The following is a 55431-nucleotide window of genomic DNA, read 5'->3' as shown; positions in this document are numbered from 1 at the left end:
TCTGCTGGAGGCGGCAATGTCGGGCCACACGATAAAGACGGTTTGCAAGATCATCTGCGACGCGCGTCGGGCCGGACAATCGGAAACGGCCGATCTGCACGACCAAAGCGGCCATCATCGCTATTACGGCAGCTCGGCCGAGAATGGCGGCGAGCGCATCGTGGAAAGCCGGCGCGGTAAGCGCGCGCGTGCACTCGGCGTCTGCGGCTTCTGAAGCCTGACGACACCGTTTCCAGCATGGACGTCCTGCAAATGTCGATCGCGGCGATGCCGTTCCTGCTCGCACTGACGAGCCGGAAGGGGAAGGCCATCGTGCCCTGCCTGCTGACGAGCCTCTTCACCGTGCTGCTCGGCGGAGAGCCTCACCGCGCAGTCGTGGCCTGGTGCGTCGGCATGCTGATCGCAGCCGTCGCGCTCCGCGAGCGGCTTCGCACCGGCTGACGCACGGCCGTCATTGGGTGCCGAGGACTTGCTTGACCAAGGCCTCGCGCAGCGCCGCCAATTCGCCGCTCGCCTCCATCTGAGCGATCACCTTGCCGACCTTCGGCACCAGATCGCGATGTCGTTCGTGCAGGTAATGGTAGATGTGGATCCGCTCGAGCGGCGGCGCGAGCGGGTAGATCCTGGCCTGCAGATTGAGTTTCCTCACCGCGGCAAGCCCGCTGAAGAGGTCGGTGACCATCACGTCGAAACGGTCGGCGTCGAGCATCCTGACCATGTTGTCGAGGCTGGTGGTCGCGGTGACGCGGGCCATGCCGCGCGTGCCCGCCTCCGAAGAGCCGACGCCGCGGACGATGCCGATGCTGTAGTCTCTGATCGAATCCCAGCCGGCGACGTCGAACCGGAGTTTGGTCGTGAATACTGCGGGCTCGATGTAGTTGATCGCCGGCGTGACCTGGATCAGCGTCGGGTAGTCGCGCGAGAGGGTTCCGATCCGCTGGATCTCGCCGTCGACCGCGCCGGCGCTCGACAGCGCGAGCGCGCGCTTGCCGGGGACGTCCTCGAACTCCAGCCTGATGTTCAGCTTGGCGTAGACAGCCCGCAGCATCTCGCCGCCGACATATTGATCGGGGATGTCGGCGATGCGCGCCAGCCGGATCAAGTCCTGCGCCTCCGACGGACCGGCCGCGAGCAATGACAGGCAAGCGAAGACTAGCCGCCACATCAAGCGTTTCCTTCGGTCGTGCATTGCTACCACTGGGTTCGGACGCCCGCGCGATCTACCGGAAGTGGGCACCCGGGGGCCGGCAATTGTTACCGCTTGCCCTGCGAGCGACTCCGGACTTTCACCGATGTTATTCTAGCATGCGGAGTGGTAGTTTGCGCCGGAATCCTGCTGTTGGGCGCAAGACATGACCCGTCGACCTCAATCCGCCCAAGGGCCGAAAGGGTGATTGCGCGCATCGGGTGACGAGGCAGGCGTCTCAACTCTTGGATGGCTCGAGATTGCAGCCGGTGGACCGGAGCAGAGCCGCCATTTCGGGGACGTGGTGCATGGCCAACGCAGGTGACGAGGACCCCAAGCGCAGCCCCGCCATCGCGCCGGCGGCTGCGAAGCCCGGTCTGACCGGCATCGGCGCCGTGCTCGCGCCTCCGATGTTCGCATCGCTGCTGTCGCGGCTCTTCAACTGGTCGCGCAGCGGCGTCGGGCCGCGGCTGCTCGCCGCCGTGCTGCTGTTCTCTTCCGCCGTGACGCTGACGCTGACGGCGCTCCAGCTCTATCTCGATTACGACCGCGAGGTCGGGCTCATCGAGACGCGTCTCGACGAGATCGGCCGCAGCACGACCGACAGCCTCGGCGAGAGCCTGTGGAATCTCGACCAGAACCAGCTCAAGCTCCAGCTCGACGGCATCCTGCGGCTGCCCGACATCCGTTCCGCCGAGGTGCGCGAGATCGCCGATCGTCCCAATCCGATCCGTCTTGCGGTCGGCGAGCCCAGCGCCCGCTCGGCGGTGACGCGCGACTATCCCTTGAACTACAGCGCGCAGGGGGCCGCACGGGAGATCGGCGTGCTCCACGTCGAGGCGACGCTGGCCGACGTCTATCAGCATCTGCTCAACCGGGCGCTGGTCATTCTGGTGAGCCAGGCAGCGAAGACATTCCTGGTCTCGCTGTTCATCATCTACATGGTCCATCTGCTGGTGACGCGGCATCTGGTCGCCATCGCCGAGTTCGTCAGCAAATACAACCTGGCGCGGCCGCCGCCGCCTTTGCGCCTCGAGCGCCGAGCGCCCTACGATGCCGACGAGCTGGACAAGATGGTCGACGCCTTCAACGCCATGTGCGCCAACCTCGAGCGGGCCTATGGAGAGCTGCGCGAGGCCAATGCAAGTCTCGAGCGCGACCTGAGCATCCGCCGACGCGCCGAAGAGGACGCGCGGGCGAGCGAACAGCGTTTCCGCGACTATGCCGAGACGGCCTCCGACTGGTTCTGGGAGACCGGTCCGGATCATCGCTTCACCTACATCTCCGACCGGGTGGCTGCCTTCGGCATGGACCCCAAAGCGCTGATCGGCAAGCGCCGCACCGATGCCGCGTTCGGACCCGACGCCGAGCCCGAGAAATGGCGCGCGCACCTGGCAACGCTGGACCGTCACGAGCCGTTCCGGAAGTTCGAATATCGCGGGCGCGACACTGCCGGGCGGATGCATCATTTCAGCGTCAACGGCCAGCCGATCTTCGCCGCCGACGGACGCTTCATGGGCTATCGCGGGTCGGCGACCGACCTCACCGCGCAGCACGAGACCGAGGAGCGGCTGCGCCAGTCCCAGAAAATGGACGCGATCGGCCAGCTCACCGGCGGCGTCGCGCACGATTTCAACAACGTGCTCACGGTCATCACCGGCACCATCGAGATCATCCGGGACGGGCTCGCGGACAAGCCAGAGCTCGCCGCGATCGCGCAGTTGATCGACGATGCGGCCGCGCGCGGCGCGGAGATCACCTCGCAGCTCCTGACCTTCGCGCGCCGCCAACCGCTGGAACCGCGCGAGATCGACGTCAACGCCCTCGTGGTCGAGACCGTCAAGCTGCTCAAGCCGACCCTCGGCGAGCATATCGAGATCGAGACGCGGCTCGCCGACGACGCCTGGTCCGCGATGGCCGATCCCTCGCAGCTCTCCTCCGCGATCGTCAACCTCGCCGTCAATGCACGTGACGCGATGCCGGGGGGCGGCAGGCTCACCCTCGAGACCGCAAACCGGGAGCTCGACGACACGAGCGGTGATGCCGTGCGCGGCGCCTTCGTGATGATCGCGGTCAGCGACACCGGCCACGGCATCCCGGCCGACATCCGCGAGCGGGTATTCGAGCCGTTCTTCACCACCAAGGGCGTCGGTCGCGGCACTGGGCTCGGGCTCAGCATGGTCTACGGCTTTGCACGCCAGACCGGCGGCACCGTCGCCGTCGAGAGCGAGGAGGGAGTTGGCACGGTGATGCGGCTGTTCCTGCCGCGGTCGAAGGGCGAGGCACCGGCCAGGACGGCGCCGGTTCAGCCGCTCGTCACGGCACGTGGGCAAGAGACGATCCTCGTGGTCGAGGACGATCCGCTGGTGCAGGGCTATGTCATTGCCCAACTCGGCAGCCTCGGCTATCGCACGCTCGTGGCCGGCGACGGCGCATCGGCGCTGGTGCTGGTCGCCCAAGGCGCCAAATTCGATCTCCTGTTCACGGACGTCATCATGCCCGGCGGCATGAACGGGCGGGAATTGGCCGACGCCGTCCGGCTGCGCCGGCCCGGCGTGAGGGTGCTTTTCACCTCCGGTTACACCGACAATGCCATCGTCCACGAAGGGCATCTGGATCCCGGCGTCGCGTTGCTCGGAAAGCCCTACCGGAAGTCGGAGCTGTCGGAGAAGATTCGAGAGGTGCTTGCGAGCGAGTCGCCGGCCTGAGCCGCGCGACCGACGAAAAAGGCGCGGCGGGGAAGCCCCGTCGCGCCCGATCTCGTGCTCGCTGGTCCAGGGCTGAGAGCGCCCCGATGCCAAGCCTTTATTCAGAGCTTAGCGGGCGACCCCAGCGAGGTGACAGCGCTTGGTAAGAGACACTGGATCACCTCCTTTCATTGGTTTCGGAAGGCTTCAATATAGGCGGCATTGCCGCCGCTGTTAAGGGGCGGCGGGTCCGGAAGGAACCAGGGCCACTCGCAAGGTTGAGGACACGCCGGAAAGCGGCGTCCTCGGCAGTTGAGACCGCCGCCCGGCCGTGTTAGGGAGCCCGTAGCGCGGGTGTAGCTCAATGGTAGAGCAGCAGCCTTCCAAGCTGAATACGAGGGTTCGATTCCCTTCACCCGCTCCAATCTTTTCAGTTATTTAACCCGCGAACGATTCCGACTTCCGACAAGCCGGGCTGAATCACTTCCGACAAATTTTCGCGGTCTGTTCGCAAGCCGCCCACGAGCGATCAAGCCCACTTCCCGCGCTTCCTGATCCGCTTGAGCTGACTCTGCTGCTTGGCTTCGTCGTCGCCGTGCAGGTAGTTCACCATCGCTCTGGTTGACGACCACTGGCCCTTTTTCATCAGCTCCAGCTCGGTCAGCCCGGAGCCCATCGATTCGGTTGCGCCACCATGGCGGCCGAACGAGGTGAAGGTCAGCGGCTGCGATCAGGCATAACGGCACTTTCCGGTTGAAAAAATCGTCTGGCACCGAGCGAGATTCCCAGGGGAGAAATTGTACGGCATGGAGACGACGGGAGTTACGTCCCTCCGGAAGCAAAAGGTAAGAGGCTCCCGACGTTCATGGCTCGGTATTCGATAGCCAAAGCAACTCTGTCCTTGGGGCCAGCGATATTAGAAAGCCAGCAAACACCTAATTGGGGAACTGCTCTTATCGACCTCGGGCCCGGTCCGCGGCCTCGCGCTCCGGCTGCCAAGGCCAGCGGCCTTCGATCTCCAGCGTCAGCGTCCAGCTCAGGAAGGTGCGGACCACGACCAATCCGGCCAGCAGGCCGAGGCTCACGAAGGTCAGCTCGATCGCAATCGTCTTCACGATATCGGCGGCAACCAGCACTTCGAGGCCGAGCAACAGCGATCGTCCTATGCTGATCTTATAGCTGTCGTAGCGGGACTCGACGTTTTGTCCAAAAATGTATCGCGCCGACCAGATGATCCCGATGACGATGATGAACACCCCGAAAATTTCGATGCCGATGCCGACGACGTGAATCCACTGGCTGGTGGCGGTCTCGAAGGAGGGCGCGTGATCGGCGGCGGAATTCATGGTCCAATCTTCGTTGCGCGCGGCGCGCCGTCGCGACGAGCGCTTCGTCCGCCCGATGAGCCCTCATTGATCCATGCTTGCGTCAGGCACCGTTGATCAAGATCAACAAACCGACCGCAAGGCGCGGGGATGCTGTCGCTTGCCCGGCCGTCCAGACGGCATTCGGGCATCGTGAAAGGAGGCGGCATGCAGCTTTGGCTGATACCCACGCTCTATGCGATTGCGAGCGTCGCCGCTGGCTTCCTGGTGCCGCGCCTGGAAGCGACGTTCCTGGCCGTCAGTCTCAACCTGTCGACCTCCTCCGCACAGGCCTATTTGTCGGCAGTTGCCTCGGGCATGATGGCGCTGACCGGCATCGTGTTCTCGATCGCCTTCGTGCTGGTCCAGTTCAACGCCGTGGTCTATTCGCCCCGCCTGGTCGTCTGGTTCGCGCGCGACCGGCTGCTGTTTCACTCGCTCGGCATGTTCGTCGCGACGTTCATGTACAGTCTCGCCACGCTGGCCTGGGTCGATCGCCAGGGTGCTCAAGGCGTGCCATTTCTTTCAGCCGCGATCGTCGCGGCCATGCTGGTCGCCAGCGTGTTGATGCTTGCGCAACTCGTCCAGCGTTTGAACAATCTCCAGATCATACGGGTGCTGCAGGCGCTGGGCGATATCGGCCGGCAGGTCATCGTCAGCGCGTACCAGGCGGTCCCGTGGCGCACGTCCGGCAACGCCGCGCCAGCGCAACGACCCACCTGTGCGCCGGCGCTGACGGTTAAGCATATCGGCAATCCGCAGTCGGTGACGTCGATCGACATCGCCGGGCTGGTTGGCCTTGCCTGCCGGATGGACGGTCTCATCATGATAGAGTGCGGCGTCGGGGACACGCTGCTCGAAGACAGCGTGATCCTGCATGCTCACGGAGCCAATAGTCTCGTGATGGAGAAGGAGCTGAGTGCATGCGTTCATCTCGACGAGCAGCGCACTTTCGAGCAGGACCCGAAATATGCGATGCGGCTTCTCGTCGATGTCGCGATCAAGGCGCTGTCTCCGGCCATCAACGACCCCACGACCGCCGTGCAGGCCATCGACCAGATCGAGGATCTGCTGCGGCGGCTGGCCAAATGTGACCTGGATGCCTGTCAGGCCTTCGATGAGGATGGCGTTCTAAGAGTGATCTATCGGATGCCGACCTGGGAGGACTACCTCGCGCTGGCCTTCGACGAGATCCGGCAGTTCGGGTCGACCTCCATCCAGGTGATGCGCCGCCTGCGCGCCGCGCTCGCCGAGCTCGCCGAGTGCGTCGATGGAGACCGCGCGAAACTCGTTCGCGATTACCTCGGTCATCTCGATTCCGGGATCGAGCGGTCGAGCTTCGATGCGCAGGACCGCGCCGCGGCCCGCATCGAGGATCGGCAGGGTCTCGGCTTGTCGCATCACCACGGCCTGGCGAGCCCGGCAGCCTCGGACGAAAAGGGGCGGGCGGTCTCGTGATCACGCAAGCAACCGGATTGACGCGGGCGAAATTGCGAGCTCCGCGCGTGGCGGCCGCGGCGGGGATTCTGTTTTCGCTGCTGCTTCTCGCGGTGTTCTGGCTGATGCGGCGGTCCGTGCCGGCCGATCCGCTCGAGCCGGGTGCGTGGCTGCATGGCGGGACCAGCAACGTCGCCTTGGCATTGAACCTGGTGCCCTTCGCAGGCGTGGCCTTCCTGTGGTTCGTCGGCTTTCTGCGCGACCGGCTCGGCGAGCGCGAGGACCAGTTCTTTGCGACGATTTTCTTCGGCAGCGCTGTGCTATTGCTCGCGATGTTGTTTGCCGCCGCCGCTGTCATCGGCGCCGTCATTCTGGCCTTCCACGCGGCGCCGAATGTGCTGATCAATTCCGCGACCTTTCATTTCGGCCGCGGCCTGGCCTACGGAATGGTGAACATCTACCTCGTCAAGACCGCCTCCGTGTTCATGATGACGACGTCGACCATCGCCCTCTACACGGGGCTCACGCCGCGTTGGCTCGCCTATGGCGGATATGCGGTCGCTGCTATCCTTCTCATCGGAAGCTACTACATCGACTGGAGCCTCGTCGTCTTCCCGTTCTGGGTGCTGCTGGTGAGCATCAACATCTGGCTCAAGAAGGACGGGGGCGAGGTGCGCCCGTGAGGACGCTGCGCCAGCTTCTCCCGGGAGAGGAGTTGATGGTGCTCGCCGTCGGCTTCAACCCGACGTCACCACGGCAGGTCTGCTGACGCTGTCTCGATCAGGCCGACCGTTGACCTAAGTCAACGTATCCCGTCGCTCCGCGGCTCTCAATGGATGCGCGGACGAGAGAGGTCAGAACATGTCGATGGAAACTCAAAATCTACCGGGTGGCCCCCTGTCCGGGCTCGTGGCCTCGGCGGTCGAATATCTGGTCGACGCGGGACAGCGAAGCGTGCTGTTCCTGGACATTATGCGCCGACGGGGAGACCAATATCGCGAGCACGTCGCGCAGACCGCTCCGCACGTCCTGCAATATGCCGCCGAGCTGATCATTGACGGCCGCAAGCTCGACGAGCCGGTCAACTACGCATTGGTCCGCATCATTCCGCCGAAGGGCGTCGAGATCGATTCCGAGCGGCGGCCGTTCATCGTGGTCGATCCACGCGCCGGACACGGCCCCGGCATCGGCGGCTTCAAGGCCGACAGTGAGATCGGCGTCGCGATGAAAGCGGGGCACCCCTGCTATTTCATCGGCTTCCTGCCCGAGCCGATGCCGGGGCAGACCATCGAGCGCATTGCCCGCGCCGAGGCGCTGTTCATCGAGAAGGTCATCAGTCTGCATCCCAAGGCCGACGGCAAACCGTGCGTCATCGGCAATTGCCAGGCCGGCTGGGCCGTGATGATCCTGGCGTCGTTGCGGCCGGAGCTGTTCGGGCCGATCATCATCGCCGGCGCGCCGCTGGCCTATTGGGCCGGAGTGCACGGCAAATATCCGATGCGCTATTCGGGCGGACTGCTGGGGGGAAGCTGGCTGACCGCGCTTGCCAGTGATCTCGGCGCCGGCAAGTTCGACGGCGCCTGGCTGGTGCAGAACTTCGAGAACCAGAATCCGTCGAACACGCTCTGGACCAAGCAGTACAACGTCTATTCCAAGGTCGACACCGAAGCGGACCGCTATCTCGAATTCGAGCGCTGGTGGGGCGGCCACGTCAATCTGAATGCCGAGGAAATCCAATTCATCGTCGATGAATTGTTCATCGGCAACAACCTGGCCGCGGGCAAGATCGAGATGTCCGACGGCCAGAAGGTCGATCTCCGAAACATTCGATCGCCCATTCTGGTGTTCTGTTCCGAGGGTGACAACGTCACACCCCCGCAGCAGGCGCTGGACTGGATTCTGGATTGCTACGCTGATGTCGACGAGATCAGGGCCTATGGGCAGACCATCGTCTATACCGTCCACCAGAGCGTCGGCCATCTCGGTATTTTCGTTTCCGGCGGCGTCGCCAAGAAAGAGCATGCGGAATTCTCGGAAAACATCGATCTGATCGATGTGCTGCCGCCGGGGCTCTATGAGGCGACCTTCGAGGCCAAGGACGAGGAGACGACGAGCTCCGATCTCGTCGTCGGCAAGTGGGTCATGCGCTGCGAGGCGCGGACGCTCGATGACATTCGGGCGATGGGCAGCAATTCGCCGGAGGACGAGCGGCGTTTCGCCGCCGCCAAGAGCGTTTCCGAGATCAATCTGGCGGCCTACCGGAAGTTCGTCCAGCCCTGGATCAAGAAGGTCGTGAGCCCGCAATTGGCGGAGACGATGCGCAACCTGCATCCATTGCGGCTGCAGTACGAGGCCTTCAGCAGCCAGAACCCGCTGATGGCCACCGTCAAGTCTGCGGCAGAGGAGATCGAGGACAAGCGCAAGCCGGTGTCGAAGGATAACCCGTTCCTGGCGTTCCAGGAGCAAATGTCCAAACAGATCGTCCACGCACTCGATAGCTGGCGCGACGCAACGGAAGCGCTGAGTGAGACGGTCTTTCTCAATCTCTACGGCTCGCCGGCCCTGCAGGCAGCGCTCGGGATCGATCCGAAATCGGAGCTCTCGCGCCGGCGGGAGATGTCCGCCGAGCACCGGGCCATGCTGGAGGCGCGCATCGCCAAGCTGAGGTCCAGGATCGGCGAAGGCGGCCCGCGCGAGGCGGCCATCCGAAGCCTGCTTTACATCGGCTCGGCCCGCGGAATGGTCGACGAGCGCAGCATCGAGGCGCTGCGCCGGGTTCGGCGTGATTATGCAGGGCCTCGCCTGTCGCTGGCCGAGTTCAAGATGCTGGTTCGTGAGCAGTTCTTCATGCTGCTGCTGGACCAGGAAGGTGCGCTTGCAGCCATTCCGAAGCTTTTGCCCGATGACGTCAATCAGCGCCGGACTCTGTTCGGGTCCATACGGGACGTGCTGTCCGCCAGCGGCGCGGTTTTGGGTGAACCTGCGAACCGCCTTCAGCGGATTGGGGCGCTTCTTGGCGTCGATGCGGGAGAAGGGAGCGCGAACAACGTTGCCCCTTTCGACCAGGCGAGAGCTTCGTAGCGGCCGTTAAGTGGATCGGGAGCAACGTCATGGCAGCGGAAACCGGGCAATCGCAATCGTCCAGCAAGTACGATCGGCTGATCGCGGCAGCCAGGGCCGTTCCTCCGGTCCCAACCATCGTGGTGCATCCCTGCGACGAGACTTCGCTGCGTGGGGCCGTCGACAGCGCACAGGCCGGCATCATCCGGCCCATCCTGGTCGGCCCTGAAGGCAAGGTCAGGGATGCCGCCAGAAAGTTCGATCTCGACATCTCGGGCTTCGAGATCGTCGATGCCGCACACAGCGAGGACGCTGCCGCCAAAGGGGTCGAGCTGATTCACGCCGCCAAGGGCGAGATGCTGATGAAGGGCAGCCTGCATACGGACGAGCTGATGCGGGCAGTCACCGCGAAGGCCGGAGGCCTGCGCACCAATCGCCGCATCAGCCATGTGTTCGTGATGGATGTACCGGCCTATGCCGAAACCTTGTTCGTGACGGACGCCGCCATCAACATCTTTCCCGACCTCGATGCCAAGCGCGACATCATCCAGAATGCGATCGATCTCTACACGCAGGCTGGCTTCGGCGCGGCGCCGCGCGTCGCCATTCTGTCGGCGGTCGAGACCGTCACCTCCAAGATTCCATCGACCATCGAGGCGGCTGCGCTCTGCAAGATGGCCGACCGCGGCCAGATCACCGGCGGTGTACTCGACGGCCCGCTGGCGTTCGACAATGCGATCGACCCTGAGGCGGCGCGCATCAAGGGCATCAAGTCCGAGGTCGCCGGCCGGGCGCAGATCCTCGTCGTTCCCGATCTCGAGGCCGGCAACATGCTGGCAAAGAATCTTGCTTATTTCGCCAAGGCCGATGGGGCCGGCATCGTGCTCGGCGCCCGGGTGCCGGTCGTCCTGACTTCGCGAGCCGATACGCCGCGCGCGCGGATGGCTTCCTGCGCCGTGGCGTCGCTTTATGCCAACGCGCGCCGCCAGCATGCTCCCACAATAGCTGCGTGATCGCCATGGATACGATCCTCGTCGTCAACGCCGGCTCTTCGAGTGTCAAGTTCCAGATTTTCTCGGTCGAGGGCGAGGGCCGGCTGCGGCGGCAGATCAAGGGCCAGATGGACGGCATCGGCAGCCGTCCGCGGCTTAAGGCAAGCGGCGGGGCGGGCGATCCCTTGGCCGACCGCGCTTACCCGATTGAGGCGGTGCCGGACGTCTCGACTGCAATGGGCGTCGCTGGCGCGTGGCTGCGCGAGGAGCTTCGCATTCACCCGATTGCGGTCGGACATCGGGTGGTTCATGGCGGCCCCGACTACGATAGGCCGGTCCTGATCGACCACGGCGTGGTGGCCCGGCTGGAGCGCTTCATCAATCTCGCACCGCTCCACCAACCCCACAACCTGTCGCCGATCCGCTCGATCCTGGCGAACTTCCCGACGCTACCGCAGGTAGCCTGCTTCGACACCGCATTTCACCGCACGCATGGTGCCCTGGCGGACTACTACGCGATTCCGCACCAGCTTCATGCTGAGGGCGTGCGGCGCTATGGCTTTCACGGGCTATCCTATGAGTACATTGCGAGGACGCTGCCCAGCGTAGCCCCAGAAATCGCAAAGCGCCGGGTGATCGTTGCTCACCTCGGCAGCGGCGCGTCCATGTGCGCGATGAAGGACGGGCGGAGCGTCGAGAGCACGATGGGTTTCACCGCGCTGGACGGTCTGCCAATGGGAACGCGGCCGGGACAGCTCGATCCCGGCGTGGTGCTCTACCTCATGGCCGAGAAGGGCATGTCAGCCGCGAGCGTGCAGGACTTCCTCTATCGCGAATGCGGCTTGAAGGGCCTCTCCGGTGTCAGCAACGACATGCGCGAGCTGGAGAAGAGTGACGATCCCAAGGCCAAGCTCGCGATCGACTATTTCGCTTATCGGATCGGCCTCAACGCCGGCATGCTGGCGGCCGCTCTGCAAGGTCTCGATGCCTTCGTCTTCACGGCCGGGATCGGCGAGAATTCTGCAACCGTTCGCGCCCGCGTGGCCGAGCAGCTCGCTTGGCTCGGAGTCGCGCTCGATCCCATTCAAAACTCACGCCACGCCCGGCTGATCTCGCAGACCGGCAGTCTCATTCCGGTCTACGTGGTGCCGACCGATGAAGAGCTGATGATTGCGCAGCATACGCTGTCGCTGCTGATGAACACACCATCGAGCAACCCCAGACAAGAGAGGGTGTCATGATTCCCGTCTATCCGGAGACCAAGGTGGCCCTGAAAGGCAAGAAGGGGCTCGTCGTCGGCATTGCCAACGATCAGTCCATCGCCTGGGGCTGCGCCAGGGCGTTCCGCGCGCTCGGTGCCGAGCTCGCGGTGACCTATCTGAACGATCGTGCCAAGAAGCACGTCGAGCCGCTGGCGCAGGCGCTGGAGGCGCCGATCTTCATGCCGCTCGACGTCATGGCGGAAGGCCAGACCGAGCAGGTCTTCGAGAGAATCGCGAAGGAGTGGGGGCAGCTCGACTTCCTGCTGCACTCGATCGCCTTCTCGCCCAAGGAAGCGCTGCACGGCCGTGTCGTCGACGTCGGCCGCGAGGGCTTCCTCAAGACCATGGAGGTCTCCTGCTGGTCCTTCCTGCGGATGGCCCATCTGGCCGAGCCGCTGATGAAGAACGGCGGCACGATGTTCACCATGACCTATTATGGCAGCCAGATGGTGGTCGAGAATTACAACATCATGGGGGTGGCGAAAGCGGCGCTGGAATCTGCGGTTCGTTATGCGGCGGCCGAGCTGGGCCCGAAGGGCATTCGGGTTCATGCGATTTCGCCGGGACCGTTGGCCACCCGTGCGGCCTCGGGCATTCCCGAGTTCGACGAGTTGATGGACAAGGCGCAATCGAAGGCGCCGGCGCGGAGCCTGGTGAGCATCGACGATGTCGGCAATGCTACCGCGTTCCTGGCGCTCGACGGCGCCAAGCTGATGACCGGCGGGGTGCTGTACATCGATGGCGGCTATCACATCATCGATTAAGCGTGGGCTAGGCAGAGTGCTGGAGATAGGATGCGTATCGCCCTACTAGGCATGGTGTTGCTGGTCATCGGCTCTTTGTCAGGGCAGGCTCAGACCTATGACCCTCGATATCCAGTCTGCATGAAACTATATGAGGGGTCTCTAGACGGCGGGGAGTGGATTGATTGCAGCTACACATCGATGCCGCAATGTCGGGCGTCAGCGTCCGGCCGTGCGGCCATGTGTGAGGTAAATCCGTACTTCGCGCCGGTGCAAAGGCGTCCTTTCGGCAGCGATAATTACGGCACCAGACGCCATTACTGACTGGCGCGTGAGGTCCACGGTGTCTCAGCGATAATGCAGCGCGATCAGCTCGGCGATACAGGCCGGCTTCTTGCCGCCTTCGATCTCGATCACGAGATGATAGTTCACGCGCAGGCCATCGGGTGGTACGTCCTCGGCTTCCGCGACGGTCACGCGTCCTCGCAACTTGGATCCTGCCGGCACGGGCGCCAGGTAGCGGATCCGGTCCGCGCCGTAGTTGAGCGTGTTGCGCAGGCCTTTCAGCCCGATCACGGATCGAATGAACAGCGGCGCGAGCGCGAGCGACAACAGCCCGTGGGCGATGGTCTTGCCGCCGGGCATCTCCTTGCTGGCACGCTCCTGATCGACGTGAATCCACTGCTCGTCGCAGGTCGCTTCCGCAAACTGGTTGATCCGCTCCTGGGTGATCTCGATCCAGTCGCTAACCCCGATTTCGGTGCCGACGGCCGCTTTGATTTCCTTGAAGTCGCTGAATATACGCATGCCGCTTCATCCACTCATATCTTCATTTCGGGGACCCTGTCGCCGACAACCAGCTCAGCTTCCGTGACCGCCATGACTTCGCCGACGCTGACGCCGGGGGCGGTCTCGATCAGGGTGGCTTTCCCGTCGGGAAAGCCGATCACCGCGAGGTCGGTGACCACCAGGCTTACGGGCCGGCTGGACGTCAGCGGCAGGTTGCACTGCTTGACGATCTTCGACTTGCCCTTCGCTGCATGTTGCATGGCGACGATGACCCGTTTGGCCCCGCTCACCAGATCCATGGCGCCACCCATGCCGGGCACCATCTTGCCAGGGATCATCCAGTTGGCGAGGTGACCGCCTGCGTCAACCTGCAGGCCGCCGAGCACGGTGACATCGACATGGCCGCCGCGGATCAGTCCGAAGGACATTGCGCTGTCGAACGTGCTTGCGCCCGGAAGCGCGCTGATCGGCCTTCCGCCGGCATCGGTGAGCAGCGGATGCTCCAGTCCCTGTTCAGGAATGGGTCCAGTGCCGATTAGCCCGTTCTCGGACTGAAAGAACACCTTCAAATCGGGCGACACATAGTTTGCGACGAGCGTTGGAATGCCGATGCCGAGATTAACGAGGTTGCCCGGCTTGAGCTCCTGCGCGACACGGCGAGCGATGATCTCCTGTGCGTCCATGACCTCACCCGTTCGCGTTGGTGATGAGATAGTCGACCAGCGGCGCTGGCGTCATGACGTGGTCGGGCGCGATGACGCCAACGGGAACGATGTGCTCCGCGGTCACAATCACGGTATCGGCCGCCATGGCCATCACCGGGTTGAAATTGCGGGAGGTCAGCGCGTAGGAGAGATTGCCGAGGTAGTCGGCGAGGAAGGCGTGCACCAGCGCGAATTGCGCGCGCAGCGCCGTCTCGAGCAGATAGGGCCTGCCGTCAACCTCGATCTGGCGCTTCCCTTCCGCGACCAGCGTGCCGACACCCGTCGGTGTCAGCACACCACCCAGGCCGCAGCCGCCGGCGCGAATACGTTCGGCGAAAGTGCCCTGCGGAATCAGGTCGACCCCGATCTGATTGGTGAGCATCTGCTGCTGCGCCTTGGGGTTCAGACCGATATGGGTGGCCGTCAGCCGCGAAACCAACGCCGCGTCAAACAACTTGCCGACACCCTTGCCGGGCAACGCCGCATCGTTGCTGATGATCGTGAGGCCGCTCTTCCTCTGTCGAACGACCTCGTCGAGCAGGCGCTCCGGTGTCCCCACCCCCATGAAGCCGCCGACCATGATGCTCGCGCCGGTTGGGATCATCGCGACGGCTTCTTCGACGGATACGGCCCTCATGATCGGAACTCCGGTCAGTTCGTCGGCGGAATGTTGGCGGACGGTCAGCGTCGTCCTTTGACTTGAGTCAAGACTTCAGTCCATTTTCGTCGCTCGAAACGTCGATGCCCTCGAGTATCTCGCGCCACAGCTTGCGCACCTCGGCGTGGCGCCGTTCGAGTGCGGCACTCACGGCGTCGCGAAACGGCACGAGGCTCTCTCCCTTCAGGAAGATGATTTGCGCTTGCAACAACCGGCCGCTCTCGAACTCGACGCGCCGCAGCGCCATCACGAAAGGATCGTTCGCGTTCGCCTCGACCGGAAGCAGAGCCGCCGGCCGGATGCCAGCGTGAATGGCGTGAGCGAGGGTCGCAAGGTCGACGGCAAGTGCCAGCGCATGGTCCGGAATGCCATCCGCCGCCGCGGGAAACCAAGCGGTCTCCCAGGCCGCGGCGAGATAGCCCAGGGCGAGGTCCGGCATCCAACGGGTTGCACGCAGGAGCAGGGAAACGATCTCGGATTCGTTGTAGAACTGCGCGTTCAATTCGGTTTGCCAGGCCGATTCCAACCTGAGAGGCAAGGCGAGAGCGAAGCGACGCCCAAGCGCACCGTGGGCTGAGATCAGGAAGCTCGCGACGCGGGTCTGCTGCCGGGCCGGCACGCGGCCATCGGAATCGAGCGGACCGAAGAAGGCGCTCATGCGATCGCTCCCTGCACGGGGACCGCGCGCAGATGATCATAACCGGTGGGAAACGGCACGAGATCGCCGCCCGCCTCATCCGGTGCAATCCAGACCGTCTTGTTGCCTTGCCAGCGCTCCGCCAACACGTCCTCAGCGAAGCGGGCGAGCAGATCGGCCGTCAGCGCCGGCTTCTCCAGCGTGAAGGCATGGTAGGCCCGCGGGATGATGACCAGCGAGCTGTTGGGAATCTGAACGCGCAGCGTCTCGTGCAGCGCGCGCGGAGTGAGGAAGTCGAACTCGCCGTTCAGGATCATCGTCGGTATGCCGATCGAAGGCAGTTGCGGCGTGAGCGGCTGGAAATCAAGGAAGGATTCCATCAGGTTCTGCAGGGCGTAGACATCGTTCACGAGCCAGCCCTGCCTCTTCACGCTGTCGAGCTTGTCCAGCACCGGCGCCAGCCATTGGTCCGAGACATTCATTGGCAGCAGCAGATCCTGCAGGTAGCTGGTGCCGCCGAGGATCAGGCCGGTGCGCAGCGCGTTGCCGAGCAGGAAAAGTTGCGGTGGCAGTTCGGCAAAGCAGCTCATTGGCACAAGCCCGGCCAATCGGCCGCCATGCGCGACGGCATAGCGTAGTGCGATCAGGCCCCCGAAGCTGATGCCGCTCAAGAACACGGGCCCGTCACCGACTTCCTGGATCAGCAGGTGCAGAGCCGCAACCTGATCGTCCTGGCTGATGAAGAGAGCGGGCTTGTCGGATTCGCCCTGACCGAGCAGATCGAAGGTTGCGACGCGGAATCGGCGAGCGACGAGCGCATCGCGATAGGCGGTCCAAAGCTCGGCATATTGCGTCAGACCATTCACCAGCACGTAGGCCGGCGCGTCGGCTGGGCCGTCGAGCTCGTAGCGGATCCGATACGAGCCATGGCTGAGAAAAGGCATTGCGGCAATCCGAGGGTAATGTGGTGCCACAACATCCTGGGTCAAAGCATCAGCAATCCGTTGAGTTAAGTCAAAGGATGCCGTGCAGCCGCTTCTAGCCTTCGATCAGAACAATTGCCGGAGGATATCGCCATGAAAGGGAGTGATGCCACGCGCCGCTTTCTCGTAAGTGTAGTGCTGCTGCTGATCGGCACTTCGCTTGCGCTTGCGCAGCCATTCACGCGCCGCTCGTCGCAGATGCAGCATGACGAGCTGAAGAAGACCTATGAAATTGCGAACTTCCGGCTCGGCGGCAAGTACGACCTCGCCGATCCCTCCAAATGGGAGAATGGCGGGGAGGGCGGCATCACGCTGGAATCTCTCGGGGCCGGCAAACTGCGCACCGCCTACATCGCCGTCGGAACGCCTCGCCGCAATACGGCCGGCGAAATCACCAATGCGGTGATCATCAACTCCTACTATTCCGGCGACTCCACTGACATGTACGAGCAATGGGTCAAAGGCGCTGCCTTGTCCGGTGGTGTGCCGATCATCGGCCCGGGCCGGCCGATCGATACCGATCGCTATTACGTCGTCATGGTGGATCCGCTCGGCACCTGGGGTGCAAGCAAGCCGTCCGATGGCCTCGGGATCAAGTTTCCACAATATAGCTACTATGACATGGTGCAGGCCAACTACCGCATGCTGCGCGATGGCCTGAAGATCGCTCGCGCTGCGCTGGTGACCGGCGTGTCGATGGGGGGCACCCAGACCTACGTCTGGGGTGTCATGCATCCGGAGTATGTCAGCGCGATCATGCCGATCGGCGGCACCACGCAGTCGGATGGCGATGATCCCGTCGGCAATTGGACCTTCCAGATGATGACGGCCGCGATCGAGGCAGATCCCGTCTGGCAGGCGACCAAGGGCGACTACTATAAGCTGCCCAAGGAGAAGCATCCGGTGCCCGGCGTCGCGTTCGGCTGGTCGATCCTGGGAATGACGGGCTACGACTTCGCCTTCCGCACGAGCCAGAACTGGAAAGCCGTGCAGCCGGAGATCTTCTATTGGGATCCGCCGAATGAGAAGGCGGGGCTGAACGTCACCAATCGTGCCAAGCTCTACGACGCGGTCGATCTCGTCTGGCGCAACCGGGTCGGGGAGACCCATAACATCAATCCCCATCTCGGCCGCATTCGCGCCCGCACGCTGGTGATGCACATCACCAACGACCTTTGGCTGAACTTCAAGCTGGCTGAGAAGGCGGTGGATCGCGTCCCCGGCGCAGACCTCATCGCACAGGAAAGCCCGGTCGCGCATTACGGTGTGTTCCCGATCATCAACCAGCGCAAGAACGATCCGAAGTTCGTCGCCTTCATGGATGACGTCGCGGCGCTGGATCGGGCGCAGAAGTTCGAGGACAAGAACTACCGCGTCCCCGGCGTGGCGGAAAACATCGATCCGAAAAAGTCCTTCTGGAAGGATTTCGTGACCTATCCCTATCCGGTGAAATACGCCAACGCGAAGGACAAGAGCGGCAGCTCCTGGCAAATCGGCTACATGGACGAATATGCCGGCACCGACAAGGATCCGAAGGTGCTGGTCATCATTCACGGCAAGGGCGCCTTCGCTGGGCATTATGGCAACGTCATGCAATATGCCCTCCGCAGCGGCGTACGCGTGATCGCGCCCGATCTGCCGCACTACGGCATGTCCGGGCCCGGCAATCTCGACAAGAGCCCGGCCCGCACCATGCAGGACATGCGCGAGGTGATCTACGACCTCGTCGTCAACCAGTTGGGCGTGAAGAAGGCCTACTATCTCGGTCATTCGCTCGGTGGTCAGTTCGTGATGGGTTATGCCCTGACCTGGCCGGATGCGGTGCAGGGCCTCGCGCTCGAAGCGCCCTCCGGCCTCGAGGAATATCCGCGCGACATCACGATCGCCAAGGACAAGAAGGCGAGATTGTTCGATCAGGCCTTTGACCACGACTTCGAGAAGTGGAAGGCAACGTGGGGCCCGACCGGGATCCTCGACGCCGAGATCAAACGCTCGGAGCAGAATGTTCGCGACTTCTTCTACTTCAAGAAGCGCGATCCCGAAACCAACGTGGTCTCGGCGGCTAAGAGCGGCTACTTCTTCAGCGACAGCGAATATGCCCGCTTCCACACCGAGCAGCGCGTCGGTCTGATCAAGGGCAACCCCCGGGAGCTCGAACAGTGGTGCAACGTGTTCATCTACGATATTTACACCATCGGCGCCGAGCTTCAGCAGGATGATCCGAAGAACCTCTACGAGCGGCTCACGCAGATCAAGGCACCGATCTTCCTCTCGTTCGGTGACAAGGAACCGTTCATTCCGACGCCGGCCTTCAACGGATTGACCGATCTCGGCCGCGACGCGATCACGCCGTTCATGTCGCGCATGACCAACGCGGGCAATCGGCCGATTTTGAAAATCTATCCGGAGACCGGGCACTTCATTCACACCGACAATCCGGTGGAGTTCCCGACCGACGTCGTCGATTTCGTGACCAGAGGAACGGTTGACACCTCTTCGCCGATGGGCACGGATCGCATGATCAAGGGCGCCGTGGTCTCGGCGTTGCCGGTGGCCCCGACGCCCCCGGGCGCGGCTCCCACCGCTGGCTTGAACAAGTAGGCCTCGATCATGCCAAAAGTGCAGGCGGGCGAGGTCCAGTTGGGTTGGCGAGAGTGGGGACGAGGCGACGTCACAGTCGTCTTCGTCCACGGCAATCTCGCCAGCAAGGACTGGATCGAGCTCGCCGCACCGCTATTCCCCGCGGGGCTCCACGTGATCGGCATCGACTGGCGCGGCTGCGGCGACAGCGACCGTCCGAAGCCGGCCGCGGACTATTCCAACTACGCGATGCAGCAGCACGCGCAGGATCTGCTGGCCGCGCTCGACGCGCTCGGAATCGAGTTCTGCCATCTCGCCACCCATTCCACCGGGGGTATCATCGCGGCACGGATGCTGCTGATGCAACCGCAACGGTTCGGGCGGGTGTTCGCGCTCGATCCGATTACACCGCTCGGCATGGCCTTCAATGCCGATCAGATTGGCGTCTTCCGTGCGATGATGGCGAGCAAGGAGGTGACGCGGGCGGTGATGGCGACGGCGGCATCCTCATTGTTCGTTCCTGACAGTCTTGCGCCAAACACCGTGCCGCGGTTTCGGGAGGGGCTTGGAGACATCCAGCTTTTGTTCGAGCGTATCCTCGAGCAAACCTTCGGCGTCTCCGAGGGCATCTGGATCGGCACACCCGTCAACCTCAACCGCGAGTGGGGGAGCAAGGAGCTGGAGCATCGGATGGCCGAAATCCGGCATCCGCACCTGGTGCTGTGGGGAGAGCGGGACGGGTGGATCCCGCCGGCTGACCTGAGGACCATGGCGGCCGCTATGCCGGACTGCCGGCTGGTGATCGTGCCCGGTGTCGGGCATTCGATGAACCTCGAAATCCCGGCGCTCTATGCCGGCTATTTCGGCGCCTGGTTCGGAGGACTAGCGAGATAGCAGCATCGCTATCGGAAACGACGGAACGAGGACAATATCATGGCCGGCACGACCAAGCTCTCGGTTGAGAAGGCGCTCGAAAAGCTGCGCCGCGACGAACTGCAGAAGACCGGGTCGGAACAGCGCGATGAGAAGACCGAAGCGCTGCAAAAAGAGATCAAACGCATGAGAGCACAAAGGCAGCGCCTCGACCCGACCTCGCCCAAGCGCAGTTGAGCTTCGTTCGACCCGGATGGCACTCCAATTCCTGGCTGGCGCTCTCGTCAGCGCGATCAACATCATGATCCATGCGATTGTGACCGTCGGTGCTATCGGCATCGCTCGGACCGCCGGCTTGAGGCACACCCACCGGCCGAGGCTGCAGCTGATGGCCGTCATGGTCGCGACGGCAGCGGTGCTCATGCTCGCGCACACGCTGGAGGTCCTGGTCTGGGCGCTCGCCTATTTGAACCTCGGCGCTGCGCCCGCGGAATCCGATCTGCTCTATTTCGCCTTCGTTAACTACACCACGCTGGGGTACGGCGATATCACGCCGGTTCAAGCGTGGCGTTTGACCGGGCCGATGACCGCCATGAACGGCATCCTTCTGTTCGGCTGGTCGACCGCCGTGCTGTTTGAAGTCTTGCGCAAGACGCTTGAGCACCTCGCTGCGATCGGCGCTCCCGGATTCAGCCCTGAAGATCGATGATAGCGAGCTTTTGCCGGTCCGATAATACGATCTGACGCTGTGTGGTGCCAAGAAAAGCAATGATGCCAAGCTCGTGCAGCCGCGACAAAGCGCGCGAAACGGTTTCGAGCGTCAGACCGAGATAGTCAGCGATATCGCGCCGCGACATGGGGAGAGCTATGACACCGGCTCCGGTCAGGCGCTGGTCCATCTCGAGCACGAAGGCGGCAACACGCTCCAGCGATGTCTTGCGCCCCAGCAGCAGCATGTGGTCTTCGGCGTGCTGAAGGTTATTCGTCGTCATGTTGAGCAGGTTGTTGGCAACGACGGGATCGATGTCGGCCACCAGCTCCAGGGTTTGCCTGCGGATCAGCCGGACGGTGGTATCGACGATCGCCTCGGCCGTGAAGCGGTGCGAATCGCCGTTCTCCAGTCCGAAGATATCGCCGGCAAGGTGAAACGCGCCGATCTGACGCCGTCCGTCCGACAGGAGCTTGTAACTTCGCACTGCACCCGTCTTGACCTGATACACGTATTCGGCGGCCTCTTTCTCGCCGTAAATCTCAGTCCCTTTCTTGTAAGAAAATTCGCTTAGACTGACAGTCGGGTTCGAGCAGCTGGTCATTCCGAGGTCGCGAAGTGAATTTGGGCGGCGAGTGGGATCGGTCGTGATGCGCACAAACATGGGCCAACTCCTCAACGTATGGCTGAATTGGTCTCAGATTCAGAATTCCATTGCGAGAATGCGCCGCGCTATCCTACTCCCGCCGAGGTTGATTTACGACTAAAGAGGATATTTTCGTCCATTGTCTCTGGGGACATTGTACCTGGGGACAGGGTCGAAGGTTCGTGCCCGGGATGAGAAGGCCAACATTGGTATGCTACTTTTGAACCCTATGTTTCGATTTGAACCGTTTTGCTAAGCACGATGTCGTTCAGATGGACGGAATTTACTTCTGGTTTTAATGGCCTTGCGCTGATGTTCAGCCAAGGGACGCTCTGCTCAAAGCATTCTGTGGCTAAGAGGTAGAATTGCCGGGCTTGGTTCTTGTGGTGGACGACGATGCATCGTTTCGGACGGCAATAGAACGCCGGCTGAGGCTGGCGGGTTACGACGTCGCAACATATTCGTCGGCGGCGGAATTGCTCGGGCGTCTGCCGAGTGGTGAGCAGCCTGCTTGTGTGCTGCTCGACGTGAAGATACCGGGCTTGAGCGGTCCCGATCTGCAAAGCCGCCTGATCGAGATCGGTTCGACGTTGCCGATCGTCTTCGTGACCGGCTACGCGGATACGGCGACGACCGTGCGCACGATCAAGGCCGGAGCCGAGGACTTTTTGACGAAGCCGGTCTCGTCAGAGCAATTGATCGACGCGATAGAGCGCGCCATGTCGCGTCAGATCGCCGCGCAGAACCAGCGCAGCACGCTAGACGCATTTCGCGCGCTTTTATCGTCCCTGACGCCCCGTGAACGGCAAGTCTTCGACCTCATCGTGCTTGGCAAGATCAACAAGCAAATTGCTCACGAGCTTGGAACGACGGAGCGGACGATCAAGGCGCATCGCCACCAGGTGATGGAAAAGATGCGAGTCCATTCGTTCGCAGAACTCGTATCGATCGCGGAGCGACTTGGGTTGATCGATCCTAGCGCTTCTAAGAACTAGGCATGCCCCCTGTACGAAGGGACAATAGCGCAGGTTATTGACGGTCCGACTTTCGAGGCGCGCAATGCGCAGGACGAAGCTGCAGGGCGTGCTGCCTTCGCCTATCTCGACAGAAAGCCGCGCATCGTGCTTGCAGACAAATCAATTTATGTGGTCGACGATGACCCGTCCTTCCGAAGAAGCATGAAGCGGCTTCTCCGCGAGCATGGTTATGACACCACGCTATTCGACTCGGCCGGGGCGCTGCTCCAGCATGAAAAGTTTGACCAGGCTCTTTGCATAGTTCTGGACATCGATCTGGCTGGCCAATCCGGAATCGATTTGCGCCGTCAGCTTGCGGCCAGTGGTATTGCGGTGCCCGTCATCTTCGTCACCGGCAACAACAGCGAAGTCTGTCGGTCGGCGGCGATGACGTCCGGCTGCGCAGCCTATCTGAACAAGCCGTTCAAGCCGAGCTTGCTCATCGCCTCGGTCGAGGCGGTGTGCGGGCGTGGCGACTAGCAAGACGTGCTGGTACCCTGGGCGACGCCCAACAAGTTCAGCTCCCTTTCCCGGTGTGCAAATTGAAGTTCTGTTGATCTTTATCAACGGTCCGGCGACGGATGAACTCACGGTAGCTCCGATCACGACCAAATTGGGAGAGATGAGCATGACGGGAATTGCCAAACGTCTTGGACTGATCGCGGCTTTATCGATGTTCGTGGCAGCTCCGCTGTCACTTCAGCCATCGTCGACAAGCCTTCTCACCGTATCGCTGGATAGCGCCCAAGCGAGGGTCGGGCGGCCTCTAACACCGATGAGTGTCGCGGGTGTCAATCGCCGGGTCCATCGCCGCGCGTACTACGGTGCGGCAGCAGCGGGAGCGGCGGCTTACGGTGGCTACCGTTACACCCATCCGAGGGCTTGCGGGTACGCTCCATATCCGCCTTGCTATTGAACCTCTGTTGGTGCCGAAGCAGTCAGGAGGTTCTCGTGCAATTGCCCCCATCAATCAGATCGTTGACCCTTGCCGGGTTGGTCATGAGCGCATCATTGGCTGTCGTGGGAACGACCGTCAGTAGCGGCCCGGCGGCCGCGGTCGTGTACTGCCAGTACATTGACTATCCGCCCAGCTGCGTCGCCAGAGCCGGCGTCGTGCTGAGACCGCGGCCCGTCGCCCGTGCTGCCGCTCGCGAGGCGGTACGGCCGGGAACGCCGATGAATCGCGGCGGTCCCGTCAATCGCGTCGGACGTCGCTGAATACCAGCGTTCAAAACCTGTCTCACTACGAAGCCCCGGCCTTGTGCCGGGGCTTTGCTTATCTGAAAGCCAGGCCCGCCGCGGTGAGGGCGGCGGCTAGGGATGCTTACTTAGGCTGCGCCGCGTTTGCGCCAGATCAAGCCGGCGTGGGGACTTCGATCTAGCCTTGATTAATTCTTGCGGCGATGTCCAGAACGGACACAAGTGGAATGGGCAGCATCATGCTTTTCAAGACACTCACGTTGCATTCACTCATCTACATCGCGGGCATGACGACGGCGATGGCCGTTCACCAGGCCATTCCACTACCTGGCCTGTCGGCAGGACCTCGGTCCGAACAGAACGCAGATCGCTCGGGGAAGAGCGACAGGTTGCCAACGGTGCAATTGAAGCGCAGAGCGCTGGACAAAGAACCGGTGCGCCTGCAGCCGCGAGACCTACTCAAGCCTCGGAAAGCGGCTTGCAAGCCGCCAATCGACGTGCCGGGTCGATGCTTTGCCGAGGCTGCGCCGATCCAGGGGGCCGGCTAAGATCGTTGGCGTCCGCCGAGATGGCGCGATGCCTTTGCGTCAAGGCGAGATCTCGATCGTCGTATTCTGAGGTCCCTGAGCCTGGATCAATTCGAACAGTGATTGCGCTCGTTCTGGCGCCAACCGAATGCAGCCGTGGGATACGGGACGTCCCAAATTGCGGACTTCAAATGTCCCGTGAATTGCGTAACCGCCGTGGAAGAAGATCGAATAGGGCATCGGCGTGAAGTCGTAGAGCTTCGAATAGTGCATGCGCTGGAGAGAATAGGGCCGGTATGTGCCGGTGGGAGTGCGGTATCCACGCCGCGCCGTCGAGACTGGCCAGGTCGCATACGCGGCTCCGTCGACGGCGACCAGCATCGTCTGGGTGGAAAGCTGAACTCGGATTGTGATTGATGCGTGAGCGCTTTGGCCGGCGAAGCCGAGAAGCAGCAGTACGGTCAAGATCAGGCCCGAAGATGATCGTGCAGGCATTTCGTTGCTTCTAAGAGTCCGCTGGCTTGCCGGAAAAGCTTGCGCCTGCTGTGACCACGCCGGTCGCGCTTTGAGCACACGACGGCAGGAAGCCATCCCCAAAGTTGCTGCAAGTTAGATGAGTTTCGACGTGCATTGTTGATCCGACGCAACTCCACGCCTTTGAAGCGTCCTATCGGTTTTTGGCAATTCGGCGCTTCTGAGGCGTTTTGAAGGCGGATTCGCAAGCGACGCGGCCGGGCCGCTTCCGGGCAAGTACCTAGGCGGGACTTAAAGTTGCTGCAGATCAAATTCGCTCGGCCGCTTCCTGCCTAGCATTCATGTATTGTCAATTCAGTCGGAGTTCTTTCACGATGCTGCTCAGGACCAACACCCCCAGCAGCCGTCCGGTTGACGGGCATCTCGCAGCACTCGCCGGCGAGCGCGTGTTCTGCAGTGAATTTCGATATCGCAGAGGAACGGAGGTCTTCGGCGAAGGCGAGGAGACGGAGTACGTCTACCAGATCATCGCCGGAGCGGTGCGTACCTACAAACTACTCTCCGACGGCCGCCGCCAGATCAATTCATTCCACCTGCCAGGCGACATGTTCGGTCTCGAGAATGGCGCAGTTCATCGTTTTACCGCGGAAGCTGTAGTCGAGACCAGGGTTCGCATCACGAGGCGGCGTAGCCTGCTCGAAACGATGCAAGGCCGGGAATCGGGTGCTTCGAGCTTTCTCGGCCTCGTAACGAGAAACCTCCAGCATGCGGAGAACCACATGCTTCTGCTCGGCCGAAAGACGGCGCTGGAGCGAGTGGCCGCGTTTCTGCTCGAGCTCGACGAGCGGCTCGGCCATCCCAGGATCCTGGTACTGCCAATGAGCCGTCGCGACATTGCAGACTATCTCGGATTGACCCTCGAAACGGTCTCGCGCGCGTGCTCCACACTGCGCGGCCAAAAAATGCTGAAGTTCGAGGGAGCGACACAGCGACAAATCGTATTGCTCGACCGCAAGGGGCTGGCCGAGTACGACGCCTGAGAGCAGGCGGGCGATCCGTCACTCGTCGATGTCTTGCTCGAGCGTCTGCGCCGGCGGCCCCTGGTGGGTGGCGCGGAATTGAGCGAGAGGCAGGGACGTCGTCAGCGACAGGAGATTGGAATCGACGACTTCCAACGTCAGCGTCTTTCCCGTCTCCATCTCCTTGACCAGTTTCGAACTCGCCACGTCGCCCGCGATGCAGCTGTTGCTGAGGCACCAATTGTAGGGAATCGGGTGGTACTGGCCGGTGTCCACCTTCAGCTTCGCTGGTGTTCGCAGGTACATGCCGACGGGCACAAAGATCTGCATGCGCGCATTGCCGTCTTTTTCCCGCTCGATCAGATCGATCCGGACCGCCATCTGCCCGGTCTCGTAAGTCCCCGAGATCGTGGTTCTGCAAAGCAGCGGGGCCCCAGCGGCCTTGAAGCAGAGCTTCTTCCAGTCGCCGTATTTGATATCGTTGGCCGTGCGCTGTCCGCGGGGCGTGATCTCGGCAAGGGCGGGTGCCGCGGCGCAGGTCGCCGATAGAACGGCCGCAAGAATGGCCTGAGTGAGAAACACCGGCCTTGCAGCTTCGCAATGTGCCATGTCTTGAACTCCGAGGTTCTCGTGGCGGCTATTTGAGCTTGTCGAGAAAATTGGACACGAGCGGCGACCAGATCGGAATGGCATCCGGCGAGCCGATGAAATAATGCCCCTCGTTGCCGAACGGCGGCATCAGGTGGTATTCGGCCTTGCCGCCCGCGGCCGTGAAGGCCTGATGCATCCGCTTCGACAGTACTGGCCCGAAGAACGTGTCGTTCTCGATGTAGATCCACAACATCGGCACCCGTGAGGTACGGCCGAGCTCGCCCGTGGTCTCAACCAGCTTGTCGGGCGCACAATTGTTGTTCGGCTTGCCGCCGACCCGGCCGCCGCGACCTGCGGCGAAGATAATGATCGCCTTGACCTGCGGCGGGTTCAGGCTCGACAGCGCGATCGAGGCCCATCCGCCGGCGGATTGTCCGACCACAATCACGCCGTCAGGCAGGATGCGCTTCTCGGCCACCATATAGTCGATGATCCAGAGGTCGACTTGGGCGACGGCAAGACCCGGATCGCGGAAATTCGGATTGGTGCACTTGCCCACCTTCGAGAAGAACGGGCCGTAGATCCCGCGCTCGGGGATGTCGATCGCGGAGGCGCCATATCCCGTGCCGACCGGGGCCACCACGAGATAGCCGTGCCTGGCAAACCATTTGGCAGCGTCGCGAAACTCGACCAGTGGGAAGAAGCTGCGATCGGTCGGGTTGAGCGACACGCCGTGGTTCATGATCACCAGCGGGAAGGGGCCGTCGCCTACGGGGCGCACCAGATAAGCGAACATCGGGAGCGGCGACGGCAGAGCCCAGATCTCTTCCTGAATGCCTCGCGGGGCAGCTTGATCATCGGCACGGGCCGGCGCGATCAGACAAGCGAGCGCGAGCAGCACTGCTCGCAGTCGCTGGATTGAGGAATACGACCGCATCCCGTCCTCCTCAGCCGGTAATGTCGCGGCCACGATGATGGGACCAAGCACCGTCAGGACGACGTTACCCACCGCATAGGGCACGGCGACGCCGAGCACCGGCGTTTGGCTTTCGGCGACCTCGCAGGCCCCCGTTACGGCCGCGTCGACCGTCATGGCTCCTGCCAGCGCGCCGCACGTGACGACCGGGTTCATGCGCAGCACGTGGTACGCGAACAGCGTCGCCACGATCAGGGGCACGAGCGTGACGACGAGGCCCATGCCGACCAGCAGCAAGCCATGCGCCTGGATCGCGATCCAGGCTGCATGGCCGTTGCCGAGGCCAATGGCGGCAATGAAGCCGCCGAGGCCGAGGTCGCTCAGCGTCTGCTGCGCGGCAGGCGGCATTGCGCCCATGGTCGGGCGGCGTGACCGCAACCAGCCGCAGACGAGGCCGGCGATCAAGGCGCCGCCTCCACCGCCGAGCGTCAGCGCAATGCCTCCGACCTTGAAGCTGATCAGGCCGGCCAGCAGGCCGACGGCAATGCCGGCCGCGAGAAAGGCGATGTCGGTACGATCGCCGGTGCGCAAGATCTGCCCGACCTGCGCGGCTGCACGTTCGATGTTGCGGCTGGTGCCGACCAGGGTCATGACGTCGCCGACATAGATGCGGGTGTCAGGACTGAGTGGCACCTCGCGCCCCATCCGTGTCAGCGTGCGCAGGAACACGCCGCGCGCATTGCTGCCGACGCGATCGGCGACGTCCTGGACCGAACGGCCGTGCAGATTGCGGTTGTCCACCAGCACATCGACCACATTGCCCGGCATCGCCTTCAGGATCTCGTCGGCGTCGATCTCGGTGCCGAGCACGGGCCGCGCTGCAACGATCACCGCTGTCCGCCCGGCGATCACGATGTCATCGCCGGCCTCGAGTACGGTGTCGAGATGCGGCTCGATGTCGGCGCCCTGGCGCACAATGCGCTCGATGACGGTGCGGCTGCCGATCTCCTCCTCGATAGCCTTCACGGTTCGGCCCGCGGCCGCCGAGACGCGATAGGCGCGCGCCTGGAATTTGCGGTAATGCAGGTTCTCGGTCTTGGGAGGCTCGCCCCCGGCAAGCTCGATCTCGAGCTTCTTGGCTTCGTCCTTGAGATTGACCCCCATCAGCTTGGGCGCAACGAACGGGACGTAGATGAGCGTCAGGATGTATCCGAGAACGTAGGTGACGGCGTAGCCGGCAGCGATATTCGCCTCTTGCTGCTCGAGCAGTGCCTTCGGCAGCCCAAGCTGCGCCAGGGCGCCCGAGGCAGTGCCGATGACTGAGGATTGAGTCAGCGCACCTGCCGCAAGCCCCGAAGCGGTGCCTGGATCGAGGCCGACCGTAAACGCAAAGGCCAGCACGATGATCAAGCCCGTGCCGCCAAGCACGAGCGCCATCGCGACCTGGGCCAGAGTGCGGATGCTCAAGGAGGCAAAGAATTCAGGTCCCGATTTGTAGCCGATCGTGAACACGAACAGACTGAACAGGATGACCCGCAGCACGGACGGAAACGCGAAGCTGCCGAGTTGACCGATGAGCACGGCGACGATGAGCGTGCATGCGGTGGTGCCGATCGAGAAGCCGCGGATCCTGATCCGGCCGAGCACGGTCCCAAGGGCAACCGCAATCAGCAGAAAGATTTCGGGAGCGGTGGAGATGATCCACCTGATGGTGTCCATGGTCGCGATTCCCCAGCGCGTTTGTTCCGATGGAAATTGAATCCTCAAAGCCCCTCGGAGGCTTGATTCAAGTCAAGCCTTCTCTGCGCCCGCGCGGCGTCAATGGGCCACCGCCAGATCGGCGACACACGACGTCTCGGACATGAGCTCACAGGGTATTGCCGCGACTTCATTGCTGCGCCGCGACGAAACGATCACCGTCGCACTGCTGCTGGCCTTCGCTGGCGGCTGCCTGGACGCCTATACCTGGATCGTCCATGGTGTAATGGCGAACGCGCAGACGGCGAACCTGGTCTTTCTCTGGGTTTACGGAATGGCTGGTGACTGGGCGAGGGCGCTGCATTTTGTCCCTCCGATCATGGCCTTCGCGGTCGGCATCGTGATGGCCGCCTGGCTGCGCCGCGCTGCTGGCGAGAGGGCCAGCGCGATCAGCACCTTGGTCGAGATCCTCCTTCTGGTCGGCGTCGGCATTCTCCATAATCGGATGCCCGAGATTGCCGGCACGCTCGGGATTTCGCTCGTCGCCGCGATGCAGGCGGCGGTCTTCACCAAGGTCGAGGGTGCGACGTACAGCACGGTGATGATCACGGGCAACATGCGCCAGGCGATCGAGGGCATCTTTGCGGTGGCTTCCGGGGCGGCCGCGGTTGGGACGGTGCGGCGGTCCGGCGTCTTCACGGCCGTGTGCGGTGCCTTCGGTCTTGGCGCGGCGCTGGGGGCGCTCTTGACCGAGGTTGTTCCGGACCTTGCGCTGGGTCTTCCCGTCGTCGCGCTGCTGATCGTGCTGTTGCGGTGCGAAGTCGTGCGCTCCGAGGTGAGCTCATGAAGCCGCCGTTCGATCCGCGGGTCGGCTGGATGCGGTTCTTTCCGCCGTTCGGCTGGCTCTCGGAGTATTGCATGGCCTGGCTACGCTCCGATGCAGTGGCCGGCATCACGCTGGCCGCGTACGCGATCCCGGTGTCGCTGGCTTACGCGGCCCTTGCCGGCTTGCCGCCCCAGATCGGCGTTTACGGTTATATTCTCGGCGGTATCGGCTACGCACTGCTCGGATGCTCGCGCCAGCTCGCCATCGGACCCACCTCGGCCATCTCGCTGATGATCGCGGGCACGGTCGGCTCGCTCGCCGCAGGTGATCCGGTTCGCTATGCGCAGATTGCCAGTCTCGTCGCCTGCGCGGTGGCGCTGCTATGTCTCATCGCCTGGCTGTTCAAGCTCTCTACTCTCGTTCGTCTGGTCAGCGACAGCATCTTGGTAGGCTTCAAGGCGGGCGCCGGGCTCACCATCATCATGAGCCAATTGTCGAGCCTGTTCGGCATTCCCGGCGGCGGTCGCCATTTCTTCGATCGGGCCATCCACATCGTTGGCCAGCTTGGCGATACGAATCTGCTGGTGCTGACGGTCGGTGCCGTGGCGCTCCTGCTGTTGCTGCTCGGTGAGCGGCTCTTGCCGGGGCGGCCGGTCGGCATCACCATCGTGGCCCTCTCGATCGCTGCGGCTACGCTGCTTGGACTGCCTGCCATGGGAGTGCCGGTCACCGGCAAGATCCCCGAGGGATTGCCGGCCCTTGCCGTTCCGACCTTTGGGCTGGTTGAGCCCGAAGAGCTGTTCCCCATTGCTGCGGGTTGTCTGTTGCTGGCCTATATCGAAGGTGTGTCGGCCGCGCGCAGCTTCGCTGCCAAGCACGGATATGCGCTCGACGTTCGGCAGGAATTTCTCGGCTTGGGCGCCGCCAACCTTGCCGCGGCATTCGGCCACGGCTACCCGGTCGCCGGAGGGTTATCGCAATCGGCCGTGAACGACAATGCCGGCGCGCGTACGCCCCTTGCATTGGTGATCTGCTCGGCCACCTTGGCGCTGTGTCTGTTGTTCTTCACAGGCCTGCTGACCAATCTTCCCAAGGCGGTGCTGGCCGCGATCGTCTTTGCCGCGGTGTACAGATTGGTGGACATTCCCGCGCTGATCCGCATGTGGAAGGTCAGCCGGATCGATTTCTACGCGGCGGCCATCGCGCTGATTTCGGTGCTGCTGCTAGGCATCCTTCAAGGCGTGCTGCTCGCTGCGATCGCGTCGATCTTCCTGCTGCTCGCGCGGGCGTCGCAGCCGAATATCGCATTTCTGGGGCGGTTACCGGGAACCGGCCGCTATTCCGATAGCGCCAGGCACGAGGGCGTGGAGCCGCTGGTCGGCGTGATCGCGTTTCGCCCCGAGGCCTCGCTGCTCTACATCAATGCCGAGACGATCCTGGCGGCGGTGCTGAACGCACTGGGCACATCAGCCGATATCAGGCTGGTCGTCTGCGATCTCTCGGCATCGCCCTATATCGATCTCGCCGGCGCGCGCATGCTGCACGATCTCTATGACGAGCTGGCCTCGCGTCACATCGCACTCTGCATCGTTGGCGCGCACGCGCAGCTTCGCGATCTCCTGCGGGCGGAGGGGCTGGCCGAAAAGACCGACAGTGCACAATGGCTGCGAACGCTCGACAACGTGCTGGGCGGCAGCGATGCGAAGGGCGGCTAACGGTTTTTGCGCTGCGAAATGCATCCGCGCTGCCGAAGCTTTTCAAGATCCCTCAGACCGTTGACTTGGATCAATGGAGGGGAGGGCCGTGAGGCCACGATCCGCATCACAATTTCTGGGATCGGGAGAGAGACATGTCCAAAGATGCCAACTCCGCAGAGAAGCGTATCGATCGATTCTTTTCCGGGCCCGGAGCGCGGGCAGACGATTGGCGCGATCTCGTGGAAGCAGCGAAGAGCTGGGCGCGGGTCGGCAATCGCGCGGCTTACGATGCAGCGCTGGCCGAGCTCTCGGTCACCGAGGAGTTCCACGGCTATCCCGGCCTGCACCTGATGGCAGCGCTGCGGGAAGCCGCCGCCGCGGGCGACGGCTCCACATCGTTCGCGCTTGCAACGAAGATCGCCCAGGCGCTGGCGACCCGGTCTTTCCGTCAGCACGCCGGCGACTGGAGCGCCAAGGATGAGGGCAATGGCGATGTGCCAGAGCTGGTGCCGCCGTCGTTTGGCGGGCATACGGCGCGCCGGCCCTATTTCGAAACCCTCATCGTGACCGGTGTTTCGTCAAGTCAGTGGCCGGCACTCGCCGCCGAATGGCGCAAGCTGCGTCGTCCGGTCGACGGCTTCATCTATGAGCCCGTCATCGTCGGCAACCTCGAAGACGCGTTCTGCGCGACCATGCTCAATCCCGACATTGCCGCGGTCATCATCAACGAGGGTTTTGGCCTGCGGTCGCGACACGACGCGCCCGTCCTTCGCTCGATCATGGCTACGGCCGGCCTCAAGGACGAATCCGACGCGTCGGCGCTCCGGCTCGCCCAGATCATCAAACGGGTCAGGCCGGAACTCGACCTCTACATGATCTCGAATCGCGACGTCGAGGAATTGGCAGGCAATCCCGAGGCCAACGTCGTCCGCCGCATCTTCTATTCGGTGGAAGAGCTGCTGGAACTGCATCTGTCGATCCTCGAAGGCATCCAGGACCGATACGACACTCCGTTCTTCGACAATCTCAAGAAGTATGCGCAGCGTCCGATCGGGACGTTCCACGCGCTGCCGATCGCCCGCGGCAAGTCGATCTTCAAGTCGGACTGGATTCGCGACATGGGCGAGTTCTACGGCCCGAACCTGTTCCTCGCCGAGAGCAGTGCCACGACGGGCGGCCTCGATAGCATGCTCGAGCCGACCGGCAACATCAAGAAGGCGCAGGAAAAGGCCGCCCGCGCGCTCGGTGCCGACCGCGTCTTCTTCGTCACCAATGGCACGTCGACATCGAATAAGATGGCGGTGCAGGCGTTGCTTGCGCCCGGCGATATCGCGATCGTCGATCGCAACTGCCACAAGTCCCACCATTACGGCATGGTGCTGGCGGGTGCGCAGCCGCTCTATGTCGAAGCCTTCCCGATGACGGAATACTCGATGTACGGCGCGGTGCCGCTGAAGACGATCAAGCAGGCACTGCTCAACGCCAAGGCCGACGGCAGGCTCGACCGCGTCAAGATGATCGATCTCACCAATTGCACCTTCGATGGTCACATCTACAACACGCGCCGCGTGATGGAGGAATGTCTCGCCATCAAACCGGATCTGATCTTCCTGTGGGACGAGGCCTGGTTCGGTTTCGCGCGCTTCTCGCCGTTCCTGCGTCGGCGTACTGCCATGGGGGCCGCCAACGAGATCGAGACGTGGATGCACGATCCAAAGTCCGCAGCTGCCTATGACAAGCAGCAGGCCGAATTCGGCAAGAACCCGTCGGACGAGGTGTTGCTCAAGACCAGGCTCATCCCCAACCCGCGGCAGATCCGCCTTCGTGTCTACCAGACGAACTCGACCCACAAGTCGATGTCGGCGATCCGGCAAGGCTCGATGCTCTCGGTGAAGGACGTCGAATTCCACACGGTCGAGCAGCAGTTCAAGGAGGCGGTGTTCACGCACGCCTCCACCAGTCCGAACCAGCAGCTCATCGCCAGCCTCGACATTTCGCGGCGGCAGATGGAGCTTGAAGGTTACGGCCTCGTCGCCAATGCGATCGAGATCGCGTTCGCCATCCGTCACGCCGTCAACAACAATCCGCTGATCTCGAAATACTTCCGCGTGCTGGGCGCCGACGCCATGGTGCCGGCGCAGTACCGCCAGAGCGGCTTTACCGACTATCTCGCAGCCGGGGTGAACTGGGCCAATACGCTCAGGAGTCTCGACGAGGACGAGTTCTGCCTCGACCCGACCCGCATGACGCTGGTGTGCGGAACGGCCGGCTACGATGGTACCCAGTTCAAGGGCATTTTGGCCAATGAGTACAACATCCAGGTCAACAAGACGTCGCGCAATTCGGTCCTGGTCCAGTCCAACATCAACAACACCCGCAGCGACGTCGCTCACCTGGTTCGGGTGCTTGCGGAGATTGCCGGCGAGATCGACCAGGGCCTCATGCAGGGAGGCGCTAACGCCAGGAAGACCTTCGAGGCGCGGGTCAAGAGCCTGATGACCGATGTGCCGGACCTGCCGAACTTCTCGCATTTCCACCCGAGCTTCCGCGGCGATGCCGGCAGCAAGACCAACGAAGGCGACATCCGCACCGGTTTCTATGCCGCTTATGACGTCGCAGGTTGCGAGCACATCCGCCTCAACGATCCCGAGATCGACCGGCGGCTGAAAGCGGGACCCGAGCTCGTCTCGGCGAACTTCGTCATCCCGTATCCGCCCGGATTTCCGATCATGGTGCCGGGCCAGGTCATCACCCAGGAAACCATCGACTTCATGCGCAAGCTCGATGTGAAGGAGATTCATGGCTACGACGCCAAGGAAGGCCTGAAGCTTGTGCGCAGCGAAGCCTTGGCGAAGATCGGCAGGCCTAAGCCTGCCGCGGCGCCGAAGCTCAAGGCTGCATCTTAGAGGGGACCGAACATGCAGGGCTTTTTCACATTCCTTCAGCAGTACCCGTATCTGCTGCTGTTCTTCGTCGTCGGCCTCGCCGTCTATATCGGCCGCGCCAGCGTCAAAGGTTACGGTCTCGGCATGGTCGCCGGTGCCATCGTGGTGGGTGCGGGCCTGTCGGTGTGGGCCTCGACTTACGGCGTGAAGCTCGAGCTGAATAATTTCGCCAAGAGCCTGTTCTACTATCTCTTCATGTACGGCGTGGGCTTGCGCGTCGGCCCGTCGTTCATCAACAGCCTGAAAGGCGACGGCCTCAAGTTCTGCATTCTCGCCGTCGTCTCGAGCGTGCTCGGCCTTGCGCTGGTGGTCATCGGTGCGAAGCTCTTTGCGCTCCCGACCGGTGCGGCCGGCGGCATGCTGGCGGGATCGCAGACCATGTCGGCCGCCATCGGCTCGGCCGAGCAGGCCGTCACGTCCGGTGTCGTCAAGCTGCCTGCGGGCATGAAGCCGGAGGACGCGTCGGGCATGATCGCGCTGTCCTACGGCATCACCTACATCTGGGGCACCGTCGGCATCATCCTGATCTGCAAATATCTGCCGCGCTGGTGGGGGGTCGATGCCAAGGCCGCGGCCAGGCAGTATGAGCAGGAGTTCGGCGTCAAGGACCTCGAGGGCGGCGGCCTCACCGGCTATCGCCAGTTCGGACTGCGCGCCTATCGGCTGGAAAATCCCGCCACCGCCGGCATGAGCATCGCCAAATTCCGGGCAATGAATCCGGAGTACCGCATCGTCAACGTGGGACGGAACGGCGAGGCGCAAGGTGCCGATGCCGATCTCGTGCTGCAAAAGGGGGACATCGTCGCGTTGGGCGGCTCGACCGAGCATCTCACCGACAAGATGGGCCTGATCGGTCCCGAGGTCGCCGATGCCAAGACGCTCGGCATTCCCATGGACCAGGCGGACATCCTTGTCACCAACAAGGACATGGTGGGACGCACCTTCGAGTCCTTCCGTGACACCGCGATCGCCGGCCAGTTGCAGGTCACCAAGGTCGAGCGCGGCGGCGTGCAGATCCCGGCAGGCCTGAAGACCAAGCTCGAGCGGATGGACATCGTCTCGGTGGTCGGTTTGAAATCCGCTGTCAACGAGCTCGGGGAGATGTGGGGCCGGATTGCACGCACCAACACGTCGACCGATCTGCTGACCCTGTCGGTCGGCATGATCATCGGCTTCCTGATCGGCATGATCGAGTTCCCGGCGTTCGGTGCCAAGGTTGGCCTCGGCAATGCCGGCGGGCTGTTGCTGTCCGGTGTGATCGTCTCCTCGATCGTGTCGCGGCTGCGCTTTTTCGGCAACACGCCGAACGCAGCCCGCAACGTGCTCGAGGATCTCGGTCTCGTCGTCTTCGTCGCCATCGTCGGCGTCAACGCCGGCGCCGGTCTCCTGGCTCAGCTCACCGGTGCGGTCGCGCTGAAGATCTTCATCGTCGGCTTCATCGCCTGCACGATCCCGCCGTTCATCGTCTGGGCGATCGGATTCCACATCTTCAAGATCAATCCCGCTGTCCTGATGGGCGGTGTGGCCGGCGCGCGCTCGCACTCCGGTCCTTGCCGGGAGGCTGCGGTGGAAATTCAGAGCTCCGTGCCCTGGATCGGTTTCCCGGTCGGCTATGCCGTCTCGGGCATCCTGCTCACCGTGTTCGGCTACTTCGCTATGCTTCTGGCTCAATAGCGAGCCAAACTCAGGGGAAAGTCATGAAGAAACTGGTTGCTATTGCTGCTCTGCTCCTCGGTGTCGCCGGCTTCAGCGCGCCCTCGCGCGCCGAAACCGGCAGCGTCGCCGTGGTTTTCACCAAGGGCGGCTTCATCGTCGGCGTCGGAGGCGGCGAGGGCGTGCTGCACCTCCGCGGCAAGAATTATCCGTTCACCGTATCCGGCATGAGCGTCGGCTTGACCGTGGGTGCCTCGACGACCAAGTTCGTCGGGCGTGCCTTGAACTTGCGCGGCCCGGCATCGATCGAGGGCTCCTACGCGGTGGGCGGAGCCGGCGGCGCCGTTGCCGCCGGTGCGGGAGCGGTTCAACTGCAAAACGCGAACGGCGTGATCCTGCAGCTCAGCGGGCCGAAGGTAGGCGCCGAGGTATCGGCGGCCGTCGGCGGGGTTACGATCCGGCTGAAATAGATGGTCGACGCAACAAGATAGGCCGCATCGCGCGGCCTATTTTGGTCGATCTGGATCTCATTTCAGTAACGTTCTTCGACGAAGTTCACGCCCTTCAGAACAGCCTGATCGTCGTAGCGTCCTTTGGCGGAGCGCTTCGGCAGCTTGACCTTGTCCTTCTTGATGCGCTTGTAAGGAATTGACTTCAGAAGGTGCGCGATACAGTTCAGCCGCGCCCGCCGCTTGTCGTCGGAGCGGACGAGGCTCCAAGGCGCATGCTCGGAGTTGGTCGCCTTCAGCATCAGGTCGCGAGCTTGCGAGTAGTCGTACCAGCGTCGATAGGATTCCAGATCCATCGGGCTGAGCTTCCATTGCCGCAGTGGGTCGTCAATACGCGCCTTGAAACGGCGCTCTTGCTCGTCCATTCCCACTTCGAGCCAAAGCTTGATCAGGATGATACCGCCATCGACGATGTACCGTTCGATCTCGGGGCAGAGCGACAGGAACCGCTGATGCTGGTCCTTCGAGCAGAATCCCATCACGTATTCGACGCCAGCGCGATTATACCAGCTCCGGTCGAAGATCACGATCTCGCCGGCTGCCGGAAAGTGCTCCATGTAGCGCTGCATGAAGAGTTGCGATTTCTCGCGATCGGAAGGCGCCGGAAGGGCGGTCACACGGAACACGCGCGGGCTGACCTTCTCGGTGATCGCCTTGATCGTACCGCCCTTGCCGGCCGCATCCCGTCCCTCGAACACGACGATCACCCGAGCCCCGGTCGTTCTGGTCCATTCCTGGAGGTGGCATAGCTCGACTTGGAGCTTCTCCAGCTCCTTCTCGTAGACTTTGCGCTTCATCCGCGCCCCGGCCCCGTCGTTTGCCATGCTCTGCCTTTCGTCAGATCGGATCCAGGAGAGCGACGATCAGTCGCCCCAGGAAATCGTGACGCCTATGTCGCCGGGCATGCCGCCGGGGAAATCGATGATCTGGTAACTGATGCGATAGCCGCGCGGCTTCAGATAGTCGGTCCAGAGCTGGAAGATTTCCTTCGGGATACCGGTCAGCGTCTTCTCCCAGCCCGGCTCCTGCTGGTTGATGGCGCGCCCCTTGTCGGTGCACAGCGTATTGGGAAAGCGATAGACCTGCACCTCGGTCATCCCGTTGCGCACCGCACGCTGGATGATGGTCGCGGCAAGCTGGATCTTCTCTTCCTCGGTTTTGCCGGAAGGTTTGCTCAGTCGCTCGACCAGGGCGCGCTTTTCGGCCTCTGCCGCGGCAGCCATGCGGGCATATTCCTCCGCCTTCTCGGCCTCCTTCAGGGCCGCTTCCTTGCGAATCTGGTTGGCATTGGGGATCAGGGTGTCGAGATTGGCGGGCATTGCCGATGTCTCCTGCTGCTCTGTTTCAGTGCTCGAGCAAGGCTAGGTCGGATGGGGGCCATTCCGTTGATTCAAATCAACCAATGCAGACCCTGCCATCCCCAAAATGCGTCAAGGGCCGCGACAGCCGGGTCCCCGTTCAGGAGAGCACGTTGAGCGAGCAGCTTCATCCGATGGCACCACACCATCTGCCCTTCTACATCGTCTCGCCAGGCGAGGTAGATGCGCTGATGATCGTGACGGGCATCATCCTGATCGCGGCTGTTTTCGCGGTGGGGTTGTTGTATTGGCATTTGCATAGCTTGCCCGAGCGCATGGCGCACAAGACCCAGAAGCTGCAGTTCGAGATCGTGGCCGTGCTGGGACTTATCGCGCTGTTCACGCACGAGCATCTGTACTGGATCGCGGCATTGGTGCTTGCGCTCATCGAGCTGCCGGATTTCGGAACGCCGCTGCGCAGCATCGCCGGTTCAGTGGAGAAGATCGCAGACAGCACGTCGCCGGTTGATGCGAGCGAGGCGCCTCAGCCAGACACGGCGGCCGCTCCAGCAACGATCAGCCGGGAGGATCAAATCGTGGATACTGAGCATAAGGTGCGCAGCCATGCTTGAGCTCATCATCTGCTCGTTGTTGACCATTCTTCCGGACTACCTCTATCGGCGCTTTGCGCAAGGTAAGCGGTTCGGCAAGGAGATCACGCTCTTCTCCGTCTGGTACGAGCTACGCTGGGGCATCACGGGCTGCCTGATGCTGACCGTGGCGCTGATCACCAGCGTGTTCTTCTTTCATCCGGCGACCTCCAACGCGGCGATGCTGTTCCGGACCGTTCCGATCCTGCCCGAGGGATCAGGCCGTGTCGCGGAGGTCAATGTCGGCTACAGCCAGACCGTGAAGAAGGGCGACGTGCTCTTCAGGTTGGACAATTCGAAGCAGACGGCAGCGCTCGAAACGGCCAGGCGCAAGGTCGCCGAGATCGATGCTTCCATGGCGTCGGCGAAGGCCGATGTCGTTAAGGCCGAGGCGCAGATCCAGGAGGCGAGGGCCAGCTATCAGCAGGCCAAGGACGAACTCGAAGTCAAGACGGAGCTGCAACGTCGAAATCCGGGCATAGTGCCGCAGCGCGATATTGAGAAGCTTCAGGTCGTGGTCGATCAGCGTCAGGCTGGTATTGACGCCGCGACCGCCGCGAAAGAATCGGCGGCCTTGCAGGTGTCGACGCTGCTGCCGGCGCAGAAGGCGAGCGCGGAAGCCTCGCTGGCCGAGGCGCAGGTGGATCTGGACAAGACCTTCGTCCGTGCTGGCATCGAGGGACGTGTCGAGCAATTTCTCGTCCGCGCTGGCGATGTCGTCAATCAACTGATGCGACCCGCGGGAATTCTGATTCCCGAAGGCGCCGGCCGGGAGCGGCTGCAGGCCGGCTTCGGCCAGATCGAAGCAGGCGTGATGAAGGAGGGCATGGTCGCCGAGGCCACCTGCGTGTCCAGGCCGTGGGCCGTGATTCCCCTGGTCGTGACCGGCGTGCAGGACTACATCGCGTCCGGTCAGTTTCGGACCGGCGAGCAGCTCATCGAGGCGCAGAACCTCGCCAAGCCGGGGACGATTCTGGTGTTCCTCGAGCCGCTCTACAAGGGCGGGCTTGACGGCGTCACGGCCGGCAGCACCTGCATCGTGAATGCCTACACCAGCAATCACGAGCAGATCGTCGACCCCAAGACCTCGACCGGTCGGCGGATCGTTCTCCATGCCATCGACGCGATCGGTTTCGTCCATGCGCTGCTGCTGCGGATCCAGACCCTCTTGCTGCCGTTCAAGACGCTGATTTTCAGCGGTGGCCACTGAAGCTACGAGAGGGCTAGTACGGTCGCACTCAAATGTGCTGTGATGGCGCCGTCTGGATGAGGCCGGCGGAGAGAAACATGAGCGGACGCAAGTTGGTTGCGTCGGTCAAGCCGCGCATCGTCGCCGTTGCGCTGTTGTGTCTCGGAACGGCGTTTTGTGCCGGCGTTTGCTCCAATCCGATTGATGCTGCCCAGCAGCGCGACGTCTACGGCCGCGAACCCAAGCGCGTGCTGTTGCTGCACTCCTTCGGCCGGGACTTCCTTCCCTGGAGCGAATACGCGCGCAGCATCAAGACGAACCTCGAACAGCGTTCCCCCTGGTCGCTGGACATCCAGGAGCATACCCTCCTCACAGCGCGGTTCACCGCGCCGGGACCTGAAGGACCCTTCGTCGAGTATCTTCGCTCGATCTACCAGGGTCGTCCGCCCGACATCATCATGAGCGTCGGAGGACCTGCCGCAGGCTTCGTGCAGAGACATCGGTCGGACCTGTTTTCGACTGTGCCGATGGTCCTCACAACTGTGGAAGAACGGCTGATCGACCGGGCGAGACTGACCGAGAAGGACACGGTGGTTTCAGTCCGCAACGATTTTGTCGCCGCGTTCCGCGACGTCCTTCAAGTGCTGCCGGAGACGCGGACCATCGCCCTCGTCATCGGCGCGTCCGCGCTGGAGAAATTCTGGCTCAACGAGGTCAAGAAGGATGTCAGATCACTCGAAGATCGTGTTTCCTTCGTCTGGTACGGCGATCTGCCGTTCGACGAGATCTTGAAGCGAGCCTCGTCACTTCCGCCCGACACGGCATTGTTCTGGGGATTGATGTCCGTCGACGCGGCGGGCGTCGTTCATGAGGGGGAGAGCGCGCTGCATCGCCTCCGCGCCGTCGCGAACGCCCCGATCTTCTGCTTCGAGGAGTCGTTCTTCGGGAGCGATATCGTCGGTGGCCCGATGCATTCCATCCCCGAACTGGGCCGAAAGACCGCCGATGCGGCACTCCGAATCCTCGGCGGCGAGAAGCCTGCAGACGTCAAGATCGAGCCGATCGAATATGCTGCGCCCAAATACGATTGGCGCGAGTTGCAGCGGTGGGGGATCAGTGAGAGCAATTTGCCGGAGGGCAGCGAGGTCGTGTTTCGCGAGCCGGGAATCTGGGAAAAATACCGCTGGCAGCTTGCCATGATCGCGGCGGTTATCCTGATCCAGACGGGCCTCATCAGTGGCTTGCTGCATGAGCGACGGCGCCGTCGGCTGGCTGAGGTCGAATCACGGCAGCGCCTTACCGAACTCGCACATCTCAATCGCTACTCGGCGGTCGGCGAGCTGACCGCGTCGATCGCCCATGAGCTGAATCAACCGCTCGGCTCCATTCTGACCAACGCGGAAACGGCGGAGCTGATGCTGAGACGAGGCTCCCCCGATTTGGTTGAAATCAGCGAAATTCTGTCCGATATCAGGCGCGACGATCAGCGCGCAAGCGAGGTGATCCGCCGCCTGCGCAGCATGCTCAGGAAAGCGCCGTTCGAGCTTAGGGATATCGAGCTGAGCGTGACCGTGCGAGAGGTGATAGGGTTTGTCCGTGACCTCGCAGCAGGTCGCAATATCGGGCTGAGCTTCTATTCGCCACCCGACACTGGCTTGCACGTCAAGGGCGATCCCATTCAACTGCAGCAGGTCGTGCTCAATCTCATCCTCAATGCGTTGGATGCGATCTCGGAGGTTCAGACGGGCAAGCGCGAGGTCAGCGTGATCATGGCCCGCGCCGGCAATTTTGCCGAAATTTGCGTCGGAGACACGGGGCCCGGCATCGCGGCTGCCGATCTCAAGACCATCTTCGATCCGTTCTTCACCACCAAGCCGCAGGGCATGGGCATGGGACTGGCTATCGTCCGAACCATTGTTGAGGCGCACCACGGCACGATTTCCGCGGATAACCAGCCGTTCGGCGGGGCGCTATTCACCGTTCGCCTGCCGCTCGCGAGCTAGCATCCCGCGTTGCAGCAGGCGACGGTCTCGTTTCGTTGATTTTTGTCAATGAACGTTGCTGGCTCGGTTTCATGGTCTCGGCTGAACTGAGATGGAGGATGCGATGATCCGCTGCGGCAAGACGTTGATCGCGCTCGCGCTGTTGCTGGCCACGCCGGTTTGCGTGTCGGCCCAGACGAGCGACAAGCCTGCGGGGCCGCCCCCGCAGGCGCAAGCGGCGAATCCCGCTGCGCCGACGGCCGAGCTTCTGAAGCCCGAACAGCTGGAGGCTCTGGTCGCGCCGATCGCGCTCTATCCCGACGAATTGCTTGCCAACGTGCTGGCCGCCTCGACCTATCCGCTTGAAATTGTGCAGGCCGACCGCTGGCTGAAGGGGCGCAAGAGCCTGAAGGGCGACGCGCTGAAGACGGAGGTGGACAAGCAGGGCTGGGACGACAGCGTCAAAGCGCTGGCCAGCACCGCCGACGTCCTGACCATGATGAGCGATCAGCTCGATTGGACCAAGAAGCTTGGTGACGCCTTTCTCGCGCAGCAGCCCGATGTGATGGACGCGATCCAGCGGCTGCGCACGAAGGCTTATGACAACAAGAAGCTGGCCACCACCAAGCAGCAGAAGGTCAGCGTCGAGTCTCAGGAAGGCAAGCAGGTCGTCGTGATCCAGCAGGCCGATCCCGCAGCGATGTACGTGCCGTATTACGATCCAGCGACCGTCTACGGCAGTTGGCCTTATGCGGAGTATCCGCCGTACTATTGGGGCTATCCGTCCTATATCGGCGCCGGAGTGGTTGCGGCCGGCATCGCCTTCGGCACGGCCTGGGCGATCGGACGCTGGGGCAATTACTGGGGCGGCGGCTGCAATTGGGGTAACCGTAACGTCTACGTCAATCATCGCACGACGAACATCAGCAACGGCTGGCAGCACAATCCGGCGCATCGGCAGGGCGTGCGCTACAGCAACACCAGCGTTCAGCAGCGCTTCGGCAACAACAATCTGAAGGCCGGCGCGTCGGACCGGATGGACTTCCGCGGCCGCGAGGGCAACCAGGTCCTGCGCCCCAATCAAGGCGCGGGAGATCGTGCAGGAGACCGCGCTGGTGATCGCGGCGGGCCAGGTAATCGCGCTGGCGACCGGGCCGGAGATCGTGCGGGTGATCGTGCCGGCAATCGTGGCGATCGTCCGACCGGCGGCGACCGCGCGGCGGATCGCGCCAAGAGTGGTGGTGACCGGGCCAAGTCTGCTGCCAAGGGCGGCGGCGATCGCGCCAAGACCGCGAACCGCGCCGGCGGCAGTGCAGCCAACCGCAGCGGCGGCGGCAATCGTGGTGGCGCGATGAACGTCTCATCCGGCCGATCGGCAGCCGCCGCATCGGCGCGCGGGCGGTCCAGCATGGCGAGCATGCCACGTGGCGGCGGCGGCCCGAGCATGGCCGGCCGAGGTGGTGGAGGCGGAATGGCAATGCGTGGTGGTGGTGGCGGCGGATTCCGCGGAGGCGGCGGTGGCCGGCGCTCGGATATCGCGCTGAAGCACGACATCGTCTTGCTCGGCCACCTCGCCAGCGGCCTCGGCTATTATCGCTTCAGCTATATCGGCAGCGACAAGGCCTATGTCGGCGTGATGGCGCATGAGGTCGAGCAGGTGATGCCCGGCGCCGTGACCCGCGGCCGTGATGGCTATCTGCGGGTCTACTATGAAAAGCTTGGGCTGACATTCCGCACCTACCGCGACTGGCTCGCGGGCGGCGCGAAGCTCCCCGTGGAGGTGATGCCATGATCGGTCTGACATTGTTTCGCCGCGCCGTGTTGCCCGGCATGATGGTGCTGGCGCTACTTGGCTCTGCGGCCCAGGCGCAGCAATCCTACAAGACGCCGGAGGGCGCGACGGCTGCGCTCGCCGCCGCGGTCAAGAGCGGGCCGGATGAGATCCTGAAAGTGCTCGGCAGGGCGGCCGACGACATCGTCTCCTCCGGCGATGAGGTCGCCGACAACGATATCCGCCAGCGCTTCACCTCGATGTACGATGCCAAGCATGGCATCAAGGCGGAAGGCAACAGGAGCGCGACCCTCATCCTGGGACCCGACGATTTCCCATTCCCGATTCCGCTGGTGAACACCAAGACCGGCTGGGAATTCGACACCGACGAAGGGCGCATCGAGGTGCTTCGCCGTCGGATCGGGCGCAACGAGCTTGACGCGATCCAGACCGCGCTCGCTTTCGTCGATGCGCAGAACGAATATGCGGACAAGAACCGCGGCGAGGGCGCCGGCGTCTACGCGCAGCGCATCGTCTCCTCGCCAGGCAAGAAGGATGGCCTGTTCTGGCGCGACGACAGCGATCCCAGCCCGCTCGGACCACTGGCCGCGCAAGCCTCGAGCGAGGGGTACAAATCCGGCGAGGGGATGACGCCCTATCACGGTTACTACTTCCGCATTCTGAGGGGGCAGGGACCCGATGCGCCCGGGGGCGCCATGAATTATGTCGTCAAAGGCAAGATGATCGGCGGCTTCGCGCTGATCGCGTGGCCCGCTGAGTACGGAAATTCAGGCGTGATGACCTTCCTGGTCAATCATGCGGGCGTCGTCTACCAGAAGGATCTCGGCAAACGCACCGACTTCGTGGCCAAGCGCCTTACGCTGTTTGATCCCGACCAGACTTGGAAGAAAGTCGATGCTGCGAACCCGTGAGATGATGGGCACCATGCTGCGGTTGACCGCCCGCCTTGCCGCGATCGCCCTATTTGCCGCCATCGTTCCGGCCACTCCCTCGTTTGCGCAAGCCGCCGGCCATGTCCGGGTCAAGATCGTGAAGGCGGGCCTGCTGGTGGGCGGCGGCGCCGGCACTGGTGTACTGAGCTATCGCGGCCGCAGCTATCCCTTCCGGGTCACAGGGATAAGCCTCGGCATCACGGCCGGCGCGACCGCCGGCCGCCTGGAAGGCTGGGCCTCTGGCATCAGGGATGTCCACGACTTCGCGGGCAATTACAGTTCGGTTGGCGGTGGTGGCGCTTTCGTCGGCGGTGTGGGTGGTGTCCACCTAAGAAACGACAACGGCGTCGTCATGGTGTTGCAAGGCCCTAAGGCCGGATTGGAGATGGCTGCCAACCTCAGTGCGATTACGATTTCACTAAAGTGAGCAACTGCCGGCTGGATAGGTGATAGCGCACCCCCTGATTCCGAGTACCGTCGAACGTATCGCTGCGAGTTTGTGCTACCCGGCGCGCCGACCAAGTAGCTACAGCTGCCGCTGTGTCAACCTGTCAACCGTGTCAACCCAAGATCGGCCTTGTGCGGCTAGCGATTTTCTGGGGCGCGCTTAGGCCGTAGGGGAGGGGGCCCCCAGAGGGACCCGCGCCCACTTCACAACTTGCCCGTTTGAATCATGCGCGAGATGATCCATCCGGCATCCGTGGCGCCCCATGACAGCCGACCATCGATGTTGGGTTGCATAGAGCAGTGGGCAAGTTGATGATGAACGATGTCTCTCAGTTCTTCGTCCGCGATCTCGCTCGCGCTCATGTAGCAATCAAACATCGCAAATGAGTTCAGGACACCGCGCTGTTTGATGACCATCACTTTGGTGAAGTCGATTTTGGTTCTGGTCGATTTAGAAATTAGGATGCTGCCAAGGCGGCAAAGGCCAGTGCGCAGGCCGTTATTGAGGTTGAGAGAGCAAGGTTCTACGTTATTATCAAGCAGCACACGTTGGACCGATTTGTGCACGCGGCAATGCTCTATCCCAATTCTCCTGACATGGGGTTTGGCAACAATGCCGGGGTCGAGTATGCTCTGAAAAATTATGGAAAGACGCCAGCGAAATACAGGGAGAATAGTCACGGAATTGCGTTGTCGTTCCGACCTCCCGGCCCCGTCTATTCCGTATCTGAGCAAATCCCATCGCAGCACATGATTGAACCGGGCGCGACCACCGATGGTCAGGTTTGCGCAGATATCGTACCCATTAATAGCGTTGCTGATGCGCTGCCGTTGGTTCGGGGAGAAGCGTACCTGTGGTTCTTTGGAAGTGTCGCCTACACTGACGTTTTTGGTCAGCAAAGAACGGATAGATTCCTGTTCAGATATGTTCAACTGAGGGGCAAATGGCGTTTTCAACCATACGACTACAAGCACTATAATAGCAGCAGCGTGGCTCACGCGCGTGACTAGGGTGTCGGGCCAAGGCCCCTTGCTTCTAGTCGTCGAGCGCGGCGGGCCGGTGATGCTGGCGCGGATCGGCGTGATGTGGGTGACCGACCGGGGCAAGGCGGCAGAGGGCCGAGGCGGAAGCGGGGCGAAGGCCTACCGGGTGGTGCGGTGAGGGTAGGGCCGGCCAATCGGCCCAAGTAGGAAGCCCGCCCGTGCGTTCAAATCCGGCTGGTTTGCACGCCTCCATTGTCTCTACTATCTTCACTCGACTCGTTCCAAACCCTGCTCCGTGTGAACCACCATGGCTCCAAGGGCCTCCAAATGCCGTGCGCGATGAATCGGCCGCTCCTCCAGAATCCGCTTCACGGAATGTGAACATCGTCCGCACCTGACCGTGCAACCCAGGCAGTCGTAGACCTGTGCGGCCGAGAACAGCTCGTCGTCGGTCGAAACGACCGCGCCCCTGATGTCGTGATCGCTGATGATGTTGCAGGAACAGACGATCATGCCGGATTCCGTTGCGTGATGCGTCGCGCGGCGTGGAGCCTGACGGCGGCGACGGTGGCGTTGGCGATGGCGCGGCCGCGCTGGTCCGTTCCGCTCCATTGGGCGTCGCGGCCGCGCGGGTCGATCTCCAGCAGCTTGACGCCGGCTGGAACTTCGCTGCCGTCGCGGGCGATGCCGCGCAAGATGCCGTCGCGCGGCGCGAGCACCGGCACGCCGGAGAGGTGGCCGAGCACGAGATCCCGGTAGACACGGGTGCCGATCTCGATCGGTGTGTGCCATCGCCCCGCAAACCGCGAATAGACAAAGCGTTCCGCTCCGATATCGCCCAGGGTGCTCGCAACGCCGTCGGCTGCGTCTGTCCAGCGCTGGTCAGAGACGAGTCCGATCCTGCCCGGACGCGTCTCCACTGCGAGGTCGCAATTGAAGTTCGACGAGAACCCGGGGCCGAGACCAATAGTCAGCCGGGCCAGCCGCCTGAGGTCGGGCGTGATCCGACGCTTCTGAAGACGCGCATCGACGAGGAGGTCGATTTGCCGGACGGGAAGCAGGTCGAGTAGGCCGAGCCAGGTGACCAGGATTCGCACCGGCCCGCGCAGGGCCTGGTAGACCTGCATGCCGTCGTCCGCACGTTCGGCAACGATGTCCTCGAGTTGCGCGGTGTCGGTGAAGAGCGCGTCGTGGAAGGCCATCTTGCGGCGGATCACCGGCGGATCCGGATCATGCGACAGCACCACGCCATAGCCAGCGCGCACGAGCCGAATGCCGATCGCGGATGCGATCTCATTGGTGCCGAGGATAACAGCAAAGAGTCGTTGGTCGTTGGGCTGGAGCATTTGAAACCACTTTTGCAGGAAAAGTGCAGCACGACAGGGCGCGAATGAACGTTGAGACGGGAAGAGCAAGAGCCGGGCCATTTGGAACGATTGAAAAGCAGCTCTCAACTGCCGATCAACGTTCAGGAAGAAGGAGCGCACCGGGACGGCGTTGTTTGGTCCGAAACTCAACGCTCCCTGTTGCAAATCTTTCAACGTGTCGCGAAGCGGACACCGAGCGCCGAAAATCGTCGTGATTGGCCGGCAGAGCGTGGCCCAAATCCTGCAAAGTTGCTCCTGTTGTCATCGTGTGGCGCCCGCCGGGGCGCGGTGAGGAGCTTTGCGTGACGCTCGATCTGCTGGACCGCGACGGCGCGCCGGGCGACACGTCGGCACCCGATGTCGCCCTGTGCCCGTTTCACGGCGACAAGTCGCGCGCACAACACGGGGCGCGGAAAACGCTCGTATTGACCGGTGCGTCGCGGGGTATCGGTCACGCCACGGGAAAGCTGTTCTCCGATGCCGGCTGGCGGATCATCACCTGCTCGCGGCAGCCGTTCGATGGTGATCGATGCCCGTGGGATTCGGGAGCGGACAACCACGTTCAGGTCGAATTGAGCGACCATCGCGCGTTGCCGCGCGCGGTCGCGGATATCAAGGAACGGCTCGACGGCCAGCCGCTGCATGCGCTGATCAACAATGCCGGCATCTCGCCCAAGGCCGCCGACGGCAGCCGGTTGAACTCGCTGACGACACCGGTCGAAACCTGGATGAGCGTGTTCCACGTCAACCTGCTCGCGCCGATCCTGTTCGCCCAGGGCCTGGTCGAGGAATTGAAGCAGGCCGCCGGCTCGATCGTCAACGTCACGTCGATCGTAGGTTCCCGGGTTCATCCGTTTGCCGGCAGCGCCTATGCGACGTCGAAGGCGGCACTTGCGTGTCTGACCCGCGAGATGGCGCACGACTACGCGCAGTTCGGAATTCGCGTGAATGCGATCGCTCCCGGGGAGATTAAGACGGACATCCTGTCGCCGGAGACCGAAGCGCAGTTGGCGCCGATCATCCCGTTGCATCGTGTCGGTACGCCCGACGAGGTCGCGAAGGTGATCTTCTTCCTGTGCTCGGATGCGGCCAGCTACGTCACCGGTGCGGAAGTACCGATCAACGGAGGGCAGCACGTGTGATCAAGCGGCAGGCGTCGATCGCCAAAGAAACTTTGTCGACTTGCGCTAGATCAATGCGGCGATCCCGCTTTCGCGCGTGACGCCCATTCCGACGGTCAATTCCGCGACACGGATGACAAAGCGTGCAAGTGCGACGGAATCTTTTTGCAGCGATGCTGACAAGTTGAGCGCGACCCGTGACCGGTCTTCTGCTTGAAGAGGGCGGCAATCTCCTTGGCGGCATCGGTGAAGTTGGCGGCCACGGCGACGTTGGTCTGTGCTGCCTGCGCCTCGGCGAATGCGAGCAGCAGCCCTGCGGCGGTGGCGATTGTGCGAAACAGCTTCATGATGAACTCCAGCGGACGGCAGCCGCCTCCGCGCGAGCCCGATTGCTGCGAGGCGCCGGCCAGGGAGAGCTCAGCAATTGGCGTGCCGGATGGAGCGGTGAAATCTGGTGTGCGCCTTGCAGGAATGAGCGTCAAAGGATGGGCGTTCCCGCTCCTTGCGGCGGCGGGACCGGCGATCCGTGTCGGGTTTGCGACAAAGTCGTCGGCAAGCCCACACCTGTGAAAGGAAGCACGCCATGGCAAGTGTTGCATCGCGCGCCGAGCTCGAGCGTCTGCTGGAAGACGATGTGCCTTATGGCGACCTCACCACCGAGGCACTCGGGATCGGCACGACCCGAGGCATCATGCAGTTTGCTGCGCGCTCGCCGATGGTGCTGGCGCTCGCCGAGGATGCTGCCGCGATCATCGCGCTCGCCGGCTGCGAGGTCGAGCTGTTCGCCACATCCGGCGCGGCGCTGGAGCAGGGCGCGCCGATCCTCGAGGCGCGCGGCCCGGCTGCCGGCCTGCTGCGGAGCTGGAAGGTCGCGCAGACCTTGATCGAGATCTGGTCCGGTGTCGCCAGCGAGACCCGCGCCATCGTCGGCGCGGCGAGGGCGGTCGCCCCGCAAATTCCGGTTGCCTGCACGCGCAAGAACGTGCCGGGCACCAAGCGATTTGCAGTGGCGGCCGTAAAGGCGGGTGGTGCCGCGATGCATCGGCTCGGCCTGTCCGAGACCGTGCTGGTGTTTCCCGAGCACCGCGTCTTTCTCGGCGAGCTGCCGCTGTTTCAGGCGGTCGAACGCTTGCGGCGGGCGGCACCGGAGAAGAAACTGGTGGTCGAGGTCAAGACGGCCGATGCTGCACTTGCCGCGGCAGTCGCCGGCTTCGACGTGATTCAGGCCGAGAAGTTTTCGCCGGCCGAGGTCGCCGCCCTGGTCAAGCGCATCGCGGCCATGGCCTACACCCGCGCCCGTCCGATCATTGCAGTGGCTGGTGGAGTCAATGCGGCGAATGCTGCGGCTTATGCCGAGGCCGGGGCCGATGTCCTGGTCACGTCGTCGCCCTATCTGGCAAAACCCCGGGACGTGCAGGTGCGGATCGTGGCGAGCGACGCAGCTGTGTTCCGGTCATGCCAATCGAACCGCTTAGAGCGGGGAGCGCCCATGGGCGGCCGTCACTCAAATGGCGCGACGGACGAAGATGCCTGTCTTTCGGAGAAGGCTGACTGACACTTTCTCCGCTGCACGACTTCTCGGCCGCGTTCAAAACCTCAGTCCGGTCGTCGCCTGAACTGCGTCTCACTTCCACTGCTTGAATCTGCGGCGGCATGATCGGTCGTGGGACACGAGGTCACGGCCATCGAGACCGCTGATATCGCCGTCGCGAACAGCGCAATCTGCGCGCGGCGGGATGGGGTCACGCGGATCTTCTAGGAACCATCGCATCGCGGACGAGTTGGCCGGTCGGGCAGGACCGAAAGTCACACGAGGCCGGCCGTGCAGCAAGACGTGCGCGTGCGCACCACCGCGCAGATCGCGGGTCATCCCATTCATCCGATGCTGGTGCCGATACCGATCGCGTGCTTCGTCGGGGCGCTGCTGACCGACATCGCCTATGTCGCCAGCGCCGAGATCATGTGGGCGGATTTTTCCGCCTGGCTTCTGCTCGCCGGCGTCATCTTCGGCGTGCTGGCGGCGATCGCGGGCCTGATTGATTTCCTCGGCAACCGCCTGGTGCGGGCGCAGACGCCGGCGTGGCCGCATCTGATCGGAAACGCCCTGGCGCTGGTCCTCGCCATCGTCAACGCGCTGATCCATACCCGCGATGCCTGGACCTCGGTGTGGCCGACCGGGCTGGTTCTGTCCGTGATCACCGTGCTGATCCTGCCCGTCACAGGCTGGCTCGGCTGGGCCATGGTCTATCGCCACGGCGTGGGAGTTGCGCGATGATGGTCTCAATTGCCCGCGCGCTGCTGTGCTCTTCGCTGCTGCTTTTGGCCGCTTGCGATGACGGCAGCGGTGACCCCAAGGCGCAAATCGGGGCCACCCCAAAACTTCCCGACATTCAGCAATATCTGCTGCCGCCGGTGCACATCGCCCGCATCGTTGGCTGGAAGAAGGACGAGACGCCGGCTGTGGCGGAGGGGCTGCAGATCAAGGCCTTCGCGACCGGCCTGCAGCATCCGCGTTTCCTCTACGTGCTGCCCAATGGCGACGTGCTGGTGGCGGAATCCAAGGCGCCGAAGGGGGCCGGAATCAAGCGACCCAAGGAGATCGTCATGGGATATATCGAGTCCTGGGCGACCTCGGGCGGCAACGACACCGGGCCGGGCAACCGCATCACGCTGCTGCGCGACAGCAATGGCGACGGCGTGCCGGATACGCAAAGCGTCTTCCTGGACCATCTCAATTCGCCGTTCGGTATCGCGCTGGTCGGCAACGACCTCTATGTCGCCAATACCGATGCGATCGTCAGATATCCTTACACGGAAGGTGATACCAAGATCACCGCGCCGGGCACGGTGCTGACGCCGCTGCCGGGCGGGCCGATCAACCATCACTGGACCAAGAGCCTGGTCGCCAGTCCCGACGGCTCGAAGCTCTATGCCGGCGTCGGCTCCAACAGCAACATCACCGAGAACGGCATGGAGGCCGAGCACAATCGCGCCGCCATCCTCGAGGTCGACCGCGCCAGCGGCCGCTGGCGCGTGTTTGCAAGCGGCCTGCGTAATCCCAACGGTCTCAGCTTCGAGCCGCAGACCGGCGCGCTGTGGACGGTGGTGAACGAGCGCGACGAGCTCGGTCCTGATCTCGTGCCCGACTACATGACCTCGGTGAAGGACGGCGGCTTTTACGGCTGGCCCTACAGCTATTACGGCCAGCACGTCGATCCTCGCGTCAAGCCGCAGCGGCCGGATCTCGTCGCCAAGGCGATCATGCCGGATTATGCGCTGAGCTCGCATGTCGCTCCGCTCGGGATGGTGTTCAATACCGGATCCAGCCTGCCGGCCGCTTATCGCGGCGGCGCCTTCGTCGGCGAGCACGGCAGTTGGAACAGGCAGATGCTCAACGGCTACAAGGTCGTGTTCGTGCCGTTCGCGGATGGCAAGCCGAGCGGACCGGCGCAGGACGTCGTCACCGGCTTCCTGAACAGCGCCAACCAGGCGCGCGGCCGCCCCGTCGGCGTTGCCATTGACAAGTCCGGCGCCTTGCTGGTCGCAGACGACAGCGGCAACACGGTGTGGCGGGTGAGTGCGACCCATCCGCAACTGACGCAACGTTAAGGCTGCCGGCGCGTTATTGGGCAGACGGTTTCTGAAACCCAATTCAGGAGTTGGACAATGGGCCTTGCTCAATATGCCATCGTGCCGGTGCAGGACGAATGGGGCGTGCTGCACGACGGCGACGTCAAGAGCAAATACGCCACCAAGGAAGCTGCATTCGAGTCGGCGGTCGCCGCAGCATCCCTCGCGCTGCGTGAGGGACATGAAGTCCACGTCAGCGTGCCCGGCCGCGAAGCCGGCGACAACGCGCTCGGCGTCTAGGACCGAACCGCGGAACAGCGTTTGGGAAGGAAGCCGCGATGACCAAGCCCCGTGAGCCCAACGGCGTCGAGCCATCCCGCTCCGAGGACGACATCCAGCGCGACCAGCTGGGTCCCCGCGGCGTGCCCGGTGCGCCTGATCCGGCCAAGATGACCCCGCAGCGCGACAAGAAGACGCCGAAGCAGGTCGATCCCGGCCACACCGCGTGATTGCGGCGGGCGAGCTCTCAGATCTTTGAATCCGGCGCGCAAGACACCGCAGCGCTTCACGCTCGACTTACACTGCCGCGGTAATATCAGTCTGTGCAAAGTCATCGCCGACATAGAGCAGCGCGCAGCCATTCTCCTTTGCGACATCGTAAGCGAAGCAGTCGCCAAAGTTGAGGCCGGCAGGGTGGATTCCTCGGCCCCAACGTGAGTAGATCTGCGCTACGCGCTCAGCGGAGGCTCTGGTCACCGAGATCACGTTGAAGCCGAGATTTGCGATCAGGTTCTGCATCTCTTCTTGCACGCCGCGGCGCGCAGCGACGATCAGGCTCTCGGCAGCGGTGGCGGCCGAGATCAGGATTTCGTCAGCGCTCTCCAGAGCAGCGATGCAGGCATTGGCTTGCGGCTCGCCGAGCACGATTGCCATGAGTGCCGACGTATCGACCGCGATCATTCCGGCAGTCCGTCGTCACCAAAAAGAAAGTCCTGACTGTGGGCCGCATCCGGGCCGGGAAGAGCTTTGGCTGCGCCGTTCTTGCGCGCAGCCTCGAGCACCGCGCGGCGCGTCGTAAGGTCCGGCGGAAGCTTGATCGGAACGAGCCGCACCGCAGGATGTCCGTGTCGCGTCAAGATCACCTCGTCGCCGGCTTCTGCACGGCGGACGAGATCGGTCAATTGTCCCTTGGCCTCGGTGACGGAGACTCGCATCTCATTGTCCCTTTTTGAGTTTCCACAAAATGGACCAGAGAATAGTCCGTGTCAATCGGACGCTTCTTCGGCTCTGCGAATGCGGCTTCTTACCATTCGGAACTTACATTCCTCGATCCCGCGATCTGCCGCTAAGAGATGTAAGCCGGCGCGATCTGCGCCTGGCAGGCAGGCGAACGTTTGGAATGCGCTTCTTGAAATCTGACAGCAGGCTGATCGGCGTCCTGCTGGTGCTCGCCATCACGCAACTGATCGGATGGGGCACGATCGGGCTTCCTGCCATCGTCGGGCGCGATCTCGCCGCCGATCTCGGCATGAGCCTGCCGGCGGTATTCGCCGGGACATCCGTTCTCTATGTCTCGATGGGCCTCTGCGCGCCGTGGCTCGCCAGATCGTTTGCACGACATGGCGCACGGACAGTCATGATGGTCGGCACAATCGTCACCGCGCCGGGCTTCGTGCTGCTGTCCCTCGCGCGCGAGCCGATGCTCTATTTCGCGGCCTGGATCGTTCTAGGCGTCGCCGGCAGCGCCACGCTGTCGACCGGCGCCTATATCATGCTGAACGAGATCGCCGGGCGGCAGGCCAAGAAAGCGATCGGGGCCTTGATGCTGGTGACGGGCCTGTCCAGCAGCATCTTCTGGCCGACGACTTCGTTCCTGAGCGGTCACCTCGGCTGGCGGGGGACGTGCCTGGTCTATGCCGCGATGATGCTCGTCGTCAGCCTGCCGCTTTATGCGTTCCTCGCGCCACGCCGGAAGATCGTGGGGGATGGTGCGGGCGAGCCGGTCAAGTCGCCGCCGCCGCCCGCGATTCCGAGGAGCACCTTCGGCCTCGTCGTCGCCGCGATCACGCTGAACGCCTTCGTCAATTTCGGCATCAGCGCCATCTTGATCGAGCTCTTGAGGGCGGAGGGGCTGGCGCCGGCGCAGGCACTGGCCTTCGGCTCGATGCTCGGCGTGATCCAGGTCAGCGCCCGCGGGCTGGATCTTCTCGGCGGCGGGCGGTGGGACGGAATCACGACCGGGCTCGTCGCCGGCACGGCGCTGCCATTGGCCATGCTGCTGCTGATGATGAGCGAGGGGGCGACCTGGGCGGTTGCGGTCTTCATCCTGCTCTATGGCGCCGGCAGCGGTGCGATGGCGGTGGCACGGGCCACCATCCCGCTCGTATTCTACGACCAGGCCGAGTTCGCCAAGGCGATGTCGATGATCGCGCTGCCGCTCAATCTCGCCTCCGCGATCTCGCCGCCGCTCCTGGTCGGCCTGCTCACCGAATTCGGCAGCCGCGGCGCGCTCGGTCTCACGCTGCTGTTCTCCTGCGCGACCGTGCTGATCCTGGTCTTGCTCGGACGGCGACGGCCGCGGGTGGTGGCGGCGACCGTGACTTTGAGCCGATGAGCCAATATTCGCGGCGCGGAAAGTACTGATGGGCAATGTCCTCTGTGCCCAGTAGGAAATGGCCGTATGCCGCCAGTGCAGTGCTCAGCGCGCCAAAATGGTGGTATCGGCAGGGGCGCGGGCCGCTTCGAGCCGCCGCGCCAAAATCAACTCCAAGATCAGTTCCCCGGAGGAAATCGATATGTCGGCCTTGCCGCTCTCAGGCATCAAGATCCTTGACCTCACCCGCGTGCTGGCCGGGCCTTTGTCGGCCCAGATGCTGGGCGATCTCGGCGCGGAGGTGATCAAGATCGAGCGGCCGGGCACCGGCGACGACGCGCGCGCCTTCGGGCCGCCTTACCTGACCGATCCCGAAGGAAAGGCCAACAACAACAATTCCTTTTACCTCTGCGCCAACCGCAACAAGAAGTCGGTCACCGTCAACATCGCCAAGCCCGAGGGGCAGGCGATCATCCGCGAGCTCGCCAAGGACGTCGACGTCTTCATGGAGAACTACAAGGTCGGCGATCTCAAGCGCTACGGCCTCGACTACGAGACGATCAAGGCGGTCAACCCCGGCATCATCTATTGCTCGGTGACCGGCTTCGGCCAGACCGGACCCTACGCGCCGCGCGCCGGCTATGACGCCATCCTGCAGGCGATGGGCGGCCTGATGAGCGTCACCGGCCATATGGATGGCGAGCCGGGCGAGGGCCCGATGAAGGTCGGTCCGTCCATCGTCGACTACATGACCGGCATGAACACCTCGATCGGAATTCTCTCCGCGCTCTACCATCGCGACGTCAATGACGGGCAGGGCCAGCACATCGACGTCTGCCTGTTCGACACCGTGATCGCGTCGCTGTCGCACTGGCTGCAGATCTACCTCGTCAACGGCAAGACGCCGCCGCGGCGCGGCACCTGGGGCAATGGCGGCATGCCGGCCGGCGTGTTCCGCTGCACCGACGGCGAATTGATGCTGGTGGTCGGCAATGACGGCCAGTTCCAGCGCACCTGCGCCGTGCTCGGCGAGCCGGATCTGGCGAACGATCCGCGCTTCCTCAGGAACAACGACCGCGTCGTGCACGGCAAGGAGATCATGGCGATCTTCGCCGGCCTGTTCCT

Annotated in this window: 59 protein-coding genes, 1 tRNA gene and 1 pseudogene (1 of these 61 only partly in view); 40 read left to right on the top strand and 21 right to left on the bottom strand. The window is 63.0% G+C overall.

Translation table 11 applies throughout. The annotated features are described in order from the left end of the window. Positions 1–16: 16 nt before the first annotated feature. Both XH84_RS37890 and XH84_RS37885 read left to right on the top strand, forming a co-directional pair. Positions 17–214 carry a hypothetical protein gene (locus XH84_RS37890; protein ID WP_128919544.1) on the top strand — a complete coding sequence of 66 codons (198 nt, stop codon included), beginning with the start codon at positions 17–19 and terminating at the stop codon, positions 212–214. Positions 215–237: 23 nt separating this feature from the next. Beyond that, positions 238–441, top strand: coding sequence for a hypothetical protein (locus tag XH84_RS37885; protein ID WP_128919545.1), 204 nt, complete (start codon positions 238–240; stop codon positions 439–441). Positions 442–451: 10 nt separating this feature from the next. Here the strand turns inward: XH84_RS37885 and XH84_RS37880 are convergent, their stop codons facing one another. Beyond that, positions 452–1165: a substrate-binding periplasmic protein gene (locus XH84_RS37880; RefSeq protein WP_164936271.1), complete on the bottom strand. Its 714-nt coding sequence runs from the start codon at positions 1163–1165 to the stop codon at positions 452–454. 329 nt (positions 1166–1494) lie between these two features. Here XH84_RS37880 and XH84_RS37875 point away from each other — a divergent pair, with 329 nt between their 5' ends. After that, entirely contained in the window at positions 1495–3894 is a 2400-nt protein-coding gene (locus XH84_RS37875) for an ATP-binding protein (RefSeq protein WP_128919547.1), read from the top strand. Positions 3895–4223: 329 nt separating this feature from the next. Further along, positions 4224–4297, top strand: a tRNA-Gly gene (locus tag XH84_RS37870). 105 nt (positions 4298–4402) lie between these two features. On the opposite strand, the gene XH84_RS37865 is transcribed toward XH84_RS37870, so the two are convergent. Together XH84_RS37865 and XH84_RS37860 are read right to left on the bottom strand one after the other, a co-directional pair. Next, a complete protein-coding gene (locus XH84_RS37865; RefSeq protein ID WP_181769324.1) occupies positions 4403–4549 on the bottom strand; it encodes a hypothetical protein in 147 nt (48 codons plus the stop codon). A gap of 277 nt (positions 4550–4826) precedes the next feature. Continuing rightward, complete coding sequence (locus XH84_RS37860; RefSeq protein ID WP_128919548.1) at positions 4827–5219, bottom strand: DUF1622 domain-containing protein; 393 nt, start codon at positions 5217–5219, stop codon at positions 4827–4829. Between the two features lie 186 nt (positions 5220–5405). Here XH84_RS37860 and XH84_RS37855 point away from each other — a divergent pair, with 186 nt between their 5' ends. The 7 genes from XH84_RS37855 (at position 5406) to XH84_RS37825 (ending at position 13055) form a co-directional block, all read left to right on the top strand. Beyond that, entirely contained in the window at positions 5406–6695 is a 1290-nt protein-coding gene (locus XH84_RS37855; RefSeq protein WP_164936272.1) for a DUF2254 domain-containing protein, read from the top strand. Continuing rightward, positions 6692–7357, top strand: coding sequence for a hypothetical protein (locus tag XH84_RS37850; protein WP_128919550.1), 666 nt, complete (start codon positions 6692–6694; stop codon positions 7355–7357). Before XH84_RS37855 ends, XH84_RS37850 begins: the two co-directional genes overlap by 4 nt. Before the next feature lie 178 nt (positions 7358–7535). Next, the gene (locus XH84_RS37845; protein WP_128919551.1) at positions 7536–9755 is read left to right on the top strand and encodes a DUF3141 domain-containing protein; all 2220 of its coding nucleotides are present in this window, start codon (positions 7536–7538) and stop codon (positions 9753–9755) included. 29 nt (positions 9756–9784) lie between these two features. Further along, positions 9785–10747: a phosphate acetyltransferase gene (locus tag XH84_RS37840; protein WP_128919552.1), complete on the top strand. Its 963-nt coding sequence runs from the start codon at positions 9785–9787 to the stop codon at positions 10745–10747. Between the two features lie 5 nt (positions 10748–10752). Further along, positions 10753–11967 carry an acetate/propionate family kinase gene (locus tag XH84_RS37835; RefSeq protein WP_128919553.1) on the top strand — a complete coding sequence of 405 codons (1215 nt, stop codon included), beginning with the start codon at positions 10753–10755 and terminating at the stop codon, positions 11965–11967. Beyond that, positions 11964–12752, top strand: a complete 789-nt coding sequence (fabI, locus tag XH84_RS37830) for an enoyl-ACP reductase FabI (RefSeq protein ID WP_128919554.1) — start codon at positions 11964–11966, stop codon at positions 12750–12752. The genes XH84_RS37835 and fabI overlap by 4 nt, the downstream gene beginning before the upstream one ends. A gap of 30 nt (positions 12753–12782) precedes the next feature. After that, positions 12783–13055, top strand: coding sequence for a DUF3551 domain-containing protein (locus XH84_RS37825; RefSeq protein ID WP_128919555.1), 273 nt, complete (start codon positions 12783–12785; stop codon positions 13053–13055). 24 nt (positions 13056–13079) lie between these two features. On the opposite strand, the gene XH84_RS37820 is transcribed toward XH84_RS37825, so the two are convergent. From XH84_RS37820 to XH84_RS37800, 5 genes are all read right to left on the bottom strand, one after another. Next, positions 13080–13538 (bottom strand): MaoC family dehydratase, encoded by a 459-nt coding sequence (locus tag XH84_RS37820; RefSeq protein WP_128919556.1) that lies wholly within the window; start codon positions 13536–13538, stop codon positions 13080–13082. 14 nt (positions 13539–13552) lie between these two features. After that, complete coding sequence (locus XH84_RS37815) at positions 13553–14203, bottom strand: 3-oxoacid CoA-transferase subunit B (RefSeq protein ID WP_128919557.1); 651 nt, start codon at positions 14201–14203, stop codon at positions 13553–13555. A 4-nt stretch (positions 14204–14207) separates the two neighbouring features. Beyond that, the gene (locus XH84_RS37810) at positions 14208–14861 is read right to left on the bottom strand and encodes a CoA transferase subunit A (RefSeq protein ID WP_128919558.1); all 654 of its coding nucleotides are present in this window, start codon (positions 14859–14861) and stop codon (positions 14208–14210) included. A 67-nt stretch (positions 14862–14928) separates the two neighbouring features. After that, positions 14929–15384 carry a hypothetical protein gene (locus tag XH84_RS37805; RefSeq protein WP_245471997.1) on the bottom strand — a complete coding sequence of 152 codons (456 nt, stop codon included), beginning with the start codon at positions 15382–15384 and terminating at the stop codon, positions 14929–14931. Between the two features lie 152 nt (positions 15385–15536). Next, the gene (locus XH84_RS37800; protein WP_128919560.1) at positions 15537–16463 is read right to left on the bottom strand and encodes an alpha/beta fold hydrolase; all 927 of its coding nucleotides are present in this window, start codon (positions 16461–16463) and stop codon (positions 15537–15539) included. 132 nt (positions 16464–16595) lie between these two features. Here XH84_RS37800 and XH84_RS37795 point away from each other — a divergent pair, with 132 nt between their 5' ends. From XH84_RS37795 to XH84_RS37785, 4 genes are read left to right on the top strand one after another with little or no spacing between them, the layout of a single operon-like run. After that, complete coding sequence (locus XH84_RS37795) at positions 16596–19103, top strand: alpha/beta hydrolase (protein WP_128919561.1); 2508 nt, start codon at positions 16596–16598, stop codon at positions 19101–19103. A gap of 9 nt (positions 19104–19112) precedes the next feature. Further along, entirely contained in the window at positions 19113–19976 is an 864-nt protein-coding gene (locus XH84_RS37790; protein ID WP_128919562.1) for an alpha/beta fold hydrolase, read from the top strand. Between the two features lie 39 nt (positions 19977–20015). Beyond that, on the top strand, positions 20016–20192 hold the full coding sequence (locus XH84_RS40265) for a hypothetical protein (RefSeq protein ID WP_164936273.1): 177 nt from the start codon (positions 20016–20018) through the stop codon (positions 20190–20192). Between the two features lie 16 nt (positions 20193–20208). Beyond that, positions 20209–20664 (top strand): potassium channel family protein, encoded by a 456-nt coding sequence (locus XH84_RS37785; RefSeq protein WP_128919563.1) that lies wholly within the window; start codon positions 20209–20211, stop codon positions 20662–20664. Here XH84_RS37785 and XH84_RS37780 read toward each other — a convergent pair. Further along, positions 20645–21328, bottom strand: coding sequence for a helix-turn-helix domain-containing protein (locus XH84_RS37780; RefSeq protein WP_128919564.1), 684 nt, complete (start codon positions 21326–21328; stop codon positions 20645–20647). The genes XH84_RS37785 and XH84_RS37780 overlap by 20 nt on opposite strands. A gap of 347 nt (positions 21329–21675) precedes the next feature. Here XH84_RS37780 and XH84_RS37775 point away from each other — a divergent pair, with 347 nt between their 5' ends. The 4 genes from XH84_RS37775 to XH84_RS37755 all read left to right on the top strand — a co-directional run bounded on the left by XH84_RS37775 (position 21676) and on the right by XH84_RS37755 (position 24074). Beyond that, on the top strand, positions 21676–22305 hold the full coding sequence (locus XH84_RS37775; RefSeq protein ID WP_128919565.1) for a response regulator transcription factor: 630 nt from the start codon (positions 21676–21678) through the stop codon (positions 22303–22305). 126 nt (positions 22306–22431) lie between these two features. Further along, entirely contained in the window at positions 22432–22806 is a 375-nt protein-coding gene (locus XH84_RS37770; RefSeq protein WP_128919566.1) for a response regulator transcription factor, read from the top strand. A 519-nt stretch (positions 22807–23325) separates the two neighbouring features. Further along, the gene (locus XH84_RS41270) at positions 23326–23544 is read left to right on the top strand and encodes a hypothetical protein (protein ID WP_128919567.1); all 219 of its coding nucleotides are present in this window, start codon (positions 23326–23328) and stop codon (positions 23542–23544) included. A gap of 209 nt (positions 23545–23753) precedes the next feature. Beyond that, positions 23754–24074 (top strand): hypothetical protein, encoded by a 321-nt coding sequence (locus XH84_RS37755; RefSeq protein ID WP_128919568.1) that lies wholly within the window; start codon positions 23754–23756, stop codon positions 24072–24074. Between the two features lie 39 nt (positions 24075–24113). Here XH84_RS37755 and XH84_RS37750 read toward each other — a convergent pair whose 3' ends face one another. Further along, a complete protein-coding gene (locus XH84_RS37750) occupies positions 24114–24518 on the bottom strand; it encodes a L,D-transpeptidase (protein WP_245471996.1) in 405 nt (134 codons plus the stop codon). 383 nt (positions 24519–24901) lie between these two features. Here XH84_RS37750 and XH84_RS37745 point away from each other — a divergent pair, with 383 nt between their 5' ends. Further along, positions 24902–25567, top strand: a complete 666-nt coding sequence (locus XH84_RS37745) for a helix-turn-helix domain-containing protein (RefSeq protein WP_128919570.1) — start codon at positions 24902–24904, stop codon at positions 25565–25567. Positions 25568–25585: 18 nt separating this feature from the next. Here the strand turns inward: XH84_RS37745 and XH84_RS37740 are convergent, their stop codons facing one another. The 3 genes and pseudogenes from XH84_RS37740 to XH84_RS37730 form a co-directional block, all read right to left on the bottom strand. Next, positions 25586–26155: an invasion associated locus B family protein gene (locus tag XH84_RS37740; protein WP_128919571.1), complete on the bottom strand. Its 570-nt coding sequence runs from the start codon at positions 26153–26155 to the stop codon at positions 25586–25588. A gap of 28 nt (positions 26156–26183) precedes the next feature. Next, complete coding sequence (locus XH84_RS37735; protein WP_128919680.1) at positions 26184–27074, bottom strand: alpha/beta hydrolase family protein; 891 nt, start codon at positions 27072–27074, stop codon at positions 26184–26186. A 21-nt stretch (positions 27075–27095) separates the two neighbouring features. Continuing rightward, a pseudogene (locus tag XH84_RS37730) lies at positions 27096–28772 on the bottom strand (aspartate:alanine exchanger family transporter); the annotation flags it as partial. A gap of 142 nt (positions 28773–28914) precedes the next feature. Between XH84_RS37730 and XH84_RS37725 the strand changes: the two are divergent. From XH84_RS37725 to XH84_RS37705, 5 genes are all read left to right on the top strand, one after another. After that, positions 28915–29598, top strand: a complete 684-nt coding sequence (locus XH84_RS37725; protein WP_128919572.1) for a YoaK family protein — start codon at positions 28915–28917, stop codon at positions 29596–29598. After that, on the top strand, positions 29595–31292 hold the full coding sequence (locus XH84_RS37720; RefSeq protein ID WP_128919573.1) for a SulP family inorganic anion transporter: 1698 nt from the start codon (positions 29595–29597) through the stop codon (positions 31290–31292). Before XH84_RS37725 ends, XH84_RS37720 begins: the two co-directional genes overlap by 4 nt. Before the next feature lie 134 nt (positions 31293–31426). Beyond that, entirely contained in the window at positions 31427–34180 is a 2754-nt protein-coding gene (locus XH84_RS37715) for a beta-eliminating lyase-related protein (protein WP_128919574.1), read from the top strand. A gap of 12 nt (positions 34181–34192) precedes the next feature. Continuing rightward, positions 34193–35893: an aspartate:alanine exchanger family transporter gene (locus tag XH84_RS37710; RefSeq protein WP_128919575.1), complete on the top strand. Its 1701-nt coding sequence runs from the start codon at positions 34193–34195 to the stop codon at positions 35891–35893. Positions 35894–35916: 23 nt separating this feature from the next. Then, positions 35917–36342: a hypothetical protein gene (locus XH84_RS37705; RefSeq protein WP_128919576.1), complete on the top strand. Its 426-nt coding sequence runs from the start codon at positions 35917–35919 to the stop codon at positions 36340–36342. Between the two features lie 62 nt (positions 36343–36404). On the opposite strand, the gene ppk2 is transcribed toward XH84_RS37705, so the two are convergent. Next, on the bottom strand, positions 36405–37205 hold the full coding sequence (gene ppk2 / locus XH84_RS37700; protein WP_128919577.1) for a polyphosphate kinase 2: 801 nt from the start codon (positions 37203–37205) through the stop codon (positions 36405–36407). A gap of 39 nt (positions 37206–37244) precedes the next feature. Further along, positions 37245–37700, bottom strand: coding sequence for a hypothetical protein (locus tag XH84_RS37695; RefSeq protein WP_128919578.1), 456 nt, complete (start codon positions 37698–37700; stop codon positions 37245–37247). A gap of 152 nt (positions 37701–37852) precedes the next feature. Between XH84_RS37695 and XH84_RS37690 the strand changes: the two genes are divergently transcribed. The 6 genes from XH84_RS37690 to XH84_RS37665 all read left to right on the top strand — a co-directional run bounded on the left by XH84_RS37690 (position 37853) and on the right by XH84_RS37665 (position 44651). Next, on the top strand, positions 37853–38311 hold the full coding sequence (locus XH84_RS37690; RefSeq protein WP_128919579.1) for a hypothetical protein: 459 nt from the start codon (positions 37853–37855) through the stop codon (positions 38309–38311). Continuing rightward, a complete protein-coding gene (locus XH84_RS37685; RefSeq protein ID WP_128919580.1) occupies positions 38304–39539 on the top strand; it encodes an HlyD family secretion protein in 1236 nt (411 codons plus the stop codon). Before XH84_RS37690 ends, XH84_RS37685 begins: the two co-directional genes overlap by 8 nt. Positions 39540–39616: 77 nt before the next feature. Then, complete coding sequence (locus tag XH84_RS37680) at positions 39617–41521, top strand: sensor histidine kinase (protein WP_128919581.1); 1905 nt, start codon at positions 39617–39619, stop codon at positions 41519–41521. Between the two features lie 103 nt (positions 41522–41624). Then, entirely contained in the window at positions 41625–43292 is a 1668-nt protein-coding gene (locus tag XH84_RS37675) for a DUF3300 domain-containing protein (protein WP_128919582.1), read from the top strand. Continuing rightward, positions 43289–44203 carry a DUF2950 domain-containing protein gene (locus XH84_RS37670; protein ID WP_128919583.1) on the top strand — a complete coding sequence of 305 codons (915 nt, stop codon included), beginning with the start codon at positions 43289–43291 and terminating at the stop codon, positions 44201–44203. Before XH84_RS37675 ends, XH84_RS37670 begins: the two co-directional genes overlap by 4 nt. Continuing rightward, entirely contained in the window at positions 44187–44651 is a 465-nt protein-coding gene (locus tag XH84_RS37665; protein WP_128919584.1) for a hypothetical protein, read from the top strand. The genes XH84_RS37670 and XH84_RS37665 overlap by 17 nt, the downstream gene beginning before the upstream one ends. Before the next feature lie 224 nt (positions 44652–44875). Here XH84_RS37665 and XH84_RS37660 read toward each other — a convergent pair whose 3' ends face one another. Further along, positions 44876–45628 (bottom strand): hypothetical protein, encoded by a 753-nt coding sequence (locus XH84_RS37660; protein WP_208757137.1) that lies wholly within the window; start codon positions 45626–45628, stop codon positions 44876–44878. Between the two features lie 46 nt (positions 45629–45674). On the opposite strand from XH84_RS37660, the gene XH84_RS40260 reads away from it, so the two are divergent. Next, the gene (locus tag XH84_RS40260; RefSeq protein WP_164936263.1) at positions 45675–45833 is read left to right on the top strand and encodes a hypothetical protein; all 159 of its coding nucleotides are present in this window, start codon (positions 45675–45677) and stop codon (positions 45831–45833) included. A gap of 89 nt (positions 45834–45922) precedes the next feature. Here XH84_RS40260 and XH84_RS37655 read toward each other — a convergent pair whose 3' ends face one another. Together XH84_RS37655 and XH84_RS37650 are read right to left on the bottom strand one after the other, a co-directional pair. After that, positions 45923–46168 carry a (2Fe-2S)-binding protein gene (locus XH84_RS37655; protein ID WP_128919586.1) on the bottom strand — a complete coding sequence of 82 codons (246 nt, stop codon included), beginning with the start codon at positions 46166–46168 and terminating at the stop codon, positions 45923–45925. Beyond that, positions 46165–47001 carry a xanthine dehydrogenase gene (locus tag XH84_RS37650; RefSeq protein WP_128919681.1) on the bottom strand — a complete coding sequence of 279 codons (837 nt, stop codon included), beginning with the start codon at positions 46999–47001 and terminating at the stop codon, positions 46165–46167. Before XH84_RS37650 ends, XH84_RS37655 begins: the two co-directional genes overlap by 4 nt. A 323-nt stretch (positions 47002–47324) precedes the next feature. Here XH84_RS37650 and XH84_RS37645 point away from each other — a divergent pair, with 323 nt between their 5' ends. Next, positions 47325–48164: an SDR family NAD(P)-dependent oxidoreductase gene (locus tag XH84_RS37645; RefSeq protein WP_128919587.1), complete on the top strand. Its 840-nt coding sequence runs from the start codon at positions 47325–47327 to the stop codon at positions 48162–48164. A gap of 95 nt (positions 48165–48259) precedes the next feature. On the opposite strand, the gene XH84_RS42005 is transcribed toward XH84_RS37645, so the two are convergent. Continuing rightward, complete coding sequence (locus XH84_RS42005) at positions 48260–48625, bottom strand: hypothetical protein (RefSeq protein WP_430642021.1); 366 nt, start codon at positions 48623–48625, stop codon at positions 48260–48262. A 101-nt stretch (positions 48626–48726) separates the two neighbouring features. Between XH84_RS42005 and modD the strand changes: the two genes are divergently transcribed. From modD to XH84_RS40255, 5 genes are all read left to right on the top strand, one after another. Beyond that, positions 48727–49698, top strand: coding sequence for a ModD protein (gene modD / locus XH84_RS37635; RefSeq protein ID WP_164936274.1), 972 nt, complete (start codon positions 48727–48729; stop codon positions 49696–49698). A gap of 267 nt (positions 49699–49965) precedes the next feature. After that, positions 49966–50418 carry a DUF2231 domain-containing protein gene (locus tag XH84_RS37630; protein ID WP_128919589.1) on the top strand — a complete coding sequence of 151 codons (453 nt, stop codon included), beginning with the start codon at positions 49966–49968 and terminating at the stop codon, positions 50416–50418. After that, on the top strand, positions 50415–51752 hold the full coding sequence (locus tag XH84_RS37625; protein ID WP_128919590.1) for a PQQ-dependent sugar dehydrogenase: 1338 nt from the start codon (positions 50415–50417) through the stop codon (positions 51750–51752). The genes XH84_RS37630 and XH84_RS37625 overlap by 4 nt, the downstream gene beginning before the upstream one ends. 57 nt (positions 51753–51809) lie before the next feature. Further along, the gene (locus XH84_RS37620; RefSeq protein WP_128919591.1) at positions 51810–52013 is read left to right on the top strand and encodes a hypothetical protein; all 204 of its coding nucleotides are present in this window, start codon (positions 51810–51812) and stop codon (positions 52011–52013) included. Between the two features lie 38 nt (positions 52014–52051). Further along, on the top strand, positions 52052–52222 hold the full coding sequence (locus XH84_RS40255) for a hypothetical protein (protein ID WP_164936275.1): 171 nt from the start codon (positions 52052–52054) through the stop codon (positions 52220–52222). Between the two features lie 67 nt (positions 52223–52289). On the opposite strand, the gene XH84_RS37615 is transcribed toward XH84_RS40255, so the two are convergent. Both XH84_RS37615 and XH84_RS37610 read right to left on the bottom strand, forming a co-directional pair. Next, positions 52290–52673, bottom strand: a complete 384-nt coding sequence (locus XH84_RS37615) for a type II toxin-antitoxin system VapC family toxin (RefSeq protein WP_128919592.1) — start codon at positions 52671–52673, stop codon at positions 52290–52292. Further along, complete coding sequence (locus XH84_RS37610; RefSeq protein ID WP_128919593.1) at positions 52670–52927, bottom strand: type II toxin-antitoxin system Phd/YefM family antitoxin; 258 nt, start codon at positions 52925–52927, stop codon at positions 52670–52672. The genes XH84_RS37615 and XH84_RS37610 overlap by 4 nt, the downstream gene beginning before the upstream one ends. 185 nt (positions 52928–53112) lie before the next feature. Between XH84_RS37610 and XH84_RS37605 the strand changes: the two genes are divergently transcribed. Continuing rightward, positions 53113–54327 carry an MFS transporter gene (locus XH84_RS37605; RefSeq protein WP_128919594.1) on the top strand — a complete coding sequence of 405 codons (1215 nt, stop codon included), beginning with the start codon at positions 53113–53115 and terminating at the stop codon, positions 54325–54327. Positions 54328–54508: 181 nt separating this feature from the next. Continuing rightward, positions 54509–55431, top strand: partial view of a CaiB/BaiF CoA transferase family protein gene (locus XH84_RS37600; RefSeq protein ID WP_128919595.1) — the 5' portion only. The gene runs 307 nt beyond the window's last position; only the first 923 of its 1230 coding nucleotides appear in the window; it begins with the start codon at positions 54509–54511; its stop codon lies off the right edge, out of view.

The organism is Bradyrhizobium nanningense (assembly GCF_004114535.1).
Classification (GTDB): Bacteria; Pseudomonadota; Alphaproteobacteria; order Rhizobiales; family Xanthobacteraceae; genus Bradyrhizobium; species Bradyrhizobium nanningense.
The sequence above is the reverse complement of the archived record's forward strand: the minus strand, read 5'-3'. Positions and strand labels throughout refer to the sequence as shown.

Bases quoted from the DNA above. Each gene is read 5' to 3' on its own strand.
- XH84_RS37725 (WP_128919572.1), top strand. From the start codon at position 28,915: ATGAGCTCACAGGGTATTGCCGCGACTTCATTGCTGCGCCGCGACGAA.
- XH84_RS37840 (WP_128919552.1), top strand. From the start codon at position 9,785: ATGGCAGCGGAAACCGGGCAATCGCAATCGTCCAGCAAGTACGATCGG.
- XH84_RS37860 (WP_128919548.1), bottom strand. From the start codon at position 5,219: ATGAATTCCGCCGCCGATCACGCGCCCTCCTTCGAGACCGCCACCAGC.
- XH84_RS37720 (WP_128919573.1), top strand. From the start codon at position 29,595: ATGAAGCCGCCGTTCGATCCGCGGGTCGGCTGGATGCGGTTCTTTCCG.
- XH84_RS41270 (WP_128919567.1), top strand. From the start codon at position 23,326: ATGAGCGCATCATTGGCTGTCGTGGGAACGACCGTCAGTAGCGGCCCG.
- fabI (WP_128919554.1), top strand. From the start codon at position 11,964: ATGATTCCCGTCTATCCGGAGACCAAGGTGGCCCTGAAAGGCAAGAAG.
- XH84_RS37715 (WP_128919574.1), top strand. From the start codon at position 31,427: ATGTCCAAAGATGCCAACTCCGCAGAGAAGCGTATCGATCGATTCTTT.
- XH84_RS37855 (WP_164936272.1), top strand. From the start codon at position 5,406: ATGCAGCTTTGGCTGATACCCACGCTCTATGCGATTGCGAGCGTCGCC.
- XH84_RS37680 (WP_128919581.1), top strand. From the start codon at position 39,617: ATGAGCGGACGCAAGTTGGTTGCGTCGGTCAAGCCGCGCATCGTCGCC.
- XH84_RS37880 (WP_164936271.1), bottom strand. From the start codon at position 1,165: ATGTGGCGGCTAGTCTTCGCTTGCCTGTCATTGCTCGCGGCCGGTCCG.
- XH84_RS37705 (WP_128919576.1), top strand. From the start codon at position 35,917: ATGAAGAAACTGGTTGCTATTGCTGCTCTGCTCCTCGGTGTCGCCGGC.
- ppk2 (WP_128919577.1), bottom strand. From the start codon at position 37,205: ATGGCAAACGACGGGGCCGGGGCGCGGATGAAGCGCAAAGTCTACGAG.
- XH84_RS37670 (WP_128919583.1), top strand. From the start codon at position 43,289: ATGATCGGTCTGACATTGTTTCGCCGCGCCGTGTTGCCCGGCATGATG.
- XH84_RS37620 (WP_128919591.1), top strand. From the start codon at position 51,810: ATGGGCCTTGCTCAATATGCCATCGTGCCGGTGCAGGACGAATGGGGC.
- XH84_RS37825 (WP_128919555.1), top strand. From the start codon at position 12,783: ATGCGTATCGCCCTACTAGGCATGGTGTTGCTGGTCATCGGCTCTTTG.
- XH84_RS37790 (WP_128919562.1), top strand. From the start codon at position 19,113: ATGCCAAAAGTGCAGGCGGGCGAGGTCCAGTTGGGTTGGCGAGAGTGG.
- XH84_RS37615 (WP_128919592.1), bottom strand. From the start codon at position 52,673: ATGATCGCGGTCGATACGTCGGCACTCATGGCAATCGTGCTCGGCGAG.
- XH84_RS37885 (WP_128919545.1), top strand. From the start codon at position 238: ATGGACGTCCTGCAAATGTCGATCGCGGCGATGCCGTTCCTGCTCGCA.
- XH84_RS37875 (WP_128919547.1), top strand. From the start codon at position 1,495: ATGGCCAACGCAGGTGACGAGGACCCCAAGCGCAGCCCCGCCATCGCG.
- XH84_RS37890 (WP_128919544.1), top strand. From the start codon at position 17: ATGTCGGGCCACACGATAAAGACGGTTTGCAAGATCATCTGCGACGCG.
- XH84_RS37845 (WP_128919551.1), top strand. From the start codon at position 7,536: ATGTCGATGGAAACTCAAAATCTACCGGGTGGCCCCCTGTCCGGGCTC.
- XH84_RS37675 (WP_128919582.1), top strand. From the start codon at position 41,625: ATGATCCGCTGCGGCAAGACGTTGATCGCGCTCGCGCTGTTGCTGGCC.
- XH84_RS37735 (WP_128919680.1), bottom strand. From the start codon at position 27,074: ATGCGGTCGTATTCCTCAATCCAGCGACTGCGAGCAGTGCTGCTCGCG.
- XH84_RS37655 (WP_128919586.1), bottom strand. From the start codon at position 46,168: ATGATCGTCTGTTCCTGCAACATCATCAGCGATCACGACATCAGGGGC.
- XH84_RS37755 (WP_128919568.1), top strand. From the start codon at position 23,754: ATGGGCAGCATCATGCTTTTCAAGACACTCACGTTGCATTCACTCATC.
- XH84_RS37740 (WP_128919571.1), bottom strand. From the start codon at position 26,155: ATGGCACATTGCGAAGCTGCAAGGCCGGTGTTTCTCACTCAGGCCATT.
- XH84_RS37625 (WP_128919590.1), top strand. From the start codon at position 50,415: ATGATGGTCTCAATTGCCCGCGCGCTGCTGTGCTCTTCGCTGCTGCTT.
- XH84_RS37810 (WP_128919558.1), bottom strand. From the start codon at position 14,861: ATGAGGGCCGTATCCGTCGAAGAAGCCGTCGCGATGATCCCAACCGGC.
- XH84_RS37610 (WP_128919593.1), bottom strand. From the start codon at position 52,927: ATGCGAGTCTCCGTCACCGAGGCCAAGGGACAATTGACCGATCTCGTC.
- XH84_RS37865 (WP_181769324.1), bottom strand. From the start codon at position 4,549: ATGGGCTCCGGGCTGACCGAGCTGGAGCTGATGAAAAAGGGCCAGTGG.
- XH84_RS37815 (WP_128919557.1), bottom strand. From the start codon at position 14,203: ATGGACGCACAGGAGATCATCGCTCGCCGTGTCGCGCAGGAGCTCAAG.
- XH84_RS37695 (WP_128919578.1), bottom strand. From the start codon at position 37,700: ATGCCCGCCAATCTCGACACCCTGATCCCCAATGCCAACCAGATTCGC.
- XH84_RS40255 (WP_164936275.1), top strand. From the start codon at position 52,052: ATGACCAAGCCCCGTGAGCCCAACGGCGTCGAGCCATCCCGCTCCGAG.
- XH84_RS37665 (WP_128919584.1), top strand. From the start codon at position 44,187: ATGCTGCGAACCCGTGAGATGATGGGCACCATGCTGCGGTTGACCGCC.
- XH84_RS37605 (WP_128919594.1), top strand. From the start codon at position 53,113: ATGCGCTTCTTGAAATCTGACAGCAGGCTGATCGGCGTCCTGCTGGTG.
- XH84_RS40265 (WP_164936273.1), top strand. From the start codon at position 20,016: ATGGCCGGCACGACCAAGCTCTCGGTTGAGAAGGCGCTCGAAAAGCTG.
- XH84_RS37835 (WP_128919553.1), top strand. From the start codon at position 10,753: ATGGATACGATCCTCGTCGTCAACGCCGGCTCTTCGAGTGTCAAGTTC.
- XH84_RS37745 (WP_128919570.1), top strand. From the start codon at position 24,902: ATGCTGCTCAGGACCAACACCCCCAGCAGCCGTCCGGTTGACGGGCAT.
- XH84_RS37785 (WP_128919563.1), top strand. From the start codon at position 20,209: ATGGCACTCCAATTCCTGGCTGGCGCTCTCGTCAGCGCGATCAACATC.
- XH84_RS37780 (WP_128919564.1), bottom strand. From the start codon at position 21,328: ATGTTTGTGCGCATCACGACCGATCCCACTCGCCGCCCAAATTCACTT.
- XH84_RS37650 (WP_128919681.1), bottom strand. From the start codon at position 47,001: ATGCTCCAGCCCAACGACCAACGACTCTTTGCTGTTATCCTCGGCACC.
- XH84_RS37710 (WP_128919575.1), top strand. From the start codon at position 34,193: ATGCAGGGCTTTTTCACATTCCTTCAGCAGTACCCGTATCTGCTGCTG.
- XH84_RS37795 (WP_128919561.1), top strand. From the start codon at position 16,596: ATGAAAGGGAGTGATGCCACGCGCCGCTTTCTCGTAAGTGTAGTGCTG.
- XH84_RS37820 (WP_128919556.1), bottom strand. From the start codon at position 13,538: ATGCGTATATTCAGCGACTTCAAGGAAATCAAAGCGGCCGTCGGCACC.
- XH84_RS37685 (WP_128919580.1), top strand. From the start codon at position 38,304: ATGCTTGAGCTCATCATCTGCTCGTTGTTGACCATTCTTCCGGACTAC.
- modD (WP_164936274.1), top strand. From the start codon at position 48,727: ATGGCAAGTGTTGCATCGCGCGCCGAGCTCGAGCGTCTGCTGGAAGAC.
- XH84_RS37800 (WP_128919560.1), bottom strand. From the start codon at position 16,463: ATGCCTTTTCTCAGCCATGGCTCGTATCGGATCCGCTACGAGCTCGAC.